Source organism: Nostoc sp. NMS9 (assembly GCF_017114995.1).
Lineage (GTDB): Bacteria > Cyanobacteriota > Cyanobacteriia > Cyanobacteriales > Nostocaceae > Nostoc.
The window spans coordinates 57,672-115,342 of the sequence record NZ_JABXKL010000039.1 but is presented as its reverse complement, the minus strand read 5'-3'; the positions used below and the strand labels follow the sequence as shown (position 1 = coordinate 115,342).

The window sequence follows — 57,671 nt, the reverse complement described above, 5'->3', positions numbered from 1 at the left end:
CGGAACCAATCTGCATCATATTTACAGTAGGTTCCAGCCCAAACAACATGAATCCCCATTTCTCGCGCCAGAATCTTGGTAATGGCAGCAGCATGGGTATTATCACCAAACACCACAGCTTTTTTGCCAGTCAAGTTTTGACAGTCAATCGAGCGGGAGAACCAAGCAGCCTGAGAGACATGGAGGGTTTGCTCATTGATGAAGTCTTCGTAGTCAACTTCTGCACCTTGAGCATTAATTACCTGCTGAATCTTGCGAATACAACGGGCAGTTTCCACTACACCCATTGGAGTAATGTCTATATAAGGTGTGCCAAATTGTTCTTTTAGGTAACGAGCTGTGGTCAAACCGAGTTCACGGTAAGGCACTAAGTTAAACCAGGCTTTGGACATCTTTTTCAAGTCGTTCACCGAAGCACCTTCGGGAATTAAGGTATTTACCTCAATTCCCAAGTCAGCCATCAGCCGTTTGAGTTCGGTGCAGTCGTGATTGTTGTGGAAACCGAGGGTAGTAGTACCGATAATGTTAACCGAGGGCTTTGCTGTTTTGCCCTCAGCCAATTCGCCGCGCTTCCGGGCTTTTTCAATGTAGTATTGGACAATTTGATCGAGAGTGCGATCGGCAGCTTGCAGTTCGTTGTAGCGGTAGTGGTTCACATCCGCCAGCATGACATCTCCTTTTGCTTCCAACTGCGCCCGTTCGACAAAGTTGTGCAAATCCTCTTGCAAAATGCTAGAGGTGCAGGTGGGAGTTAACACAATCAAATCTGGGTGTTCCTCGGCATCCTTGCGGACGATGTTATCTACCACCTTCTCTTGGGAGCCGCGTGCTAGAACGTTGCGATCGACGACACTGGTTGTCACCGGAGTAAAATCCCTCTCCCGCGATAGCATAGAGCGCATGACGTTAAAGTAGTCATCGCCAATGGGGGCGTGCATGATCGCATGAACATTTTTAAAAGAACTAGCGATTCGCAGAGTGCCGATGTGGGCTGGGCCAGCATACATCCAGTAAGCCAATTTCATGTTTGTGTCTCCCTTTTAAACTCAAATAACTAAGTAAGTGGGCGTAAAAAATATAAGATAGAGCTTACCATCAACCCCTTCGGTGCGTAGTTTACCGCCGTAGGCATCGCCCAGCGTGCCCTTAGCAGGGAAGGGGAGAGGTTTGGAGAGAGGTATTATCTTTAATTCAGCCCATTTACTTATAAGTGCTTGATTATTAAATCGTTTCTGATTTTCTCAAACCTGCTGGCTGAAAAAAAATAAGGTTTGTTGCGGGTTTTAGGGGAGGTGATATAGCTGAAACCTATTTACTGCTTGGGATGCAGCTATCAATTTAAACAATATTGCTGGTGATTTTGTAAAAAAATCTTAATATTCAAGTAAATTTGTTGATTAATCTCTCATTCCCTAGTCAATTGCGTTTTTACTTAATTCGCTAGGATGTACACAAGCTCATTTTCAGTACAACAATTATGGTGAAGACACCCTCCCAGCTTTGGACAATTCCTCCTTTGGAAAATGGCGACAAACTCACCCGCTATGAATTTGAGCGTCGCTATAATGCCACCCCTAACCTGAAAAAAGCTGAGTTAACCGAAGGGATTGTCTATATCATGCCTGCTGCTCTGCGTTTCCGAAGTCACGGTCAACCGCATGGTTGGATTTTGGCATGGCTTGGTACTTACGAAGCTGCGACTTCTGGTGTAGCGTTGGGAGTTGAACCTACCGTCCGTTTAGACTTAGATAACGAACCTCAACCCGATGCTGTTCTGTTGATTGAACCGGAAGCAGGTGGTCAAACGCGGCTGAGTGAAGATGATTATATTGAAGGTGCGCCAGAGTTAGTCGTGGAAATTGCTGCTAGTAGTGCGGCTATTGATCTTCATGGCAAAAAACAGGCTTATCGTCGCAATGGTGTCAAAGAATATATTGTTTGGCAAGTTTTAGACCAAAAATTGACTTGGTTTTCTCTTGAACAGGGTGAATATCTGGAATTAGTACCTGACAATGAAGGCATTTTGCGAAGTCGGGTATTTCCAGGGTTGTGGTTAGCGGCGACGGAGTTATTAGCAGGTAATATGCAGGGTGTGTTGAAGGTTTTACAAGCAGGCTTGCAGTCTGCTGAACATGGAGATTTTATTAAGAAATTGGGTAGTTATTAACCCGTTATAAATGGAGAAAGTCTCTTAAGCAATTAAGTTTGCACACCAAATTCTTCTGGATCTATTTCCCAATTAACCCAGCTAATCGCTTCACGCGCTGAGTTCATACTTGGTGGAACTCGCAAGGCATGAATAAAGCTTGTGCTAGGGCAAGTCATTTTTAATAAATAAATCGGCTCGATATCTACATTGTTATCAATTTTTAATAGTGTATATTCTTGCCAATTATCTAATTCAATAGCTTGTAGTTCTTGGCAAATTCTGGCGTAACCAATACCCTGAATTAACACTCGGCGTAGTTCGGCGTTTTCTTCTGTTAAAAGCCATTGAGATTGCCATTGCTGAGGGTGGATTTTACCGTATTTTTCAGGCAAGGTTACGCCGTGGTAGGAGTAGACGCTATATCCATCGGTAAATTCAATGGCGGGTTCGCCTTCAGCGTGGAGGCGATTTTGATTGTCAAAAGATAATTTTGTGGGGCGATCGCATATCATACAAACATTATCACAAGCAAAAATACGACCACAATGCTTGTATATATTTTGTAAAATTTTCCATATTTCTTGATTATAATCGCATTTTAATACATAAATACAATACTCAAAAAGACTATATGGACGTAGCAAACAGTCTAATCTGACGCTACCATCTTCAAAAAACTTTAAGGGATTTATTTGAAATTCTCTCTCTAGTAAGACTCCCAACTCAAATTCTATTTGATTAATTCTATGAATATTTAATCTTTGATCTAATACATATAAAATGTCGTAACCTAATTGTTCTGCTAACTGAGCGAATAGTAGGCACTCTATATCAAGATAAAGTTTTTCATTTTTGGATTTTAGTTGAAGATCAATATCGAGGCAAAGAGATGCATAAGGACTATCACAGAAAATTATTGTAGGCTCTGGCTCACTAATAATAGCATAAGCAGTTTTTACAGCTTCCGCCGCTTTCTCTCTATCAATCCGCTCAGTTGAAAGCGCGATCGCTCTCCACTTGTCCCGATAAACTGGAATCAAAGCCTCTTGCTCAGGCGTTAACTTTTCAATCAGCGACATAACGCCAACCTTCAGGCTGATATTCTCGCTGAATTTTCACCATCCAGTCACCTTGGGGAATAGAAATAGCTTTATGCTCCTCATGAGCTAGCAATGCCGACTCTGAAAAAACACGTAAATAAATTGTGCCATCTTTTTCAGATAATTCCGCCTTGCCCTCAGTAATACGATGTTTATGACCCGTAACTTCGCCTTCTGCCAAAGTTAAATCAGGTATTTTTTGTCCTTCAATCTGCTGCACAGGTAGTAAGATCACATCACCCTGACGAATTGGTCGCATAGTTTTGCTTTCCTGACATGGGTACAAACCCCACTTCGCTTTTGCTCTCAAGTTTGATTTAATTTTGGCACAAGCTCTATTAGAGTGGGGCATGGAGAAGAGGCAGAGGGGCAGGGGGAAGGGGGCAGAGGGGAAAAACTTACTGCAACTTACTTCTCCTCTGCTCCCCCGCTCCCCTGCTCCCCACTCTCCATGCCCCATGCCCCATGCCCAATTCCCCAATTAAAGAATATTTTGAAAACTGTAGTCGCCAATTATGCGTTAGATAAGTTAAAGATTGAAATAGCTGGAAATTCAGACCCAGCGTACCCTCATTTATCCTCTGGGACAGACTGGGCATTAAGTTCAGCGGATTTTCTCCCAAGCAGGCAGTTTATGTGAGGATTAAATCACCGCCCTAAGCGTGACCATTTATCTTGACAATTTGCAAAAGTTACTTCAATTTGACTGTTTAGCTTAGTAGCTCTTCTTTTTATTGAAATTTCCATGTCAACCCTCGTCATCGTCGAATCTCCAACCAAAGCTCGTACCATTCGCAACTACCTGCCATCAGGCTATCGGGTGGAGGCGTCTATGGGTCATGTGCGTGACCTACCCCAGTCGGCTAGTGAAATTCCCGCTGCCGTCAAGGGGGAAACATGGGCGCAGCTAGGGGTAAATGTGGACGCCGACTTTGAACCGGTATATGTTGTCCCGAAAGACAAAAAGAAAATTGTTACCCAGCTCAAAGATGCCCTCAAGGATGTAGATGAACTGATTCTGGCAACGGACGAAGACCGGGAAGGTGAAAGCATTAGTTGGCATTTATACCAATTGCTGAAGCCGAAAGTTCCGACTAAGCGGATGGTATTTCACGAAATTACCCAAGAGGCGATTAAAAAAGCTCTGAAAAACTGCCGCAATATCGATGAGCAGTTGGTTCGCGCCCAAGAAACCCGGCGGATTTTAGATCGGCTAGTCGGCTATACCCTGTCTCCCTTGCTATGGAAAAAAATCGCCTGGGGATTATCTGCTGGGCGAGTGCAATCTGTAGCTGTGCGGCTTTTAGTCACTAGGGAACGCCAACGCCGCGCCTTCCATGAGGGTACGTACTGGGATTTGAAAGCTAGTTTGTCCAAGGAAAAAACCCCCTTTGGTGCCCAATTGGTAACATTGGCAGGAACCAAAATCGCTAACGGCAGTGATTTTGACGCCACGACTGGACAAATTACCGCAGGTCGTAATGTCTTGCTGCTCAACGAAGAACAAGCGGTAGCGCTCAAAGAACGCCTAACTGGTAAAACCTGGAGTGTTAACGACATCGAGGAAGGCCCAGTGACGCGCAAACCGTCGCCACCGTTCACCACCTCGACGTTGCAACAAGAATCTAACCGGAAACTGCGCCTCTCAGCCCGTGACACGATGCGGGTTGCCCAGAATTTGTACGAGCAGGGGTATATTACCTATATGCGGACAGATTCGGTGCATTTGTCAGATCAAGCGATCGCAGCTGCTCGGAGTTGTGTAGAAAAGCTTTACGGTCAACAATACCTCAGTCCCCAACCCCGGCAATACACCACCAAATCCAAAGGCGCACAAGAGGCGCACGAAGCAATTCGTCCAGCAGGTAGCAGCTTCCGCACCCCCCAAGAAACTGGTTTGGGTGGTCGGGAACTTGCCGTTTATGATTTAATTTGGAAGCGGACTGTCGCTTGTCAAATGGCTGATTCCCGCCAAACTCAAATTACCGTGCAATTGCAAGTGGAGGATGCTGGATTTCGTTCTTCTGGCAAACGGATTGAATTTCCAGGATACTTACGTGCATACGTTGAAGGGTCAGACGACCCAGAAGCAGCACTGGAAGACCAGGAAGTAATTTTGCCGAACCTGAAAGTGGGAGATCATCCAAATTGTACAGAACTGGAAGCAGTTGGGCACGAAACCCAACCGCCAGCTAGATACACCGAAGCTTCTTTGGTGAAAACCTTAGAAAGCGAAGGTATTGGTCGTCCCAGTACCTACGCCAGCATCATTGGCACGATCATCGACAAGGGTTATGCTCATTTGGTGACTAACGCTCTCATTCCCACCTTCACCGCTTTCGCGGTCACCGACTTGCTGGAAAAACATTTCCCGGACATCGTTGATCCTAGTTTTACCTCGAAGATGGAGCAAACCCTTGATGACATTGCCACAGGTGAAGCGAAATGGCTGCCCTACTTGCAGAAATTCTATCTGGGAGATAAAGGACTGGAAACGCTGGTAAAAGAGCAGGAAAGTCAAATTGATGCTACCAAAGCTAGGACTGTAGAACTGGAAAATTTAGATGCCAAAGTCCGCATTGGTAAATATGGCCCTTATATTGAAGTCGAAAATGGTGAAGGAGTTATCACCGCTTCAATTCCCAAAGACCTAACGCCAGCTGACCTCGACCCCAAACAGGTAGAAGTATTGCTGCGGCAAAAAATCACAGGTCCTGACCAGGTAGGCCGCCATCCCGAAACTGGCGAACCAATTTATGTAAAAATTGGTGCTTACGGGCCTTATGTCCAATTGGGTGACAAAACCGACGAAAACCCCAAACCGAAACAAGCCTCCCTACTCAAAGGTGTCACCCCAGAAACCGTGACCCTGGAAATGGCTGTTGGTCTGTTGGCACTACCCCGGACATTAGGAGTTCATCCAGTTACTGGCGGCAAAATCCAAGCAAGTTTGGGACGCTTTGGTCCTTATGTGGTTCATGACCAGGGTAAGGAGGGGAAAGACTACCGCTCTCTGAAAGCTGCTGACAATGTGTTGACAATTAGCTTAGAACGTGCGTTGGAATTGTTATCCGAACCAAAAAAGGGACGCAGTTCCACTAACAGCAAGTCCAAAGCAGCCTTGCGCGAATTGGGTACGCATCCAGAGGACGGGGAAACAATTAACATCTACGATGGTCCTTATGGCCCTTACATCAAGCATGGCAAAACTAATGTAAGTATCCCAGAAGGTCAAACGGTAGAAGATGTAACCCTGGCGGCGGCGCTGAACTTGTTGGCAGCTAAGGCATCGACCGGAAAATCGACTCGCAAAACGAGTAAATCAACGAGTTCCAAATCTAAGTCAACTGCTAAATCATCAACAACCGCTGCAAAGAAAAAGGGCACAGAAGGCTAGTGACAAGTCAGCTAATTTTGGATTTTAGATTTACGCTAGCGTAGCGTTAGCGACGTTCGCGTAAGCGTCTCCCCTTGGGATAAGGAGCGTCTTTTAGATTTATTTCGCCCATAATGGACGAGGTATGAACCCTAAAATTATCTAAATCTAAAATCTAAAATTCTTACTCAATAGTCTATCTAAAGTCCGATTTTTAACTCTTGACCCTTGATATCCATCCTTGATAGGATACAGTTCAGTAGGTTCAAGTGTGATACTCTAAAAAGTAAGGGAAAACACAACGCTAAATTTTAGAAGTGGCTTATGTCCCAAATGCGGGATTGTGTATCAGCCCGATTGGAAGCCAGAGGTGCGAAAATATGTCATTTTCTGCGTACCTGTTAATCAAAAATTGAGGTAGTATCTCAGGAGCGATCAGTTCATGGACTATATAGAAAAGGTGCTGGAAAAGCTTAAGGAATTAGCTCGTAGGCTAATCGAAAGCCTATTAGGGCCAGAGGCTGAACCGGAACCGGAACTGATTCCGATTCCTGTGAATGATCGCTCGCGCCGTCGCCACTAATCCCAAAGTGGTAAATTCAACGTTGCAACCCTTAAGTATTCTGGCACTGCATGGGCCAAACTTAAATTTGCTAGGACAGCGAGAACCAGGAATTTATGGTTCGTTGACACTAGCTGAAATTAACCGCCTGTTAGAAGAAGAAGCATTCAAATTACAGGCGAAAGTTTTTCCTTTGCAGTCAAATCATGAAGGAATTTTGGTAGATACTATTCATGGCGCGTTAGGGCAGCATCAGGGAATTCTGATTAATGCAGGAGCGTATACCCACACAAGTGTGGCATTACGAGATGCGATCGCTGCTGTTAACTTGCCCACAGTGGAAGTACATCTGAGTAATATTTACCGTCGGGAAGAATTTCGCCATCATTCATATATCGCCCCAGTTGCGATCGGGCAAATAAGTGGTTTTGGCGTTCAAAGTTACTTATTGGGCTTACAAGCTTTGATAGATCATTTAAGAGTTAGGAGTTAGGAGTTAGAAATTGGTAGTTGGTAGTAAAGTTGGGAATTAGTAATATTTCATTAACTCCCCATTCCTCACTTTTAACTACATAATTTATGCGTTACTCTCCTATAAGTCGGTTTAAAGGAACTTTACTCGGAGCATTCCTGGGAGGAAGTTTACTCTCTGGTGGTAAAGTACAGTTTGAGAGTTACCTAGATTTAGGCAGAATGGCAGTTCTGGGTATCCAGAGTTTGATTGCGTTGGGTAGATTAGATTTAGATGATTGGATAGAGCGTCAGCAAGAAGAACCTCTTCATTTAGTAGCAACTGATGACATCTCGATAAAAATAATTATTGCCACATTCCCAGTAGCACTCTTTTTTCACGAAAATCCAATCAAGCTCCGACAAAACTTGCTGCGTGTACTGAAAATCTGGGAGGATGACCCAGTAATCAGAGATGGAACACTAGCAGTAGGATATGCGATCGCTCTTGCCTTAACTGAAAAACTCGACCCTCTAACTCTTATCCCACAAACAATTTCTTTTATCGGCGAAACACCGACATCAATACCAAAAAAATTATTAATAGTCCAGAATTTATTAGAGCAAGGGGCTGGATTATCAACAACGCAAGCTGAGTTTGCTAAGGAAGAAAAACTCAGTAACACTATTGCTATGGCATTTTACTGCTTTTTGAATACCTTGGAAGACTTTCGCCTGACAATTTTACAGGCTACTCACAATGACAATTCTCAAGTGCAAGATGCTACGCTTCTAAGCTCACGGGCTACAGGTGCAATTACTGGTGCTTTGTCGGGAGCATATAACGGGACAGGCGGAATTCCCGTAAATTGGCAAGTCTTGCTCTTGCAGAGGAATTCTCCAGCATGGGGACTAACTAGCTTTTCCCAAATGTTAGAATTGACCGATGCATTTGTGGGAGTGTGGTCAGGAGTGTATAATCTTACCTTAAACCCAAAAGAGTTAACAGAGGAGGGATGTGAGGTGGCTTTGCTTTCAGTTTACGCAGCTCCTCGCGTTATTCGGTCGCGTTAATCTTAAATTAACCAGATAAGGGGTTAAAGGTAGGCAAACTTCCGCCACAGTTGTATTAGTCTCATATACTAGAATTTTTCAGTAAACCCTTGGACTGATTCTGTAGCTAGCTATTGTGGCAAATCAGCAATAAAAAACCCCCGCCACCGAGTTGCAGCCGCCGCAGATTAAACTTTCCTGATGATTGTCTTTTTTTGAACTATCAAAGTTGGCAATTGCAGGCAGAGATAATGAAAATGCATCAGTTTTTGCAGTTCTTGAACCAGCAATTGACTCACTGGCGGCGACAGTACAAAACACTACGCCGTAAGGGAAAGTTAATGAGAAGTCCCAAAGGTAAAACCCATAGAAGGGAACTTCTGAGGACTATGCTCAAGAATGTATTCCTGTTTTTATCAAAAACCAATGAGAAAAGCGAACGCCGAAAACAAGAAAGAGCGCTAAGGTCAAAGGCAAAATCGGTCAAAAATAAGAGTAGTATTTATGGAGTAGCTTTAGATTGGACATACAAACAGCGTTACTCGGTGATTTTGGCGATCGCTTTAGTGTCCCTCACAGGCGTTATTGGCCATAAATTATACAATCAGACTCAACTCCAAGTAGGACATCCCGCACCCCAAACGATTACAGCGCCTTACACAGCTAGCATCGAAGATCAGAAAAAAACTGAAGCCGAGCGCAAAGCCGTCAGCACAAGCTCTTTACAGGTGTTGATGCTTGATCCGCGAATCAACGAAAAAATCAACCAAAATTTGCAACAACTTTTAGATGATGGCAACGAAATTCGCGCTGTTGCTGGAGCTTTTCCTTTTTTTGAACCTGTAGTTTTATCCATCTCTACCCAACGTTACCTCCGCTCTTGTTCAGACTTGGAATGGCAAGCACTGCTATCGGCTGTAGAAAATAGTAAAAATCAGCAGCAGAAGGGAATCGGACAAACTACCGCTTCATCCCGTCCATCATCCATAGCTGCACCCAATCAGAAACGCCAGCCGCGTACAACACCACCCAAATCTGATTCCCAGAGTCCAGAAAAGACAGAACCAGTTGATTTTTCTCAAAATACTGACTTTACTCAAGCTGTAACAGAACTAGAATCTTACCGCCTCACAAGTTCTGAGAAAAGCTTGTCCTTAATAATTGCCGAAATTTCCCAAACACGTCAAAGATATATCCAAGCCACTGCCAAACTTTTAAAGTTAGAGACTGTTAGCCCCGAAGCAGTATATGAAGAATCTCTACTTTTGGATTTATCAGATGGGGAATGGGAAAAAACACAAATGGGAATCCATCAAAGTCTAGAGCGGATTCTCACCCAAGGCATTCCACAGGGACTGCCAAAAAATATCTTACAAGATGCGGTGAGTTTACAATTACAGACCTTTGTACCAGAATCCGCTGAAACTTTGGCAAAAAACCTGTTGTTAGCTGTACTCAAGCCGAATTTACAAAAAGATGAAGAACAAACCAGAGAAAACGCTCAAAAGGCTGCGGCTGATGTGCCACCCGTGATGGTGAAGGTACGGCATGGTGAGGTGATTGTCAAAAAAGGAGCGCAGATTACTGCATGGAACTTTGAGGTGCTGGAGCATTATCACCTGATTCGCCGGGAGGTAAAGTGGCAGGAGTTGGTGAAGTTAGGAGGCGTGATAACGCTCGCTATTGGCATTTTTGTCTGGGTAGAACGCCATATTGATTACGAATTGCGACAACGCGATCGCCTATTAGTGTTATTGCTAACTCTGAGTGTGCCAGGAGTGATTACGATCGGATTGCCTTATACCACCTGGAGCGCCCTTGGTTTATTGTTGGGAAGCTTTTACGGCCCCACTTTGGGGTTGACAGTTGTCGGTCTGCTGTTGCCGATATTAGGCATTAGCTTGGATATGAGCAAGGCTGCGCTTTTAGCTGGTGTTGGGGGAGGAATATTAGGTAGTTACATTGCCCAACGATTGCGATCGCGTGAAGAGTTGGCATTATTAGGCGTTGCGATCGCCTTAACTCAGGGCGGCATTTACCTGATTGTTAAAAGCTTAATTGGTCAAGTATTTGGTTCAACCTGGTATATTGTCTTTCAAGAAGCGGGATTATTTGCTTTATCCGGCTTAGGCTGGAGTGTTATCGCTTTGGGCTTGAGTCCTTATCTAGAAAAAGTTTTTGATTTAGTTACCCCAATTCGCCTAGCAGAACTGGCGAACCCTAACCGCCCTTTATTAAAACGACTCGCTACTGAAACTCCCGGAACTTTTCAACATACGCTGCTTGTAGCTACTCTTGCTGAAGCTGCTGCCAAAGAATTAGGATGCAATGTTGAACTAGTCAGGGCTGGGACATTATATCACGATATTGGCAAAATGCACGACCCTCTTGGTTTTATTGAAAATCAAATGGGCGGGCCGAATAAACACGATACAGAGATTAAAGATCCTTGGAAGAGTGCAGAAATTATCAAAAAGCACGTGACTGAAGGGTTGGTGATGGCGCGTAAACACCTTTTACCTACGGCGATTCAAGCTTTTATTCCAGAGCATCAGGGAACAATGCTGATTGCTTATTTTCATCACCAAGCCCAGCAAATGGCTCAGTCAGATCCAAGTTTAACAGTAGACGACGCAGATTTTCGCTACGATGGCCCAATTCCCCAATCACGGGAAACCGGAATTGTCATGTTAGCAGATTCTTGTGAAGCGGCGCTGCGATCGCTGCAAGCATCAGCTAAATCTGTGGCAGAAAAACGATCGCTCAAAGATGTCTCCACTGAACAAGCTTTAGCAATGCTCAATAATATTCTGCGTGCCAAATGGCAAGATAATCAACTCGTTGATTCAGGACTCAAACGAGAAGAGATGTCACAAATTGCCCAGATATTTGTGGATGTTTGGCAGCAATTTCATCACAAACGGATTGCTTATCCTAAATTGAAGTCTAGTAGCACTGTGCGGAATTCGTAATTAATAATAAATATTGGCTCAGAATGCGATCGCTTATTGTTTTTAAGTTTTTCAGTAAAGTTGGTCAATAGATATCTTGCAAAAATCCCTAGCACCCCAACTCTTAATCTTTTCTCTTGCTAAGAACAGGGTAGACACAGTATAGCTTTGTCAGGTTGAGATTATTATTGTAATTTATACAAGAGGTCTAATGAATTCTGATAAAAATTTTAAACATAATTAGGGCTTGCTGAATAAACATAAAACCTTGATAAATCAATGCCTTGAGTGGGATAAAAGGTGAATAAGGTGCAAGGAAAAAGACTTGATATCACAAAAAATCAATCACTTTTTCGGAAGAAAGAGATTTAGGGGTAGTTTGTAACTCCCCTTCTGCCTCCTGTCTCCTGCCTCTTAGCCCTCACGAAAAGACTTTTTCCGCAAACCCTAATTAGCCTTAAAAAGCCCCTCCATAATTATATAGAGGGGCTTTTTCACTACTTTCGATTGAAAAGCATAAATAATAATTAATTAAAATTGTACTTAATGCTATTGATACAATATTTAACTTAATTGTCACTATTCTCCTGAATTAGATCTACAAAAACTATTTAAAATATCAATGTCAGGATATTTTCATAATTATCAAATTATACAAATATTATCCAGTCAATATTTCAATTAGCTGTCTTTCCAATTTATCAGTTGTTGCCTGTGCAACTCGAAGGCGCTCAATTGCTAGTGCAAGTACTTCATCAGATGAAATATTCAATTTCTTTGCAATAGACTCAATTACATTATAAGTTTCTTCATCTAACATCACATAAGGGCCATTTGATTCATTATTGATATTATATAATACATAAATAGTCATAATAACCCCCCTTTATATGTGCTATAGAGATACCCTTAAAAGGGACTAAAAACGTCCTATTTTCATTCTAACGAGTTATACAGATATTTGGCGGCTAATTAAAAATTATTTCTAAATATAGTTTTGTTTTTTACTACGATGGAAGAAAAAAGGCTTGAATTTTTATATAAGTTGATCGCTGAGGTCTGAGACTTAGTATAATTTTCCTTTAATTTCTCTTTAAAATTACGTAAAAATTATTTTCATTCTAGATAAGAAAAACCTTATACAGTAAGCTTTACAATTTGTTGTGAAAACTTCAAACTGTGTCAAGAAACAAGTGTATAAAATATTTCTTAAGTATATAAAGATTTAGTTAAGATTTATCAAAAAGAATATAAGCATTTTGTGAACGGCTTGAAAGTAATCTCTTTAGGGGTTATTATAGGGATAATAAAGAGGTACACTATTGTACCAAGTATATATACTACTGTGCAACTTTGGGTGACACTTTTATATCTTCTCTAATCTCATAGTCATAATTTAGCTTTTTACTGCTTATGGCACTCATGCTTTAGATGACGAGAGCTAATTTAACTACCGCATGGGCAGTGAAAAACTGCTCTGTTATGGTGTGTCTACCTATATCCTTGCATGGCTTTGTAAGAAGGAGATTGTAACTATGTCAGCACGTAAATTTCGAGTTAATTTGAGTGAGAAAGATTCCGAGTATCTGAAAGAAATAGCCCAAAAAATGAACACATCGGAGTCTGAAGTTATCCGAAAAGGGTTAAAGCTTATTGCACTTTATGCTGAAGATGAAGAAAACTCACTCATACTCAAAAATGAAAAGAGTGGCGATCAAACATTAGTAATTTTGTAATTATTAATGGAAAACACTCCTAAAACAAGTGATTCCTTAAATAATCTGATTCCCCAGTTTGGCGAAAAAACAACCAATATTAGTCCTGCTGATAAACGCCAAAATTTCAATACTTATTTGGCAGGTATTTTAGCATTAATGTTGTGGGGTACTTTGATAGGAGTAATATTTTGGCACGCTTTAGCAATAAATTACATATCAAAGAGTCTCTGGGGAACAAGTTCTTCAATTGAGGAGGTTCAAAAGAAATCTGAAACATCATCAGGTTTAATCAATGATACCGCTAAAACTTTATACTCGTTAATAGGGCCATTAGCTACAGCAGTTACTGGTTTCTATTATAATTCTGTAGCTTTATCTAAGAGCAGTTCTAGAGAAGAGGACAATGATTAAGTTATCTCTTCTAATGGATATGCCTTAACTAGTTACAACCAAAGAACAAATCAGGATTTTTACCTTTTAGCTTACTTTGTTCGCACAAAACACTAGCCATTTTTGTGCGAAAGTGTTACACAATATTACTTAAGAAAAACGTTTGTGGTAACTTATTTACTATTTTGATACCACAAGCGTTTCTTAATTTTTGCTTTTTACCTGTTAAGAATTTTCCCGTCCAGATTTCCGATAATTTCAAAGCTTCTTTAATCGTGGCTGACTCCACACCCCCATTTTTAGATGCGATCGCTTAATAGTCCCTGGAGTGACTTAATTTGACTAACTACCTGAATTTTTGCCAAATGCTGCTGTTCACGTTGCTCTTTTTTGACATAACTTCTAACTCCTAACTCTTGTACAGACGCGATTAATCGCGTCTCTACTCCTCACTCCTCACTTTTAACTTTGGTTGCTTGCACACCAGCCAAAATAAAATTAACTGCTGCTTGAGTATGCTGCTCAATCATTTCTGGACTTAGTAATTGCAAATCTGGTCTAGTATGCTTAATATTTTCGTAAGCGTTGAAGTATAAATTACAAACCCCAATAATATGCAGAGTGGTGAAAAATGGATCGATCTGACGGAAACAACCCTCTGTCATCCCCCGCTCTAAGATCTTGATCAGATAGCTAAAATTTTCTTGCCAATTCCCCTCTTTGAAATACTTTCCCTGATTTTGGTTTGCTTCTTGGAACCAAAGCATCCCTCTATGTGGGTGAGCACCTTCATAAGCGATCGCTTCTTTGATTAGCAGTTTCAAAGCTTCCTCTGGTCGTAACTGATCCAGATTTAGCTGCCCCAACCATTCGTGCATTTCCACCACCGGACGTTGTAGAACCGCTTGATACAGTCCTTCCTTGCTCTGAAAGTAGTAGTAAATCATCGCTGTGGTGACACCTGCACCTCTAGCGATCGCCTCTGTCCGCGCCCCTTGAAGTCCATTTCTGGCAAACTCTGCTTCCGCTGCATCGAGAATCTGCTTTTTCGTCGCTTCTGCATCGCGTACCTGACGCGGTTTTTTAGATGAGAATTTTGACTGCGTTGAACGACCCACATTGCTCCATCATCATAACGAAAATATATTAACTAAAAACTTGGTTAGTAGTTGACATAGAAGATGAAATTTATTAAATTAATAACTAACTAAAAAATTAGTTAGCTTTCTAACTTGTCTATGCAGTAGCCGAAGTTAGCCGCTAAAATGCCCGATAGTATTAGTTCGTCCATTGCAGACAAGACTTTAGTTATCCCAATTTACATTAAAAAGAGTGATGTAGAACAGGCGACACCAGCTTATCTACAACTTTTAAGTTTCAAGATTGCATTACCTTTTGCTAACGCATCTAGCGACTTTTCAAAAAATTATCAAGATTTTGGAGGAAAAATGGAACCAATTTTACCTGGTGCGCCTTGGTTAATCGCGCACAAATCTATCTTGGGAGTGAATAAACCCAATAAAATCACATTAAATGGATTGGATTATGTTATTTGGCAAAACCAAAAAGGTGAAGTGTTTGCCCTTGATAACATCTGTCCGCACATGCAAGCACCCTTATCAGACGGCTGGGTTTGTCAAGAAAGAGATACTATTACTTGCCTTTTTCATGCACTAGAATTTGATGGACAAGGCAGACTACAGCAAGGAGATAAAAAAGACACTCAGCCAATTAGCAAACCATTAGAGCTAATTATTAGCAATGATTGTATCTGGACTTATGCTGGATTTGAGCCAAGATTGCCCATCCCAGATTTGCATGAGAAAATTGTCGATGAATACGAGTTTATCGGAGTAACTGGGGACAAAAGTATTCAGGGTGATTTGTTGACTAATCTGATGGTTAACTATGACTATAACCACCAAAATGGTACTCATAAAGAACTATTTAAAATTACATCTTGTCATGTCACTCATTTTGAAGAAAAAGGATACTCTGCCACAGTTAAACAGGAACTGATGAGAGCCAACAACACGTTAGGAGAAATTCTCAAAAATCCTATTTTGGGAATCTTCCCTAAAACGTTGACTAACACACTCGAATACGCTTTTCCTTCAACTACAGCTTTTTTTGCTAAAACGCCTATTGGTGATATTGCTCAAATTCATATTCTCTACCCAGAAACAGAAAAAATTACTAAAACGTTTATTTTGATGTATGCCAAAGTCGTCAATCCTTTGATGAAGTTTCTGTTTAAAAACTCAGTTTTACAAGCAGCAGCTACAGTTATTGAACAGGATACAGATGCTGTCGAAAGTTTGTATCCTCGACAAAAACCAAAAATTAGGTTGCCAAATGAAGAGATTATGTTCTACGCAGAAAAACTCTACCACAATTGGTAATTTGGATTTGCAAAGCCTAACTGTGCTTTACAATTAAATTGTAGCTAATTACTGCTGGAGGTACTCAAAAGTGCTAGTACAATGTCTAAGCTAGTAATGAAAAGTTTGTAGTAAGGACTTTAGTGCTTAGAAAATTAAGGACTAAAGTCCTTACTACGAAGTTGCTTACCTATTAATTTAAACTTGACACACTACTACGCTACAGTTAGCAAGCTTGAGAGGCAACTATGACTGCCCTGATTCTGAACCTCAGCCCTACTATTGAACTAACAGATGAGCAGTTCTTCCAACTGTGTCAGAATAATCGAGATTTGCGACTTGAGCGCACGGCAGAGGGAGAATTAATTATCATGCCACCAACTGGATGGGAAAGCGGAAATCGTAATTCAAAACTAACAGCCCGGTTAGAGTTTTGGGCTGAGGTTGATGGCACAGGTTTGACTTTTGATTCTTCAACGGGTTTTAAACTCCCCAATGGTGCAAATCGCTCTCCAGATGCATCTTGGGTCAGCCGAGAGCGATTAGAAGCCCTGAATCCAGACCCCGACAAATTTCTACCCATCGCTCCAGATTTTGCGGTAGAATTACGCTCTGCTTCAGACAGCTTAAAGACTGTTCAACAAAAAATGCAGGAGTACATTGACAACGGTGTGCGTTTAGGATGGCTGATTGATCCGCAAAACCAACAGGTGGAAATTTACCGTCCAGGACAGGATGTCGAGGTTTTACAATCGCCTACTAGCTTATCAGGAGAGGATGTATTACCTGGATTTGTGCTGAATTTAGCACAGATTTTGAGTTAAGCGATCGCTTTTTACTCACATCTCTTCTCAAAAGGCGATCGCTCAATTCCCCTCATTTCATAGTTTGACGACATTGCAAGTATAATTTGATCAAATTTTACAGGTAAAAACAAAAAATTAATATTGACTTAATATTAAAAATACTGTCTGGAATAACCCGATAACAAAACCTAAAACACCACCTAAAGTCACAATCGCCTGCAATTCATTTTTGACAATTCCCTCAATTGCAGCTTCTAAATCAGCCGCTGAAGTTGATTTTACCCGGTCAACTATTACTTCATCTATCGATAAAATTGGAATTACCTGCGCCACAATTGCTTCTAAATCTTTTTCCAAATACTTCTCTAAAATTAGAGCTAACTCTTGACTCATCACCTCTAAAGAAGTACTGACAACTGGTGAAGTACTAAGACGATTCAGCAGCACTACAGCAATATTTTCCCAATCAACAGAATCAGTTAATCCTTGTAAAAAATCACTACCACTATTTTGCAGATAATGGCGGACACTTTCGCGGGTGGTTTTTCGGAGTTGGCGAACCGTAGCCATTGGCAAGTTTTGTAATGATAAATTTTGCAGTAATTTTCGAATGCGATCGCGCATCTGCAAATCTTGAGTCAATTCCTGCAAGCGGGTATTAGCAGCCTCCTTTTCATCCAAACAAAAAGTTCGTAGCCGTGTAAGAGTATTACGTAAACCAAACAAATTTGCTACTACCCAATAAGTCCCACTGGTCTTTTCGCGGAAGCCTTCATCGATAATTTGAATGGTGCGATCGGTCAAAAAATCAACTATTGTTTGGCGTAAAACATCCGGCGGTAAAACTACTTGCAACAACCAATCAGCAAGCCGCGTAGCTTGTTCTTCACTCAGTTGAAATTCCAGCAATATCTGGTCAAAAATTTGATTGATCTGCGCTTCTAAAAAATCTTCACGCCGCGCTAAAACCTTAAGCAATCGTGGTAAGGATTCTCCTAGTAAATCCCGCAAAATTCCTGCTACAATTTTGGCACTTTTCTCATTTTTATCTGCTTTTATTTGTTCAATTGCCAACCGCAACAACCAGAGAATTGCTGATTGCACGCGTTCTGTTTGCAACAAACGCCGTGCCAGATTTTGCAATTCTTGTGGTGTCAACAGTGACCCCATGATTGTATTAGAAATGTTCTTAGCCAGACGTTCTTGATTGCGGGGGATCAATCCAGGGGTGAAGGGTACTCTTCGTCCAGCGATATAAATTGCTCGGTAAGGACGGAACAACATTTTGATGGCTATATCATTTGTGAAATAGCCAATAATTCCACCCAGTACCGGGGGAGACACATAAAGCCAAAGATGAGACCAGTCCAAGGGAAGAATTAAAAAAGTTAGGAGGTTAGAGCTTAGAGTTAGGAGTTAAGAGTAGAGACGCGATTAATCGCGTCTGTACAAGAGTTAGGAGTTAGGAATGATAAATTTTAAATGAGAATTTATCACTACTCATAATTCATAACTTTTAACTAATAACTCCTAACTTACTAAGCACTAGCACTCCCATCATACCGTTCGCAATGGGGTAGTGTGTGGCAACTGCAAAACCAACTTCATGAGCTAACTCTATTTGCTCTTTACCGATGGGAAAGCGATCTAAGCTGGGACTGATGTAAGCATATTCTTCTTTTAAGCCTAAATAATTGGCAACTGGTACCACGAAACCGTCCAGATACCACTGTTGAAAGGCACGTAGCTGAGGATTACTCGGTCGATGAAAGTCTAAAATTGCGGCTTTAGCTCCCGGCTTCAAAACACGGTATAACTCTTGGAGACTGCGGGGAATATCTTTAACATTTCTTAAACCATAGCCCATTGTTGCGGCATCAAATTGGTTGTCGTCAAAGGGTAAATTGAGGACATCAGCTTCTACCCAGCTGATAGCAGGTTGGGGGTACTGCCAATGCGAGCGTTCTTTAGCCTTTTCTAGCAGGTTTTGGGAAAAATCCACTCCATACACCTGTCCTGTAGCTCCGATACGCCGTGCCAAACGTAAAGCTAAATCACCACTACCGCAACACAAATCTAATGCAGTATCTCCTGGTTTAGCTGCACTCCATTTTACTGCCATTTCCTTCCAGATTCGATGCTGTCCCAGACTCAACCAATCGTTCAACTGGTCATAAACTGGAGCAATACGGTTAAAAATGGACTGAATTTCGTTAGTCATTGGTCAATAAGTCATTGGTCATTAGTCATTCGTCATTTGCCAAGGATAAAGGACAAATGACTAATGACAACTACACAATACCCTAATGAGAGTGACTACTAGTCAGAGCGATCGCCACCAGTTGTGCTGATAAATTAATTAGCACCAATTCATCTTCTCGCAAAGTGCAAGGTTGTTTCCACTGTAGCGACAATACACCCAAAAGTTGATTGCGGTAGCTAATTGGGATCACTAAGTGTGCTTGTACATTCGTATTTTTGTAGTGAATCGCATCAACTAATTTAGTATCTTTAAGTACATTTAAGGAAACTTGCATTTGTCCCGTGGCGATCGCTTCCCTGGTTAGTGGGTCTTGAGATAGCCAATTTTCTATTGTACCTGTATCGCTGTAAGTTCCTTGAGTTGCAACCAGAGTATTTCCATCTGTAAGTTGTAAAATACAGCCTTCTGCCCCAAAAGTTTCACTCACAGCCCTAGCAATGGGAGCGAGAGTTTCTTCTAAACTAGAAGCGGCTTGAGTTACCTGTACCAAAACACTCAGCAGCGCCATTTGAGCATGAGCACGGCGTAATTCTTCTGTACGTTGCTTAAGCAAGTCGTAGGTTTCTGCTGCTCTTTGCACTACTGCCTTCAGTTCCCCTGGGTCCCAAGGCTTGGTGATATATTTGTAGACTTGTCCGGCATTAATTGCTTCTACCAAGTCTTCAATATCAGTAAATCCAGTGAGAATAATTCTCACTGTATCGGGAAACTGAGGTACAGTTTTGCTGAGAAACTCAGTCCCTTTCATTTCTGGCATCCGTTGATCGGAGATAATCACTGCTACCTCCCCTTCTGCTGCCAAAACTTGTAGAGCGTTCACCCCACTATCAGCTTTCAGAACATTAAAGTCGCGTCGAAATGTGCGATAAAGTAAATCGAGATTATCTGGCTCATCGTCAACTACCAGGATTTTCAGCTTTTTTGGTCGTTCCAGAGTCATAACTTGAGATTGAACTTTATCAATTTCGAGATTGGGTTTATCCATAAGATTTTCCTTTAAATATTCACTCTCTTGTTATATTCCATACCAAGTTTAGTTGAGAATAGCCGAAGACCGCCAAGGGTTTATACGGAGTTGTTTTGCATATTTGAGAACCCTAATAGTGAATGCTACAGAGGAAATTTGTCTGACCAAATATCTGAATTAAAAAATGCTGTATAAAAACCAACTAAATTAGCGAAACTATGGCAGTTTTGATCGTGGATGAGGTGTAGGTCTGGGTATAGATTAGAATAAGACTTGCTCATGAGGTATTAATTAACCTCTCAAGTTGAAGCTCGCACTCCGATTATGACTGATTTACCACCCAACACTCAGAATCCCGAAGATAATGCTACCAACGATGTAGCACAAGAGTTACTGCGAAGGCTGAGGCAAAAACAAGGCAACTGGGTGGAATGGGGAGCCGCGATCGCCTCGTTGCTAAAAGCCGGTTACAACCCCCAAGAAATTTTTGAGGCGACTGGATTTGAGCCGATTCAACAAAATCAGGTGGTTGTTGGTTCTCAAGTTTACAATTCTTTGGAAAAGTTTGGAGTATCGGCAGAAACGCGATCGCACTATACTACACGTGGCAGCGATGTTTTATACGAGCTACGTTTACTTACTCAAGAAGAACGCGCCACCGCCGCCGAACTAATCTTCATCCACAACGTTGATGTTGATGAGGCACGGGATATAGCAAAAGCAATTAAAGAGTTCTCCTATTTCCGCACTTTACCAGAAGGCTTTTCTGCTCATCCTGGGGATGCTGTTGCTCACCAAGTTTGGAAACTGGCACGCCAAAATGCAGATTTACAACAGCGATCGCGCCTAATCGCCAAAGGTTTGCGTTTTGCTCACACGCCAGGTGCAAGGCAAAAAATCGAACAGTTACTGACTGATTTTACTACCGTTCCCCAGCGTCCAGCGCCGATTTTACCGTTTTACCGCCTGGAATTTGAAGAACAGTTACCCCGAATCTTGCCTGTCGTAGGCGAGTTGCCATTATCACGACAAGACTTGCAAGCTGTGCCGATATTGACAGAAATTGAACCATTTCGTCTGGTTAAGTTTTCTGGAGAGCAAGCTTGGGTACCCTTACCAGGTTGGCAAGTGTTATTGGCGGCAGAAGATCCAGTAGTGATTTTAGCAAATAGCGATCGCTTCCCCATCCAAACCCAAAGCCAAACAGGGCCAGTCGTAGTAGTAATAGATCGTGCCCAACGAGAATGGGATGCCTCCAGCTATTTTGTTGTTGAAAATGGTGGTGAATTAGATTTTCAATGGTTTGAAACTGAGCCAGAAATCCCTCTACTAGGAGAAATTATTATCATTGTGCGTCCTAAGAAAATTCTGGATGAAGAATTAACTAAGGATTCATGGCAGATTGACGAATAAATTCAATTTTAGACGAGCTAACTGCGTAACACTCCCACACCTTCTGGTTTGGGAGTGTTGAAGATTAAACTAACTCAAGCAAAAACCTCAGCTCGGTTGAGTTAATGAAAATCGTAGGTTGGTTTGAAGAACTAAGCCCAACACTTTTGGTGATTTGTTGGGTTTGCCTTGATACCATTACTAGATAAGCAAGCTACGCAGTTTAAGGTTTTTGAAGCTAAGACCAACCGGATTGCAACAAATTTATTATGAGAGCAAAATTATTAAGAAATTAAGTATTTTTTCTGTTATTTTAGCTTTTACTGTATTTTCATATTTTATCACCACAATTAACTATTGAGAAAAAATTCCTATTTTTTTCGATTTAGTTTCATAACGCAACAAAGGCAATAGATTTTCTGTTGACAGCAATGACTTAAACATTGTGTAACGTAACTATCACTAATTTGTAGCGGAACAAGGAATTTCCCAAAAATGTCTCTCACAAAACGTTGTTTGGCAGAATTTATCGGCACATTTTGGCTTGTTTTAGGTGGCTGTGGTAGTGCTGTTCTAGCCGCAGCCTACACAGCAGATGCTGCAAAAATCAGCGAAAATACTTCTTTTCCATTGGGTATTGGATTAGTAGGTGTATCTTTGGCATTCGGGCTTACTGTCCTCACAGGGGCTTATGCTCTTGGTCATATTTCTGGTGGTCATTTCAATCCAGCTGTTTCCTTTGGACTGTGGGCAGGTAAACGCTTTCCGGGATCTGACTTACTACCTTATATCGTCTCTCAAGTAATCGGTGCAGTTGTTGCTGCGGGCATTATCTACCTGATTGCTAGCGGCAAAACTGGATTTACCCTGACTGGCTCCAACCCATTAGCTACCAACGGTTACGGTACTCATTCTCCAGGTGGGTACACGCTGTTTGCTTGCTTGATTACTGAAGTTGTGATGACTTTCATGTTTCTACTGATTATTCTGGGTGTGACTGATAGCCATGCTCCTAAAGGATTTGCACCACTGGCAATTGGTTTTGGACTGACTTTAATTCACCTAATTAGCATTCCTGTAACCAATACCTCGGTTAATCCTGCCCGTAGTACTGGAGTTGCTCTATTTGCAGGTGTAGAACTCTTTTCACAAGTCTGGCTGTTCTGGATAGCTCCGATTTTGGGGGCTATTTTAGCAGGATGGTTGTATGTAGCTGTCTTTAGTAAATCAACTGTGGACGAACGGCAAAACATCGAAGAGCTAGTCTAAAAGTCATTTTCAACTGTACGAGTTGACCCGTATTTCTGGTTTTACAGCAGCTGATCAAAACCACAGCCTGCAGTAGGCATCGCTTGAGATTTCATTTTTAGACTTCTTAACAATCCCCTAACTGAACAAATAACGCTTGGCTAATTTGTTCAGTCAGGGGATTAAAAGAATGTTTAATTGCTCGCCCAGAAATTGCTTCTTAATGCCAGGATATTCTATGTGCTTTCCCACTTACAAAAACACTAATTAGTTTTGTGTGTCGCATGAACCGGAAGAATGATCTTAGTCAGGCGCGATCGCTAGCCAATTACTCTTGCTCACAACCAACTTTAAGAACCAACATAAAATCAGTATTTATCGAGTTTCAAGCTAACTCTGTAAGCATGAATAGCTCTATAGTCATTGTCAAACTGTTGTGACAACAACTTCATTAATGTATTTCTTACTGCTACAACAACAGGATTCTCTAATTGAGCAACTTTTCCTATTAGTAAAGATTGTTCAACAATCTTTTTGGTGCGAACCAGTCGCAACGATTCGTATTGGCACAAAGCTTCTGCGGGGTCTGAATGTTCTAGCAAACACTGGGTAACGACCAGCGCATCTTCAATTGCCATGCACGCCCCTTGTCCCATCGTTGGTAGAGTTGGGTGTGCGGCATCACCAAGTAACGTGATGTTTGAAAAGCTCCATTTGGGAATCGGTACACAGTCATAGAGATCAGTCTTCAGAATACTGGTTTCATCAGTTGCAGCAATGAGTTCAGGAATGGGGGTAGGCCAATCTTGAAAAATTTCCTGAAGTTCTTGCTTGCGACCTACAGGTGCGTCGGATTGCCCTTCTGCGGCTTTAGATGCTACATACCAATACATTCGCCCTTTACCAATCGTCACAAATCCGAAGGCTTTGCCGGAACCCAGAAATTCACAGATGTATCCACGTTTATAAGTGTTAGGTATGTAATTCGTCAGCCCTCGGTACGATGTCATCCCACGATAAATCGGTTTTACTTGACCAAATAGTTGCGATCGCACCTTTGACCTCAGTCCATCGGCTCCAATCAACGCATCACCCACCTCTTCTAAACCGCCAGTAAAATAGGCATGAACTTTGTTTTCAACTAACTCGAAACGCTCAAATGTCTGACCTAAAACAAAATGCTCACTCGACAGTTTCCGCCAGAGCAGCGCCTGCAAATCAGCACGATGGATGGCTACAGCTGGCACTTCAAAATGATTGATGCAGAGGTTCATTAATTCTTTGCCCATCTGGGAGAAGAACTGATAATTTGTAATTGGATCGCTCTGGCGTAACACATCGTCCAACACGCCTAACTCTTTTAGGACATGGGTCGCGTTCGCCCAAAGCGCGACTCCTGCCCCAACTTCGCGTAATGTTGCCGTGCGCTCGTAAACAACGGGTTCAAATCCAGCCTGGTAAAGAGCAAGCGCGGTTGCAGTACCACCGATGCCACCGCCAACCAAAATAATTTTCTTTGTTGTTAGTATCTTCATATAGCTATTAGCTAATTGGTTTGCAATTAAATATTTATCACCACAGATAAACAGCAATAATTTTTCATATCTGCGGTTTTAGATTAAATCCTAAATTTAAAATATAAAATTTTATAATGTCAGACACTAATTTTACTGCTGCTTTACCTCCAGAATCACTCCACCCAGAATTGTCTGGGCTTCTTCCTGTGTCATCCCTACGGGCAGAAGCCATAGCACGCATCCGCAACAGTTTACGTCCTGGACAGCAACAAATGGCTGATTGGCAATCTGGCCCTTTGGCTATTTCAGCCGTTCCTGGTGCAGGCAAATCTACTGGGATGGCGGCAGCAGCAGCGATCGCGATCGCCCGTCAATATGAGCGTTCATCTTCCCGCCGTCAGTTGGTAGTCGTTACTTTTACTCGCTCCGCTGCTGCCAATATTAAAGCGAAGATTCGCAAATTTTTACGAGATGATTTATCTCTACCTCAAACGGGCTTTTTTGTCTATACTCTACACGGTCTAGCGTTGAACATTGCCAACCGCCATTCTGATTTGTCGGGTTTGCAATTAGAAAATGTCATATTAATTACGCCAACCCAAAGTCACCGTTTTATCAGAACTGCTGTAGAACAATGGATTGTAAATAATCCAAATGTATATTTACGGTTGCTAGAAGGTCATCAATTTGACGGAGAAGAGACAGAAAGGTTGCGTCGTCAATCGGTGCTGCGAACAGAAGTATTGCCGGAATTAGCTAATACAGTAATTCATGAAGCAAAAAGTTCTGGGATATCGCCAGAATTGTTGCGGGAGTGGAGTAAACAAACCACAGACGAATATGCAATTTTGAGCGTAGCAGCGGGATTATACGAGCAATATCAAAACTTAATGCGATCGCGTGATTTTATAGATTACGACGATATGATTTTAGCCGCACTGCGCGTTTTAGAAAATGACAGTGCCCGTTATATCGAGCAAAACCAAATATTTGCCGTCTTTGAAGACGAAGCCCAAGATTCTAGCCCTCTTCAGACGCAGCTATTAGAAATTTTGGCAAGTAATCGGGAATATCAGCGAGAGAATTCTTCACTCCTAACTCTCAACTCCCCACTCTCAACTCCCAACTCCCCACTCCCAACTCCCAACTCAGCACGGGCTGAACGCCCCGCTACCGCTAACAGCACTCAGCACTCAGCACTCAATTTAGTCCGAGTTGGCGACCCCAACCAAGCAATTAACTCTACCTTTACTCCAGCCGATCCGATTTATTTCCGGCAATTTTGCGAAGAGTGCGATCGCATCGAACGATTAGCAACGATGGATCGAGCTGGTCGCAGTACTAGAATTATCATTGAAGCCGCTAACTTTGCCCTCAAATGGATCAATAATCAGTGGTTAGCAACAACCAAAACTAACAACAAACAACAGATTCCTGACAACCGACAAGTACCATTTCGCTTGCAGACAATTCGCCCTGTAGAAGTTGGCGATCCGCAAGCTAACGCTAACCCCGCACCCGTAGGACGAGGATTAGAACTTTATACACCGCGTGACATTCATCACACCGTTGAATTGTTATCTCAAAGAGTAATTGAGTTATTTGGCGAAGACCCAACAAAAAATAGTGCAGCGATTTTAGTCCGAGAAAATCGTCAAGGACGATGGTTAGCAGAGGCTCTGACACCTATGTGCAAAGAGCATAAAATTACACTTTACGATGTGGGAGAACGCGATCGCCGTTCCCATGTTCCCCAAGAAATTTTGGCATTATTGCAATTTTGCGATCGCCCCCACTCTCCCGATTACCTCAAAGCCGCCCTAGAAGCATTAGTACAGCGCCAATTAATTCCTACCCAAGACCTCAATGCCCTTGCTAGTCTGCCAGAAGAGTTTTTGTATCCTGGCCCCCTAGCAGAACCACAGCCAGAAACAGAACAAAAAGCTGCTCGCTTGTGTCGCAATTTACTTCGCGCTCGCTTAGAACTGCCACTATACCAGCTAATTTCTTTTCTCGCCTTGACTTTAAATTACGACCAAGCAGAATTGGCAACTGCTGATAAACTCGCAGAACGGGTAAACCAGCAGATAGCTGGCAATAGTTCGATGGGGGGAATGCTGTCAGCTTTAAGTGAAATCGTTAGTTCCGAACGGTTTGAACCAGTGGAAACCGAGGATTCGGAAGAACGTTATACCCGTCGCGGTCAACTGACGATTATCACTATGCACAAAGCTAAAGGGCTAGATTGGGACTATGTGTTTCTTCCCTTTCTTCACGAAAACTTGATTCCTGGCAGATTTTGGGTTCCTCCGCAAAGCCAATTTTTAGGCGACTTTACCTTATCAGAAGTAGCCCGCGCCCAAATCCGTGCGACTCTTCACGAAGAATCTATCATACCGGATGTTAGTCAGGCATGGGAGGTGGCAAAAAATTTGAAAACATCTGAAGAGTATCGTTTACTCTATGTTGCTATGACACGAGCAAAGCTTCTATTGTGGATGTCTGCGGCGCAGAAAGCCCCCTTTACTTGGAGTAAACCGGATAATTTACAAGAACAAGCGCCTTGCCCAGTGTTTCCAGCATTAAAACGCCAATTTCCTGAATGTGTGGTGAATTTAGCAGCAATGAGCAAACAAGTATAAGGGATGGGACATTGGGCATTGGGGACAAGAAGCGGGAGCATCCCAATTTTGCAAGAACATGTTTGTCATTGCGAACGAAGCGACAGCGTAGTGAAGCAATCCCATATCTTGCGATTGCTTCTCTACGAGACGCTTCGCGAACGCTCCACTACGTTGCGCTCGCAATGACAATTTATAACTTGGGTTTGATATAACTTACACATTTGGGATGCTCCCCAAGAAGCAGAGGAGAAAAACTTGCTGCAACTCTCTCCTCTGCTCCCCTGCTCCCCTGCTCCTTATAAGGAAACTGAATTGAGACTGCAACGTCAAACAAATTATGATTGTAATTGCGATATTATCCGTTCAATTTTTAACAATCAATACATAATATATGAAATCAATCATCCAAGCATCTGCCGTAATTAAAAGCACCTTCCAGTCACCCAGAGGAATTTTCTTGACGCTGGTGTTGACAAGCTTGCTATCCTATGGATTTGGACTCATTGAAAACAATTCTGCTGGGGCTATTCCTTACCCAGACGGCACTCAATTATCCAAATCGCAAGCAAACGAGTTGCCGAAAGCGATCGCTAATAAAATTTTACGAGATGCCTCCAAGCATTCTGGCCTACGTAAACGGGAATTAGAGATTACCCAAGTCACATCGAAAACCTTTGGTAATCCCTGTGAGTTCAAATTTGGAGAAGTTTGTACTAGAGAATACAACCCCATTGAAGGCTGGGAAGTAGTTGTCAAAGTCCGTCAAGATTCGTGGACTTACCATGTAGATAAATCTGGAAAGCAAATCCTTTTAGATCCGAAAGTGATTACTTTACAAACATTGCCGAAAGCGATCGCAGATGCAATTTTGAGCGATGCTTCAAGCCGTTCTGGGGTAGGAATTGCTGATTTAAAAATTACTCGAACTACAGCAAAAACCTTTGGAAATCTCTGCCAATTCAACTTTGGCGAAGTCTGCACCCAGCAGTACGACCCCGTGGAAGGTTGGGAAGTGATTGTCAAGGTTAAAGAACAATCTTGGATTTACCATGTGAATAAATCCACTTCGCAAATAATTTTAGATCCCAAAGCCAACGCCACTGAAAAAAGTTAAATAATCAATGGCTTTGGTTTTTTCCTATATCCTCATTCCGTGCTTTGACCATCAAAGCACGGATATAGTCATTTTTACCATTCGTATAAGCTTCGCGATCGCTCCGAAAACTTGCCGCCAAGTCGCGTTTTAGAAATTCGTAGCGATGGCGGTTGGCTAAATCCTTTATTTAATTGCAGTTATAGCAATTTTAATAGTATATAATAATGGATCGTGTCGAATCAAAGCTAGACCATGCCTAAACTAAAGACTCGTAAAGCCGCGGCAAAACGATTCCGTGCCACCGGTAGCGGCAAAATTGTCCGCCGTAAAGCCTTCAAAAGCCACCTTTTAGAACATAAAAGTTCTAACAAAAAGCGTGGGATGCGCCAGACTACGCTTGTACACGAACGCGATGAACTTAACGTGCGTTTGATGCTCCCATATTTGTAAGTATTTTAGGAAATAAGTTATGACTCGGGTAAAACGCGGTAATGTAGCTCGCAAACGCCGCAATAAAATTCTCAAACTAGCTAAAGGTTTTCGCGGTTCCCATTCAACTCTGTTTAGAACTGCCAACCAACAAGTGATGAAGGCACTACGGAGTGCCTACCGCGATCGCAAAAAGAAAAAGCGCGATTTTCGTCGCCTCTGGATCACCCGCATCAACGCTGCTTCCAGGCAACACGGCTTGAGTTACAGCCAGTTGATCGGTAACTTGAAAAAAGCTGATATCCAACTAAATCGCAAAATGTTGGCGCAATTGGCAGTCCTCGATCCAGCTAGTTTCGGCAAAGTTGCTGAATTGGCAATTCAAGCTAAAGGATAAAGGTGGTAGAGGATGTATAACAGATGTAACAGACGGCAAGCAATTACTCGGTTACATCTGGTATTATCCGCCACTATCTTTTGGATTTTTTGCTTTTCTCTAATCGGGACGGGATTAACTGCATCTGCTGCCGAAATGTCAGAAATTCAGCAGCGGGGCTATTTAAATGTTGCCGTGAAAGATAACTTGCGTCCCTTGGGATTTAAAGATGACAATGGGAATTTGCAAGGCTTAGAAATTGACTTGGCCAAGCATTTGGCAGTTGACTTGGTTGGTAAAGCCGAAGCTGTAAAATTTCAACCTGTAGCGAATCGCGATCGCCTGTCTGTAGTCTTAGACAAGAAAGTTGATTTTGCGATCGCTAGAGTCACAGCAACCGAGTCACGCGCCCGCATAGTTAGTTTAAGTGTTCCCTACTATTTGGATGGCACTGTATTAGTTACAAAAGATGCTTCTGTGCAGCAGTTGAGTGATTTGTCAAAACAAAAAATTGCCGTGCTCAACAATTCCAGTACCGTTGCTAAAGTGCGGTACTATCTGCCAAACGCCGAGTTAGTAGGAGTGGATTCCTATCAAGAAGCGCGAGAGAGAATAGAAAATAATGCCGCCGTAGCCTTTGCCGCAGATGCTAGTGTTCTAAGCGGTTGGGTGCAACAATATCCTCAATATCGGTTACTGCCAACTAAGTTATCAACTGAACCCTTGTCTGTAGTAATGCCCAAGGGATTGCAGTACGATGAGTTAAGACGAAATGTGAATCAAGCGATCGCTCGTTATTTAGAAAAAGGTTGGCTCCAGCAACGCTCTCAATATTGGGGTTTACCGTAAGTTAATTAGGAGTTAGGAGTTAGGAGTGAAGAATTGTCTCCCTCATCCCCAATAGGCTGATAATAGATTACAAAAGCGACTTTATAATATTTGTATTTGCAGTAATGGATAACAGTCTAGCCGTTGTTTATCTCTCAATTTTGGTGGTTCTACTCACAATTGCAGCCGTGGGTGTTTTTCGCCAGATTTTCAAAACTCGTAAGGTTGAAGGCTCTTTTGCAAGATTGCGAAAGAAGTTAGAGAAAGAAAAGGGTACGACTCAAGAATATTATGAGTTAGCCAGTATTTATTCAGAAAAAAAAATGTATTCTCCAGCGATCGCGCTATTTCAAAAAGCTCTGAAAGCTGCCGAAGAAGAGGAAGAAGCAAATATCGCCCCCATCTACAACGGGCTGGGCTATGTTTATTTCACCCAAGAGCAATATGACTTAGCAATTCGTCAGTACAAAGAAGCTCTTAAGTCTAAACCAGACTACGTTACAGGATTAAATAATCTCGGTCACGCCTACGAGAAGAAAAAATTAACTACTCAGGCGTTACAAGCTTACGAAGAAGCACTCAAATTAGCTCCAAATAACTCTATTGCTAAACGTCGTGCTGAATCTTTACGCCGTTTTGTTTCGGCGTAAGATAAGCATAATACCCGGAACCCCACCCCGCCAAAGCTGTGCTTGAGCTAACCTCCCGCAAGCCTACCCTGTATACACAAGTCTGAAATAGCTCAGAAATCACGGTTTTACCCCACCCTAACCCTCCCCTTATAAAGGGGAGGGAACTAGATTTCTTGTTCCCCCCCTTTATAAGGCTACAGTGTACACACATCTTGGTAATGAAGTCCAAACCCTGGATTTACCCCCCTTAATCCCCTCGATGCATTGGGGGAAATATCCAGTTCTCCCCCTTACCAAGGGGGAGTTAGAGGGGGTCAGAAGGACTTGTGTGTACACCGTAGCCTTTGTAAGGGGGGATTAAGGGGGGTAATTCGACTTGTGTGTAATACTGTAGCCCCGCAAGCGGGGAGAGGGGTTATTTTATTATAATTAATTTCGCTTTAGCCTCTTAATTTATCGGTTTTCAATCTTAGGTTTGGAAATAGATAACTATAAGTCTTTTGTAAAAATGTAAAAGATGATTAAGCGGCTAAAGCGTTTTTTATGGCTAGCTATTGCCATCATTGTTGTCATTTCTTTCTCACTCGGATTCATGGAAATATTGACGGCTCAACAGCCTTCGATTTCCCATCCTCTCACTTTGCTAACTGAGGTAGAAATTAGCACAGCTGTTTCGATTATCAAAAGAGAGAAAACTTTGAGCGAAATGGCAGCTTTTCCACTTATTGCTTTACAAGAACCAGATAAAGAAGAAGTTATAAATTTTACACCTGGTAAAGTCTTTAGGCGAAAAGTTTTTTTGGTAATCTATGAACGTTCAGAAAACAAAACCTTTGAAGGAATTGTTGATCTGAGAAGCAAAACCTTAAGTTCTTGGAAAGAAATACCGTCTGTTCAACCTGCGATCGTTAATTCAGAATATGAACTAGCAACTCAGGTAGTTAAAGCCGATCCCCGATGGCAAAAAGCGATGCAAAAGCGGGGAATTACCGATTTCGATCGAGTAAAAATCAGTTGGTGGGCACCAGGAATTCTGAGCGAACAGGAAGAAGCAATAGGTAATCGTCTTTGTCGCGGCTTATCTTACTACAAAGGCAAAGGCTGGAACTATTACGGTAGTCCGATTGAAGGAGTCTTAGCAACAGTCAATTTGAACACAGGTAAAATTGCTAGTTTTGTTGATAGAGGAAACATACCTTTCTCTAAAGAAAACTGGGATTATGATATCAAATCCTTGGGGAAATTACTGTCACCACTTAAAGCATTGAAAGTTCTCCAACCTAATGGTAGTAGTTTCCAGATAAAAGACAATGAGATTAGCTGGCAAGGTTGGAATTTTCGCTATTCAATGCATCCTCGGAATGGATTAATGCTGTACCAAGTGACGCACAATGACAGGGAAAATATTCGACCAGTTTTATACCGCGCTAGCCTCTCAGAAATGGTAGTACCTTATGGCAATTCTGAGCCTACTTGGTCGTTCAGAAATGCCTTTGATGTTGGAGAATATAACTTAGGTCTACTAGCAAATACGATGGAATTAGGTAAAGAAATTCCCGAAAATGGCTTGTTGCTAAATGCTGTATTTGCTAATGAGCAGGGAGAACCTTATCAAATACCAGGAGTTATCGGTATCTACGAGCGCGATAACGGAATGCTGTGGAAACACTATGAATATAATACTCAACGTAATGATGTCCGTCGCAGTCGAGAATTAGTGATGAAGATGATGGTGGCCATTGACAACTATGATTACAGCATCAATTGGATCTTTCACCAGGATGGGACTTTGGAAGTCCAAAATGAATTAACGGGTATCGTAATGGCGCAGGGAACGGCTGCCCAAAAGCAATCTGATGATGATTCATCTGGTCGGCTAATTGCTAAGAATATCTTTGGAGTAAATCATCAGCACTTTTTCAACTATCGCCTAGATTTTGATGTTGATGGTCAGGCGAATTCTGTGATGGAAATGAATGTGAAAGCTTTGCCGATGGATGAGAAAAATCCTTTAGGAAATGCGATCGCAGTTACACAAACCCCACTAACCAAAGAAACGGCTGCTGTGCGCGATTTGAATATGAAAAGCAGTCGGGAATGGATGATTGTCAGTGCAGACAAAAAGAATGTTTTAGGGGCTGCACCTGGATATATGCTGATGCCTGAAGGAAATTCTATATTTTTCCCTGTAGAAGGCTCAAAAATCCGTCAACGGGCAGAATTTGCGACTCATCATCTCTGGGTAACAAAATATAAACCTACTGAACTTTATGCTGGCGGCGATTATCCTAACCAGACTAAACCCGGACAGGGTTTACCAAAATATATTGCAGACGATGAGTCTTTGCTGGGTGAAGATATTGTACTGTGGTACACAATGGGCGTAACTCATATTCCGCGATCGGAAGATTGGCCTGTGATGCCTGTTCACCGAGTTGGCTTTAAGTTAGTCCCTAGAGGATTCTTTAGCCGTAATCCAGCGATAAATTTGCCAGAGTAAAATATTCGTTTTCTCAAGTTTCCTTGGTTCAGTTTTTTCGTAATCTGTAAACCTGTAACTTGAATGCTGATAAGCTTATCGTAGGTCAAAAACTGGCAATTTTCAAAATAGGATACCTCATGAATTTTCCAGAAATTAATATTCCCGGTAATGGAACACTGCACGCTCGTTTAATTACTTCCTTGGGTGAAATTGTAGTTCGTTTGGAGGAAGAACGAACTCCTAACACCGTCAAAAACTTTGTCGGTCTAGCAACTGGAACAATCGACTGGAAAGACCCTAAAACTGGTCAATCTGGTAAGGGAACTCCAGCTTACGATGGGGTTCGCTTTCACCGCGTTATCCCTGATTTTATGATTCAGTGTGGCGATCCTCTGAGTCGTTATTTGGATACGGCCAGCCGATGGGGTACTGGTGGCCCAGGATATCAATTTGAGGATGAGTTTCATCCTGAATTGAGGCACACTGGTGCAGGTATCCTGTCGATGGCTAATGCTGGACGCGGTACTAATGGTTCGCAATGGTTCATTACAGAAGCACCAACACCTCACCTTGACAACAAACACAGTGTTTTTGGTGAAGTTGTCCAAGGTATCGATATAGTTAGGAAGATTGCTAATGTGCCTACGACTAGAGATCGTCCGAATCAAGAAGTGGTGTTACAAAAAGTAGAAATTTTTCGACAGTAATTAACACCTCGGTTTGTAGTAAGCACTTTAGTGCTGAGAAAATAAAGACTAAATTTCTTACTACAAACTTGCTTACCCATTGAGATTTTGCAGCCCCATCGCAATCTTACTGTGTTTTTCAATTTGCCCCATAACTTGTTTTGCGCGTTGAATAACTACGGCTGGTAAACCCGCCAATCTTCCCGCTTCAATTCCATAAGATTTATCAGCACCTCCTGGTTGAACTTGGTGCAAAAAGATAATTTGGTCGGGTAATTCTTTCACCGTCACCTGATAGTTAGCCACATTCGGTATAATGCTAGCCAGTTCATTTAACTCGTGGTAATGGGTGGCAAAAATTGTGCGTGACCGAATATCCACTGCTATATATTCTGCCACCGCCCAAGCTATGGAAAGACCATCAAATGTTGCTGTCCCGCGACCAATTTCATCTAATAGTACCAACGACCTAGATGTAGCATGGTTGAGAATATTTGCAGTTTCATTCATCTCCACCATGAAGGTAGATTGACCAGTTGCTAAATCATCTACTGCACCAACACGGGTAAAAATGCGATCGCATATTCCCAATCTGGCAAACCTAGCTGGTACAAAACTACCAATCTGCGCCATTAACTGAATCAATCCCACTTGACGTAAATAACAACTTTTGCCACTGGCGTTTGGCCCGGTAAGAATAATCAGATCGGGATTGTCATTTGTCATTTGTCCTTTGTCATTTGTCCTTTGTCCTTTGTCATTAGTCATTTGTTCTTGGTCATCTGCTAATGACTCTTGACCCAATTGCGTCGAATTCGGCACAAAAAAACCCGCAGGTAAAGACTGTTCCACTACCGGATGACGACCATCAACAATGTTTATCTCTCTTCCTGGCAACATTTCGGGACGACAGTAACCTTGATGTACCGCTAACTCAGCCAAACCACACAACACATCCGCCGCCGCTACTGCACGAGATAAATTGCGAATTACTTCCGCCTCTTGTGCTACCTCTTCCCGCAACGCCGTAAAAATCTCATATTCCAACTGATTTAAATCATCTCGCGCTGTGAGAATTCTAGCTTCTCGTTCCTTTAAATCGGGGGTGATGTAACGTTCTTCATTGGTCAGGGTTTGCTTGCGGATGTAATTAGCGGGTACTTGGTCGGCTTTGGTACGAGAAATACTGATGTAATAACCAAAGGTTTTGTTAAATCCTACCTTCAGTGTGGAAATTTCTGTCTTGGCCCTCTCATCAACTTCCAAGTTGGCAATCCACTGCTGGTCCGCTTCTACAGTCGCCTTCCTTTCATCCAATAGGGGATTTACACTGGGACGAATTAATCCGCCTTCCTTAATTTGGATGGGTGGTGACTCTACAAGATGTGCGTGTAACTTTTGTGCCAATTCTTCCAACACACTTGGGACTTTCTGCAAAGCTTTCAGGAAAGGAGAACGCGTCTCAACGACTAAGTTGGATAATTCTGGTAAGCGTGAGAGGGAATCTGCCAAAGCTACTAAATCTCTAGCATTAGCTGTACCAGAACCCGCCCTTCCTGTGAGTCGTTCCAAATCATAAATTTGCCTTAATAACTGCCGTAAATCTTGACGCAGGGGCGTATTTTCCATCAATTCTTGGATGGTATCTTGCCGTGCCCGAATGCCTTTAATATCGAGTAGGGGTTGCAACAACCACCGCCGTAAAGCACGCCCACCCATTGCTGTACTAGTTTTATCTAACGCCCAAAGTAGGGAACCGTGAAAAGTGCCATCCCGAACGGTTTGGGTAATTTCTAGGTTACGGCGGGTTTGATTGTCAACAATTAGGTAGTCGGTGACAGTGTAGCTGCGGAGTCTTTGGAGAGTAACCGGGTTTTCTTTTTGAGTATCTTCCAGGTATTCCAGAAGACCACCAGCGGCACGGACAGCGAGGGGAAGATGATCGCAACCGAGTCCTTCGAGCGATCGCACCTTAAATTTCTGCAATAATCTAGGTCTAGCTTCTCCTTGAGAAAAGGGAAGTTGCGATCGCAAACTATAACAAAATGATGGTGGCAAGCACTCGGGTAGATGTGGTGAAGTCTCTCCCGGACGCAGCAAACTACCCAAATCAGGCGCATTTGTCGGAACTAACACCTCTGAAGGTTGCAAGCGCATTAATTCTTGGGTCAAATGTTCTAAATCGCTACCTTGAGTGGTGAGAAATTCCCCTGTGGATATGTCTGCATAGGCTAAACCCCAATGATTTGCGGCAATTACTACTGCTGCAAGGTAATTATTGCGACTGGATTTGAGCATTCCTTCTTCTAGCAAAGTACCGGGTGTAAGAATGCGCGTTACCTCCCGTCGCACCAATCTCCCAGCAGCTTCAGAAGCATCTTCAACTTGATCGCAAATTACTACTGCATAGCCTTTTTCTACTAGCATCGTCGCGTAGCGTTCCCAAGCGTGATGCGGAACACCAGACATCGCCACCCGTCCCTGTTCCCCAGCTTGCTTACTAGTGAGAACTAATTCCAATTCTTGCGCTAATTTTACAGCATCTTGGAAATAGCATTCAAAGAAATCTCCTACCCGATACAGCAATACCGCGTGAGGATATTTATCCTTTGTCTCGACATAATGCAAGTACATTTGACTTAGCTTACTGCGATCCACCTGTTGATGGTCAGAAATAAAAGTACTTGCATCGGGCTTGGGAGATGGAGTTTCGGAGTGAGAGGCGGTCATAGATGCTATCGAGTTATGCACGGAAATTCCACAATATCTGATGATAACGTGATGTGAAAGTTGAATGGCAATCGCTCAAGGATATTTTACCTTTATCTGAAAAATGGTAGTGCGTTGTCTAGGCATCTCCAAAAAATAGAGATTTAGCAGTGTTACATCTCTACAAGAGTTCTGGATAACTCTACGAATTGATCAATTCAGCTTTTTGGTGATTTTTGTCTAATTTCTAATTAGTGCTCTATCGGATTAATTTTGATAAAATGCAAGATTCCCAACTTCTTGATGAAGCCGGGAATCTGAACAACTTAACTCAAACAAAATTATTTCATATTCTAAATTTAGCAACCCCAAATTAAAGTGGTAGATGACTGAGGTTGCAATTCAAAAAAGATTACTCCTCTTCTTCCTCTTCTTCCTCTTCTTCCTCTTCTTCCTCTTCAAACACTGCGTCTATAAGTTCTTGTGCGCGTTCGTCTGAAATATTTAAGGCTTCTTGAAGTTCAGAGATATAATCTTGTTCACTTTCGGGTACTTCTTCGTCAATCCCTACTACTAAGATAGCTGTGATGTATGCAGCTTCACGATAACCTTTATTGGGTAAGGATTCGATGGACTGGGCGATTAAATCTTCTGGTTCTTCTTCTTCAATCAAGCTGACGACTTTTTCGGTCAATTCTTCAAAGTCGTCTTCAGAGTAATCTTCAAATAAGTCAACCCGACCGAGAAATTCACTCAAAGCATATTCTTCTGTTGAAGAAATACCTTCACCATCAGCCGCAGCGGAAAATAACCCAAGGATTGCGATCGCAACTTCTGGTTCTAGAGCAACTGAACTAACACTACGGCCTTTGGGCAACTTGCGTTTAGACATAATTATCCTCTAAAAGTTACGTGATATTTCAGGAAGTCATACCTTGTGGTGTATAATTCTTCCTCGATTTATGATTCCCAAAAAAATGCAGAAATATACATTGGGATGAATCTTTTTTCATAAAAAATACGCAGAGAGTATATTCATCTGCGTATAAAAACGGTTAAGTTGCCTTGAGCGATCGAGGTTTTTAGTACTTGTGTATGCTAAGTAGCTTAAATGGATATGGTGTACACACAAGTCTAAAATAGTTGATTAACCAGGGTTTTACCCCACCCTAACCCTCCCCTTGGAAAGGGGAGGGAATCGGATTTTCTTGTTTCCCCCCTTTATAAGGGGGGATTAAGGGGGGTAATCATTCGATCAATATCACAAAAGTATTCATCTAGAATTTCATCTACTGTGTTACGGATCAAATTTTGTAACTGTTCTGTGGTCATGTCTTTTATTTGCATCGTTTCTCCGAAGAATTTACTTTATTTACGTTTGGTAATTAGCCAAGCTAAAGCGATAAATACCACGGTAGCAATGATGCTTAAAGTTAACGATGCGTAAAGGGGATGTTTTTGTACTAACGGTAGATTAATTTTATCAATATGTGTTATGAATACGCCAGAGGCGATCGCACCACCGCCAAAGCCGATACCTAATATTTGAACAGTGTTTTCTAGGGAGCGATCGCGCTCACTTTGTTCTGTTTCTACTATACCGCGAATTGTATCAACGAATTGTCCAAACAATTCTTGACCTGGAGTCAGATAGTTAATATCTGTTTGTATTTGTTCTTGCCATTTTTTACAGTCTTTATTAATAAAATCTTGCCAGGATTGGGGGCTATTCCCGCTATCAATAGTTTGAATCTTCTCTAAACAAATTGTGTAATTAGTAATATTAGTAGTAATTGCTGTGTGGTGTGTTTGTAAATCTTGCAAGCATCTAGTGTAATCAAAGCTTTTCTTGGGGATTTCTCCTATTAAGCTTTTTAAGCCAGATAATTGTGTTTGATTTTCAGATATCAGGCTGTTAAATTTTTGGATTTTATTTTCTAAATTACTATAAATTATTCTCGCGTCTCGGTAGCGTTGACGCGCTAATTGATAAATGTAAAGTATTTTATGGTAGCTACATAGTAAATTTAGCAACCAGTCATAAGCTTCTGCTGCAAGTGTTCCGGTTGCAGCTTGACTATTATTAATGATTATTAAAATATGGCATTGTTTGGCAGGATTATCTGGTTCATCCGGGTCAAGTGCTTGGTATTCAAATAAAAGACTACCAAACAGTTTTCCTTTTTGTGTTCGTACAGGATTTAAATTTGTGCCAGCTACTAAGGCTATGGCTAATTTTTTAGCTAGTGTATCACAATCTTCAGTTGGCTCTACTTCTCCATAAATCCATAATGTTTGTCCTAAAGATGCTTGAATATTAAATGGTAGTAGGGAACTTGGTTTAAAATGTTGCAATATCTCTGGTTCTTCCCCGCTAGGGCAATCTAGCAGGGTTTGAATTAGCTGATTATAAGCTTGTAAACGCTGTTCGTTCATGAGCAGGTGTGAGTTAGACGCATCTTGATGAAGCTTCAACAGTATTATCCTCAATTTCTGAAAAATTAGACACAAAGTTGACAGTCGCTACAATTTTCTGAATCGAGATTTTGTCATTTTTAATGTAATTGCGATGGCTACAAATGCAACTTGTATCCTCAAAGGATGTTTTAAAAGTCCTCTTGTTGGTAGTAAAAGGTTTTAGATCCCCCTAAATCCCCCTTAAAAAGGGGGACTTTAATTCCGGTTCCCCCCTTTTTAAGGGGGGTTAGGGGGGATCAACAAGTGCCTAAAATCACAGCTAATTACTTTTCAAACAACCTCTTAGGCGATCGCATTTGTTGATTCGGGGTTCGCATTTGTTGATTCGGGGTTCGCATTTGTTGATTTGGCGTTCGCATTTGTTGATTTGGCGATCGCATTTGTTGATTTGGCGATCGCATTTGTTGATTCGGGGTTCGCATTTGTTGATTTAGGGTTCGCATTTGTTGATTCGGGGTTCGCATTTGTTGATTTAGCGATCGCATTTGTTGATTTGGGGTTCGCATTTGTTGATTTGGCGTTCGCATTTGTTGATTGCACTTATTCTCAAACAACAAATCGATATGAAAAATGAGTAAAAATACAGATAAACTCGTAATTATTTCGTTGAAGTTTTAATGAAATAAATCCACAAAACTACCCATTTCAGGCAAAAGGATACTCCACTATGTTGAAAAAGGAATTCTTAAAAAAAAGGATATCTCATGTCTTTAAGAACTCGTAGTTCTGCTGCTGTTGACAAAGCCCAACTTCGTCTCGCCTTGCTTAAATCCGTTGATGAAAATCTGGATTTAGGACATGGATTAACCATTGAAGCCTACAACCACCTTATCAACACTACTCGTGCGACGTTAGAAGCTCATAACACGCTTGTATCCAATCTTGAAGAATCGCGTAAAACAATAATCCAGATGGATAAAGCCCTCTCCGAAATGTCTGAACGAATGCTAAGTGGAGTTGCAACTATCTACGGCAGAAATAGTATACAGTATTCCAAAGCTGGCGGCTCTAATGGAAAAAGAAATAAAAAATCTAGTTCAAAAGTTGCTCCAGTTGTAGCGGTTCTTGCCAGTCAACCTGCTCAAGCTGCAATTGCGAATGCGTCAACTAATGGTAACGGGACAACTCCTTTGGTGCAATAATCCACTTCCTGCATAAATCTAGTGTGGTGTCAAGCCTAAATTTGTGCATTAAATGTAAGTTGGGTTGACGTAAGGAAACCCAACCTACCTTATATTATCAAAACATATCAACTTAAATTGATTACTTATCAGCCTGTAACGGAGGATATTGTCGAATGGATAAACTAAAAAAATATCAAGAAATAATTCAGCAACTTCTTCAAGAATATGCGGCAATTTATAGTCAAGACTCAGAAATTGAAACTCAATTAATTTTTGACACAGAACGCCACCACTATCAACTTGTAAATGTCGGCTGGAAAAACCAACGTCGTGTCTATGGTTGTTTTATCCATTTAGACATCAAAGATAATAAAGTTTGGCTGCAACACAATGGAACAGAAAATGAAGTAGGAGAAGATTTAGCAAATTTAGGTATCCCCAAGCAGGATATTGTCATCGGCTTTCATTCACCATTTAAGCGCCAATTTACAGATTATGCTGTAGGTTAAATATCAACAATCAACTAATTAGATAAAAACATCTCACAATCACTTCCATAATTGGTTCATATATTTAGTTTTAACCCGTCCAAATTATATTTTTGGACGAGTTTATTTGTCGTAAATATTTTTATATTAGTACTTAACTTGTATAAAATTATACTATGCTATAAAAAGTATAAGAAAAGCGATCGCCCTCCGGGAAGAGTCCGCGATCGCCTTTCTTTAAACCCCTACTCTAGGAGTCAACTACAATAATGACACAAGTACAAAAGTTCGTAGAAAATCAAAAGTTCGCTGAAGCACAGTTGCAACAGTATTTGAGCAGCGAAGACTTCGATGCACTCATTTTCAAACAATCTGCTCAAATGCGATTATCTAATAGAGAACCAATTAAACACTTATTGATTGGTTCTCCAAAAGCCGTCACCAGTACGATTCACTATTTGCAAGTAATTGGGTATGCAAGTGTTGGAGACTGGAGTCAACTACTACCAACCGCTAACCCTGGCGAGGTAATGAGTATTTTAAGCCGTCAGATTTTAGTTTCATAGAAAGCGGCGAAAAACTCCATTCACTTATGGGTGGAGTTTTTCATAATTCCATACCCAAATATGCAATTAGACCACAACATATCAAATATACGCCCTTGAGTTACGATAACACCTGCAAATACCTCGCCGAAAAATACCCTGGTGACTTTGCCAGATGGTTACTTGCATCTGACACCTCAGATATCCAAGTACTCAAAACCGAACTCAACCTCGAACCGATTCGTGCTGATTCAGTAACATTCCTGCAAATCGCCAACCAAATCTTACATTTAGAGTTTCAAACGACACCAAAATCCAAAACCCCGCTTGATTTTCGGATGCTGGATTACTACACCAGATTAAAACGAGAATACTGGTGTGATATTGAGCAGGTGTTGATTTTTTTACAACCCACCTCCTCAGAAATTGTTTTTAATACTCAGTATGTAGATAAAAAAACCAGACATGAGTATCGAGTAATTCGTTTATGGGAAGAAGATCCCACACCACTGCTAGCTAACCCTGCACTTTTACCACTGGCGACATTAGCCAGAACCGACTCACCAGCAGACTTGTTAACTCAAGTCGCTACTGCTGTCGATATGATTGAAGAAACAGACGAGCGACAAAATATATCAGCTTGCGTACAGGTTTTAGCTGGTTTGCGGTTTGACAAAAGTTTGATTACACAGCTTTTCAGAGAGGAAATTATGCAAGAATCTGTGATTTACCAAGACATTCTGCAAAAGGGATTGCAACAGGGATTGCAACAGGGTTTGCAACTAGGACAAGAACAAGGAAAGAAACAGGAGGCGCTACAACTGATTATACGTCAGTTAACACGTCGGTTTGCTGCAATTGAACCAGAGATAGAACAGCAGATTGGCACATTATCTATTACTCAACTAGAAAATTTAGCCGAGGCGCTATTGGATTTCTCCAGTCAAAGCGATTTAGTCAATTACCTAGAAACTATCTCTTTAGCACAACCCAATCAGGAAGATTAAGAAACTAAGCTACCGATAGCATCTCATAAATAAGCGTTCATGCTCTTTAGCACAACCCAGCAAACTAACGTCAATCTTGAATTTCGTCTCTAGTCCCCAATAAAGAGTCCCTTTAACTAAGAATTACAGCCTCTCCATCACCCCGCCTAACAGTGCAATTTAGACGGGGTGATTTGTCGTAAATATTTTTGTATTATTTAGTTCTATTGTATAAAAACATACTTTGATATAAGCCATGAGAAAGGCGATAAGCTAGGATTAAAATTTCTGGCTGACAGTGGAATTTTGAGAGTGTCAACCAAATTCTTTCTGTTCGTTGTTGCCAAAACCGGATGCTCCCCACTCACACCCCCTATTTTTCTTGAAAATATCTGAAAATATCTGAAAATATATGAAATTTAGAACCTTCAAATATCCTTTCGCACTCATTCTAGTCAGCTTCGGTTTTTTGCAGATAGCTGATGCTCAAACTCCTGTAGCTGAAATCTCCAAGCTATCTCAAGAAGTTTCTGTACTTCGGAAACAGGGCCCAAGAGGGTTAGAAGTATTTCTTAAATCCCATGCTAATACGTTAAATACCGCTTCTTCAGGAGCAGTTCTACCTTCCCCTGCACTTCGGCTAGCTTTAGACGAACTTTGTCAACAACGGGACTGTTACGCCTCTCGTTTGTATTGGTACACTGATATAGAACAAGCCAAAGCTGCTGCTAGAACCAGTGGTAAACCCATTCTATCTCTGCGGTTATTGGGTAGGCTGGATCAAGATTTGAGTTGTGCTAATAGTAGGTTCTTCAGGGTAGCGCTGTATCCGAATGTTGAAATTTCTAAACTGCTTCAAGACCGCTTTATTTTGCATTGGCAATCAGTGCGGCCTGTACCCAAAGTAACTATTGATTTTGGCGACGGACGCAAGTTGGAGCGAACGATTACAGGCAATAGCATTCATTATATATTGGATGCATCAGGTCGTCCAATCGATGCTATTCCGGGGTTATATAGTCCCAAAGCATTTTTGCGTCAGCTACAGCAGGCTGAATTAGCAGTAAAAAATTATAGTAAACTTACACCAAGCGATCGCGAGTCTTATTTAAGAAAATACCACAGCGATCGCTTAAATTCTATCCAAGCCCAATGGGTTGCAGATTTATCCCGCCTGGGTATCCAGTCTCCCCCCAAGTTGGTAGAAATTCCCAGCAATCCCAATCAACCACCGACAGCAGAAATAGCAAGCTCTCTAGCAGTTTCTAAAATGAGAGTTGAAACGCCAATGCTAACTGCTCTCCAGTCTGGTGCTGAACGGAATCAAAACGCCTTAGCTGAAATTACTGACGAGAAAGTTTGGAACAAAATCGCTCAACTCTATGCCACCGATGTCAAGCTAGATCAAAACAGCATCTCTCTAATCAGAGCTAAAAAGTCTCAATCTGCCAACACTCAAGAAGATAATTTGCCGATAATAGTAAAAAAATTTGAAGCCACAATGGCTTTAGATACAGTCAGAAATGAATATATGCTGCACAGCCAAATTCATCAATGGTTTATGCAGGGTAAGCAAACAAGGAGTGTGGAAGCGCTCAATGAACAAGTATATGCCCAACTATTTTTAACTCCTAGTTCTGACCCTTGGTTCGGGCTTTTCCCCAGCGACAGCTACAGCGCCATTGATAATGATGGCATTCGTTAAGCTAATAAACTGATTTCAGAAGGCAGGAGGCAGGAGGCAGAAGGCAGAAGGGAACCCACGTTTTTAAACGTGGGATTGAAGCAAGGACGACGCCAGATGCTCCACTTGGGCAAAGCCCATCGCTTTTAGCGTCTCCCTTTGGGAGAAGACCGCACTGGCTCCCTTGTGTCTCGTGCTACGCATCTCGACACAAATCTTTTTATACTAGTGGGCTTTAGACCCACAACTAAAGTTTTTATTAATACTTCTTTCCTTCTGCCTTCTGCCCTCTACCCTCTGCCTTTCTTTGTAAGTAAAAAGGAGTGACGAGATTTTCTAGCATTGACACCTCACCCATCACTCCTTATAACTTGCGCGTTGATTAGCTGTTACGCATTGTTAAATTACACCAGCTTACTACTTCATTTATCCTCTAACTAAAGAGGCGGATAATTATTAAGTTAATACGTGCTTTTCTATACAAATGTTTTTAACTTATTAATATCTATCTTTGCAATTCTAGATATATGAGTTTGACTATTGCTTGTTCTCACTAGTTTTACTTGTTATACCAATTTAAAAAAAGAATGTGACAGATACAAACCTAGAAACCCAGATGAAATTTAGCTTTCTTAATTTTGAATTTTGAATTGGTATTACCTGTGCCAGATAGTTCCATAATGAATCTGAAAATCTAAAGGCTCAGGTTTCCAACTTCTTAAAGAAGTTGAGAATCTGTATATGAATTTTATTAATAGGCAACGTATTCAGAATCACAAACAAACTTAACTTAGATTCTATGTCTTTAGTAGTAGTTGCTTGATTCTTGTGATGGAAGTTGCAGAAAGTCTTATCAGTTATTGTTAGTAACAATGGAAACAATTATCATTAGCACTAAATCATTCATTGGGGGAATGACAAAGCGGGTTCAACAATAATAGTCAGAAATTAAAATTGAGATGTAGGGTTTTTCAACTGTGGTATCTGCTCTTTGCTAGTCATCATTTTGACTGGCTTATCAGTTTAGTCAAAAATTAGCATAATCTTAGATGGCAGATTTGGCACTCCTATTTAGCTAAGCTTACAGAATTTTCCCACCAAAGGTAGAAGTAAGACTTAGCAAAACACCGTAAAATTTATTGTAAAAAAATATTTGAGTAGGCGAAAGTTTTCAATGGACACTTTGTAATCTTCTAGATTCAATTTACTTTGAGCATCTAGGTTGAATGCGACATGTATCATTTAAAAACTGGCCCATCTGTAGCGACTATAAAATATAAATTGTCGAAAACCTAAAATAAATGTAATTTTATAAGTTCAATTGAATAAAAATTGCAGTTTACAATCAGTTAAATTTATCACTCAGCAAAATCAGGAATGCTGCAATTTTTTCAAGGATTTACCTAGTAGATTTTTTTGCTCAACCTCTGCAAGCAAGTAGCGGGAATTTAAGGTGAACATAGAAAAATTTATCCAACGCGCAGAAGTATTGCACAAGCGTTTAGCAGATTTATACCAAACTGCTAGTGTACTACCTTGGATTTCCCCAGATTTGTTGCCGGAAGCTTTTAAGGAACTCTATAACACCTCAAAGATAGTACAGTTAGCGGCAGAGGAACTTTATCAGCAAAACGAGGAACTAGTAAAAACACGGAATTGGCTAGAAGCAGAACGCCAACACTACCAAGATTTATTCGAGTTAGCGCCAGACGGCTATTTAGTGACTAATACAGAAGGAATCATCCAAGAAGCTAACCTCACCGCAGCTAAGTTGTTGAATGTTTCAAAGCATTTTTTAGTAGGCAAACCAATAGTTAACTTTGTTCTTCTAGAAGAACGTCAGCAAGTTCGCAACGAACTGATGCAGCTATCGCAATCAGACAGAGTTAGAGAGTTATTGGTACGTTTGCAGAAACGTTATGGCGAGTTCTTTGATGCAGCTTTGACAGTGGCAGTTATCCGCAATCACCAAGGTAAGGCAATCTCTCTACGCTGGATGCTACGTAATATTACTGAGCGTCAGCACTTAGAATCAGCAATAGTCAAGGACGACAGTGACATCTTCAACGATCGCCCCATACATAAATATACTAAAGGAGAAACTATTCCCCTCAACCCATTATTAATTTGGTATGTTTCTCAGGGTTTGGTCAAACTCAGTACCTACTATGAAACGGGTGAAGAAGTGCTGATAGGATTGGCAACAGCAGAAATGGTTTTTGGTTCTAGTTTGACATCTTTAAACATTTACCAAGCAACAGCCCTCGCTGATGTTGAGTTGGTGTCAATTTACGCAGTAGAGGTAGCAGCTTCTCCAACACTTAGCCATACACTTCTACCAAAAATTAATCAGCGGTTACAGCAAACAGAATCTTTTTTAGCCATTTGTGGAAGACGGCGAGTACAAGAACGTTTGCACCATCTATTACAACTTCTGAAACGAGAAGTGGGTGAAACTGTACCAGAGGGAACTCGCCTAAGTGTTCGCTTGACTCACGAAGATATTGCTAGCGCCTGCTGTACCACTAGGGTAACAATTACACGATTGATGGGCAAATTACAAGAAGAAGGTATAATCAGTTTCGACTTAAAAAAACACATTATCTTGAGAGATATTGATTAATTAGTTCGCTGTAGATTGATTACATTTTTGTTAAGTAAAGATAAGTTGCCAGCCAATCAGGAAAATTGCTATATCTGCAAAAACATGGCTGATGTATCCAGGCCAAATCGAGCAATAATTTAAGTAGCACCATGACCAAACCGCCCCTGCTAGAAACACCCCCAATGAGCATAATGTTGTCGCACGCCAGTCGAAATAAGCTGCCAAACCAACAACATGATGAATCGTAAAAAACAGTGCAGACAAGACTACAGCTAAAGGACTTGATACCAAAACTTCACATTTACGATAGACAAACCAACGCCAGACAAATTCCTCAAGCAAAGAGTTGACAAATATCCAATACACTGCACCTACTAAGTAAATCACAAAACTGTTCAATCCAATTTGTATTGCTCGATCGCGAACATATTCAACATCTATCCATTTTGCGCCCAGCAGCCAATAAACAATCAAGATGATGCCTAGCATTAATAACCCTAATCCGACTCCAGCTAACAAATCACGTCTTTTAGGATATTCAAATTTTAAATTCTCTTTATCGACAAATAACAACCAAATAATAGGTACTAGCAATAACCAGATTTTAGATAATAAAGCTACTAAATGTCCTTTCGTTCCAGGGAGTATATACAGTTGAGTTGTAATACCAATACTTGGAACTGGCACAAGCAACAACAGAGCTAGTAGTGCATTTCGATTTTGTTTAGGTTTTAACATGGGAAAGTTTTGTTGTATTTCGATGGTTTTAACTTTTAAACAACATCTATTTTGAAATCTATAGTTTTTATATCAAGTTAAGATGATTACTTGTAATATAAATCTATATTAGCGAAGTTTACTATCAATACTTTCGGTTAAGGCAAGAGACGCGATGAATCGCCGTCTCTACAATAATTAGTCTTTTGTAGAGATGGCCATTTATGTCTTTATGATAATTTTTCACATCTTTGTGAACTGTATTGGTTTACTATTATTTTTTATATGCAAACTATAAAACATGAGTATCATAATCAAACTTGAATAAAGTGACACTTTGTACGTTGTCACATAAATTTAATCCTAAAACTTCTATGAATTTGTGTGTAATATTCCTTTGATCGCACCATTTTGATAATTATTTACTGTGCCGATATACTTACACATAATTAAAATGCACAGCGTTTTGCAATGTTGTGAAGGTCTAGGATTTGAGGCAGACATGAATACCCATTGCGCTAAGTACAAATTTACGTAAAATTGTAGCGTTTTTAAACTTACAGAGACGTAACGCTATGCAAACAGGAAATTCAAAATGTACCCAAAATAATGTATATGTGATTGAAGGCGTATTGCTAAAATCGCGATGTCTAGGTTGGGCTACGCCTACGCAGCATTAAAAGCGGCTATGCACATATTTGGCAAAAAAACACCATCATTGGGCTACATCTTAGCACTGGATTTAGGTACGACAGGCAACCGCGCCTTTGTATTTAACGCAGACGGTAAGATTGTTGGGCAGGCATATAAAGAATTGACTCAGTATTATCCTCAGCCAGGATGGTTAGAACATGACCCTGAACAAATCTGGCAGGATACCTGTTGGGTGATGCAAACCGCAATTGAAAATGCCCAGATTGTGCCATCAGCGATCGCAGCCTTGGGACTAACTGTACAGCGCGAAACCTGTTTGATTTGGGACAAAACTACTGGTAAGCCACTCCATAGAGCGATCGTCTGGCAAGATCGCCGCACTGCTCCCCTTTGCCATCAATTACAAGAACAAGGCTACGCTGATGAAATTTATGATCGCACCGGATTAATCATTGATGCTTACTTTTCTGCTACCAAACTCAGATGGCTATTAGACAATTTTACTGATATTGACCTGAACAATGTCTTAGCAGGTACTATTGATACCTGGGTGCTGTGGAACCTCACAGGTGGGAAAGTCCATGCCACTGACCACAGCAACGCCAGCCGTACAATGTTGATGAATCTCAAAACCTGTGAATGGGATGAGATTTTACTGGATCTGTTTCAAATTCCGGCTGATATTTTGCCCCAGATTCAGCCGAGTTTAGGAGTATTTGGAGTTACTGATGTGACTTTATTAGGCGCTGAAATTCCCATTACTGCCATCTTGGGAGATCAGCAAGCGGCTCTATTTGGTCATGGCTGCGATCGCCCAGGCTTGATGAAATGTACTTACGGTACTGGTAGCTTTTTAGTTGCTCACACAGGCTCTGAAATTGTGCGCTCGCATCATCAACTCATTTCTACAGTGGCATGGACACAAGCAAATACCAGCGAGACTTTAGATGTTGGCTACGCCTTAGAGGGCAGTATGTTTACTAGTGGTGCTTGTATTCAATGGTTACGCGATCGCCTCAAGCTGATTAAAACTGCTGCTGAAACTGAAGCGATGGCCAATCAGGTAAAAGATAATGGCGGAGTCTATTTTGTGCCAGCATTTAGTGGACTGGGCGCACCCTACTGGGATATGAGCGCTAGGGGAGCCTTTTTCGGCATTACCGCCAGTGTACAACCAGAGCATCTAGTTCGGGCTGTGCTGGAAGCGATCGCTTATCAAGTTCTGGAGGTGGTGCAAGCAATAAATGCATCTAGCAGTACTCCAGTTGGGCGATTAACCGTAGATGGTGGTGCTTGCGAGAATAATTTTTTGATGCAGTTTCAAGCTGATGTGTTAGGTATTCCGGTTGAACGTCCGATAATGCGCGATACGACCGTTCAGGGTGCAGCATTTGCGGCAGGTTTAGCTGTAGGATTTTGGGAGAGCTATGAAACACTGGTGGAACAACGGCAAATTGAGCGTGTGTTTGAGCCGAAGAGTGATTTCCCCTTGTCCAACTTCGGTACTTGGCAAAAAGCAGTGAAACGTACTTTAGCTTGGGAGGAGTAGCCCTTAACGAAAAACGAGTTAAAGCGAAAATTCATATCCATAGTACTACTAAGTCTTTACAAGGTTTCTGGATATATCTATTTAGCAGAAGTCAAGTAAGTATTAATCAGTCAAAATATCACTCACATATAAGAAGCGCATGACTACTAAACCGAAGATTTTCATTGATGGGGAATCGGGAACCACAGGCTTACAAATTTACTCACGCCTGAACCAACGTGATGACATTGAGTTAGTAAGCATTGAAGCATCTAAGCGTAAAGATGCAACTGAGCGAACCAAACTAATCAATGCTGTTGATATTATCATTCTCTGCCTACCTGATGATGCAGCCCGCGAAGCTGTTAGCTTAGTCAGTAATACTAGGGTTAAGATCCTTGATGCTAGTACTGCCCATCGCACAGCCAAGGACTGGGTATATGGTTTCCCTGAACTAAACCCAGGACAGCGAGAGAAAATCGCCAGCGCCCAGTTTGTCAGCAATCCGGGCTGTTATCCCACAGGATTTTTAGCTTGTATCCGTCCGTTGATAGCCAAAGGACTCCTAAATAGTAATTTTCCGATCACCGTTAATGCAGTGTCAGGTTACTCTGGTGGCGGAAAGAATCTCATTAAACAGTACCATACCTTCCACGAACAGCAAGCCGGGGCAGAGTCGCTCTACCCTTATGGTATCTACGGTTTGCAGTTTGGGCATAAGCACGTCAAGGAAATGCATCAGTATTCGGGGTTAACATCACCGCCGCTGTTCGTACCAGCAGTGGGAGATTTTGAGCAGGGGATGCTAGTACAAGTACCTTTGCCACTGGGAACTTTGGATAATCCACCATCAGGTAAGATTATTCATGAAGCGATCGCTGATTACTACCAAAGTGAAAAGTTCGTCCAGGTTGCTCCATTCCAAGATTCTACTTTACTGAGAGACGGAACATTTCTGGATGCGAGGTCTACGACGGGCTACGCCTACGCACTGAATAATACCAATATTGTTCAGGTTTTTGTATTCGCCAATGACACTACCAAAGAAGTCTTGCTAGTTGCTCGTCTTGACAACCTGGGTAAAGGCGCATCAGGAGCCGCAGTCCAAAACCTAAACATCATGCTCGGTTTTCCAGAAGAGTTGGGATTGTCATGAAAGAGAGTTAGGGAGTGGGGAGCAGGGGAGCAGGGGAGCAGGGAAGAAGTTGCAGTAAGTTTTTCCTCTCTGCCCAATGCCCATTATCTCGATTTTTCTTTCAGTTCCTCAAGCAATTGAATCACATTATGCTCAAATGCTTTGTTTCGCTCTTGAACTGATTCAATTAACGGTTTATCAAAAAGATTAACGACATATTTAGCTAGCTGAATACCTAAAGGTTTTAAATGTCCACCTGCTACAGTTTTCCGAAAATCTTTAGGTGGCTTTTGCAGAAAATTAGTAAACCATTCACAGGTTGATTTAGCAATATTATCTGATTTGAAACAGACTAAACCCATGATATTAAATAGCCCACTATCCTTGATTAAATGCTGAGTTTCTTCAACAGTTGGTTTCACACCCCAACCAAGATTATCGATGATATCTGCTAAAAATTGAGGACGAATTGCACTCCCTGTGTCAGCAACAGCAGGTGCTAATAAGATAGAAATCTGCCCTTTGATGAAGACACTGTTAATGTTGATGTTCTTATGCACATAAGTATAAATTAATTTTTTAACTTCATCACTTTTTCGTGTTAGTTCATCAAAGAGAATATTAATATCTGCAATGACACTTTCTATCTGTGACTCATCCGAAGTTTTAGATAGTAGATTCCGAATAAACTGCTCTCTATCTTGAGGCTCTGGAGGTAGAGCAGTAAATCCTTCTAACAGCGAAATATATTTACAGCCAAGGCTATGTCCAATCCAAGAAAAGTTCCTATCATCTAGATAGGCTTCATAATCATATCCTGCAACACTTGCCATTTTCACAAGCTCTGGCAGAATTTCATACTGTTCTCTCATGAGAAAACCAGCTTCTACATAATGGTTAAAAGTAAAATTAAACGGCAAAAGAATAATCGTATATCCCTGCTCAAATAGAGATTGAAGCAGATAACGATAAAAAAGCATCGGGCCAAATGTACCAAAGAAAGCGCCGGCAATAAATTGAATTACTCCTTTAGGCTTTGGATGTAGAGCAACCCAACTGTGAGAAACTGGTTTAAATCCCAGTTTTAGATTCATATTTCCCATGACTTGTTTGTAGGTATATGCTGAATCTCCAAACTGAAGTTGCTACTTTTCGGATTATTCAAAAGATATTTTTGCCAAACTGCGATGCTTCAGTGAACAAGCTGCGATCACCTGCTTACCGAACAGCCGCAACTCTCCTAATGTCCTTAATTCCACTAGTTAGCAGTGGTTAAAACTATTTCACCTTAGTACGGAAGCGGACAAAACCATAAGAATTAGCTGGTGTGCCAGATCCAGTAGCTGCGGGTAGATTGGGAAAACTGGGGACTGTAATATTGACCACTACTGCCCCATTGGTGTTAGTACCGCAGTAGGATGGTGTGCCTGAGTCATTAACTGTATAAAAATGCCCGCGATCGCTATCTGCTACATTAGTGAGATAAAGCGTAGGTGTAGTAGAACCAATAGCTAGGGCAATTCCTCGATCTGCTGCTGGTAAGCCACCATCATTAGGAGTCATACCATTAAAAGCAGTAGGAATAAAATTAACATTAGTCGGAACTAAGTCACAGAATTTCACATTAGTTGCATTACCAAGACCATTGGAAAGAAAATATATCGTGTATTCCAATTCATCTCCTGGTTTGACAATGCCAGCATTAATTAATCCTCGCAAGTAGCCAACAGGCCATTTAGGATCGCTATCATTAGTAGCATAAGGTTCTGGTACATAGTTACTGGCATTAGTAGCAACGTCACTGCGACCATCCACAATATCAGTTAAATCTTGGTTATTGAGGCGGGTAATGCGTTTAATTAACAGCAATTTAGGGTTAGAACTAACAGTATTTAATACTGTAAATAAAGTGGGGTCATCATCTGCTGTGCTGGTAGGATTATTACCAATATTTACACCATTATCAGTAATTTGCAAGAACGAATTACCAAGAGTAGGTGGATTATTAGTAGCACCAGCAGAGTCTGCATCTGTCAACACTGTACCAACAGTTCCTGTAGGATTATCAGGTGTGTTAAAAGTAGCATTGGCTTGGTTACTAATTGGATTACCGCCATTGGCATTATTAATCGTGGCAGTAATTTTAATGGTAATCGTATCACCTACACGGAGAATTCCAGAATTTGTCACCGCAACAACACCAGCACCGTTGTAACTGGGATTGAGTGTAATGTTATTACCTGAAGTTGCAGCAGTAATTGCTGCACTCACAAAGGTTAACTGTGAGGGTAACGAGTCGTTAATGACAAAGTTAATTGCATTGCTATTACCTGGATTAAGGTTGGAGTAAGTGATGGTATATTCGATGCGATCGCCTACAGTCACTGTTCCACTATTATCATTGTCTGCGAGGAAGCGAACAGATTTGGTTCCTATGACATTTGCTTGAGTGCTAGTAGTAATTACCAAAGGAGTATTGATTGCTTGACTTGGGAAATATGTCCAAGTATCTATTCCCTTAAAGTCACCATAATTACCACTAAATTCATGCTCTCCTAACGCACTATTTATCCCTCTAGCAGCATTACGCGGGCTAGTAGCTCCCGTACCATTTAAGTTAATCGCCGTACCATTGGCAGTAGTATAATTGTTGTCGTTGTAATAAATGGTAGTCGATCCAATCTGCTGGCCATTTTGATCTACAAGGGTAGGAAAAGCAGCCGGAGGGTTTTCCATTGTGATTTTAAACCCTAGCGGATTATTTTCGGCATCCAACATGGGAAAGTGATATTCACCCGACCGTGTTGTGATTATGGCATTGTATGGTAAGTTTCCAGGTCGAGGTAGGAGATTTACCCCATTTGCATCCTTTCCATTCCAAAGCACCACATTTGAGCCGAGAGATAGCACATTTTGTAGTACTCTATCGCTACTAGGGTCATAAATGCCATCAGTGTCGGTATCAATAATTATTTGATAGCTACCACTTGAACTGGCATTAAAGCTAAAATTGCCTCCCACACCCACAGAAGTTTGGTTCCCACTACCTCCATTACCCCCAGTAAATTTGAACGAAGTCGGTACTATCGGAACATTTGCTGCAATAGGAATACTCAAAGCATTGAGAGTTGCGGTGTCTGGCCGATTGAAGAAAACTAGGTGGGTAATGTCTGTTGTAGTATCAGCAACATTCGGACTTTGAACTTTTACACTGCCATTAAAGTTGAGTATGCTGTTTGGATCTGCTGGAGAATCGATAGAGTGATAAAGTGTAGAACCGTTACTGTCAATATATCCCCGGCTATTAGCAAAAAATATGAAGCCAAAAGGATCGACTCCATTCATGTCAGTTTCGTAACGATACCCATCTTTGGTTTGAATATAAAGCTTAGAGTTGAGTCCTAAACCAGCAGGAGCGCTATTTTGCCCAGCATTTCCTCCCATATTCATAGCAATATAGTTGGTAAATACTCGCCCTTTTTTGGCAACACCGTTACTATCCTGAACTGTAATATCCCAAGCCGCTACCCCTGAAAGTTGAGTACCATTTGTAGGAAATGCCGCCGTTGTAGTTCTTGGGGGTGGATTGCCAGTACCACTTTTATTAGGAGAATGAAATTCAACTTCGTAAATACCTGTTTCTGTAGCGACGAATTTACAAGGAGAATAGCCATTGGTATTAGGCAAAGGGCCGGCCGTTTCTTTGGCAACAGTGTTAATCAGACCATAGCCATTCGTTAGAACATCACAAGAGCCATTTTGACTACCAAAGGGACTGCGGTAAACAATATCTTGTGGGTCTGAAAAACTAGTAATCACACTAGAGCCAAGATTAACTGTTTCTCCTTGTTGAACATAAACTTTGAGTATGGTTTTCCGAGCAATACCTGCCAGTAGTAAATCTGACCATTCCAGGTAAGGTCTGTATCCACCATCAGAAACTAACTCTTTGCTGCCTTCAGCCAAGCTAGGTTGGATACTAGTTCCGAAAATACATAAAAAAAAGCCCAGGCTACTTAGCCATAGTTTTTGACGGCTAATTGTTAATGGCTTTTCCATAGTTTTTTGTATTGAGTTATCGACAGTTAGAGAAAATTTCTCATTGTCATCAATATTTACTGTGGCGATCGCTCTTAATTTATTAAGTAAATATTTCATCATTTATTTCCAATAAAAATACATAATATGTAAGTAATGATATTGAGTTTATAAATATACAAATACCAGAATTAAAATTAAAACGTTTTTGCACTAGATTCAAAGCGGATAAAAATCGTTACGACAATAGTATTCCCATAAGGAAAGGTTAAATTCGTAAGAGAGGTTCATCGCAACGTCTTTACATCAAATAACCCTTTTATATTTCACGCTTTTGCATCCCCCTGATTGCAGCCTTGAGTTTACCGACCAAAGTTTTCATCGCCGATTCCTGTGGCTGGCGCGCTACAGGTTTTTGTTGTCCAAAGCCGTCAAACAATTCGTTGAGCTTAACCGTAAAGCCTAAATACGCGCCTCCCGCAGAACGTGTTCCTGAGAAATCTCGGTCATCAACTTTCCCAAAGACGTAACCAGCCGAAACGCGCAGATTAGGCGTGAGGTAGTAGCCTGTTTCAAGAACAAAGCCTGTCTCACTGTAGCTAGACTGACTAATTACACGAGCCTCACCCACTAAATCCCAGCTATATCCCAAACGATAGGTAGCGCGTACTTGGGCCAGATTTACTGTGCTAGTACCGGCTAAATCGTTAGCTATGTAAGAGGTACTGTTACGCAACGCATACTTTCCGTAGAATTCCCATTGCCAATTAGGAGCGTAAATCGCTTCTAAAGCAAAGGTATGGTCTTGAGAACCCGTACCGCTTCCTAACAGGATAGTGTCAGGGATGGTTGATGGATTTTGGCGATATTCATAACGCAATAAAGCATTAAATTTATCGCTATTGGGATCGCGGTAGGCTAAACCCAGTTTGAGGTTAGCAGTATCTCCCAATCCTGAAAGCTTTTGATTGGAAGAACCGGCTTGTTGATAACGTACTAAAGCAGTGAGAGCCGGAGAAATTTTACCCGCAGCACCTGCGGTAATTACTGTATTACTACCGCCAGAAGAGGAACGATGTTCATAACGGACGCTGGCTTGAAATTGCGGATTATCACTATATTCCAGCCCGACACTGTAGCTATCGCCACCATCAAACCCGATCGCAGATGCCGCTTGACCAAAGGCGTAGGGTTGGGCATATTGTTGACCCGCCAAAGTGCGTCCGAAGAAGTTGCCAAATACGTGTTCGTAAGCAACGTTCAGCCGCAATCCCGAAGCAATAGTCCAACGGTTATTTATACCAATTGCCCCTTGAGTAGTCATTTCGTTAGCACCACCCAAAATTGAGTAACGACCAGTCAAGGTAGTATCCGATCCGAGTTTGTGTTCGCCGTTGACGCTCAAGCTGGTGATGGAATTACCCGAATATTGACCGCTACTGTAATACTGTTGGGCTAGACTAACGCTGACACCAGGAATTACCGCCCAATTCAACCCCAAAATGGTACGGTCTGGGTAAACAGTATCTTTTTGGGAAGATAAGCTGAGTTCATTTTGGGCTTGGAAGGTCAGGTTTTTAGCTAGAGGAACTGAAAAACGCGATCGCAGTTGATCGGAATTACTACTTAGGGTACTGTCGGGGATGCGGTCTTCCAGACGCCGATGAATCCAATCCAGATCGATAGTCGCGCTACCCAAGCGTTGTTGAATCCCAGCAGAAATCGTCGTCAGCGAATTATTAACCTTGCTACCAGGTATCGCCTCATAACGCGGTGCAAATAGTTCCTCAAAGGTGTCTAGGGGTTGGGGAGCAATCCTAAAATTGTCTTCGTGGTCGTATTGCGCTCTGACGTTGGTAGTTGAGGTGAGTTTAGCTGTAACCTGCGCTCCATAACGGGTTTGTCCTGGGACAAAGCTGATAGTGGCATTATTGGCAAAACCTGTATCAGCAAAGCGATAATAGGCACGACCTTGAATCCCATTAGTAATCTTTCCTTCAGCTTCTAAACGGTAGGCATCACCTCTAACTTTTCCCACAACATCAGAATCATTCGTGGAATGGGCATATTCTGCGATTAACTTACCGTTGTCACCCAAAGCAATCAGCGCATCTGCACCATAGAGTTGAAAGTCGCGCACCCCGTGATTTTCTTGAACGTAAGTTGCTCCTATCCAACTTTCCTGATTAAGTTTGCGGGAAAGATTATATTGCAAACGACCAGCATAGATGCTCCCGTCAGAGTCTTCGCTGTCATATTGATAGCTAACAACAATCCGACGTACCAATACTTGTCCGGTTCGATCGATATCGGTGCGAAGAATCGGTTCGCGGAATAATAAAGTACCGCGATCGTAGTCGATTTCGTAGTCTGGGCCTCGGTTAAGTTGTTTGCGTTCTAATACAGTTCCAGGACGATTGAGTTCTTCTAACTCGATAAAGACATTTTCACTACCTGCTTGTAATAGTCTGCGAGAGAGGAAGTAATAACCACTAGTACCATCGGGAGCAATGGTGTCTCGTTGAAACCCTTCTAAGTGGTCGCCATAGAAACCTGTAATTTGTAGGTTTCCTAAGTTGTAGTTAGCTTTAAAACCGTGGAGTTGACGGGTGATAGAAGTAAATTGCTGCGATCGCCGTGCAAATTCTTCTGTGTTATAGTCACCCCACATCGCATAATCAGGATCGGAGCCAGGGGTACGAGCTGAACGCTCAAAACGCAAAAATACACTGTCAATGGAAGGAGCAACTACATCAACTTTCGAGCTATCGCCGTAGACAGGATAGTTTTGCTCGCTGAATTGGTAAGTTCTAAACAGGCGATTATCGCAGTTGCAATCTTCATTGAGGCTACGAGAACTATTGTATGCGCCTGTAAACAACCATTCCCCGATCGCACCAGTGGCAAATATCGCTGAATGGAAATCTAATTGCGTTCCATTGTTTTTGTCAGGAGGGAGGAAATCACGGAAACTGCCGTAATAATTTGTACCTCTAGCACCCAAACGTAAATCTATGACTCCAGTAACTAAACTTGGACGCAGTGCCGTTTCAAATTGTAGTTGGGTGAAGGCTTCTAAATCATTAGCGATCGCGCGAATTGTGACAGTTTCGGCCTTCAGTTGCGATCGCAACGTCGCTGTAAATTGCCCTGCTTTCGCCTCTACTTGAAATCCGGGTTCATCAGGTTTGAAGTCTTTCCCGACCAATTCGCCAGCAGTGGGTATGAGGGTGACAACAGCATCACGATTCGAGCGATTACCACTTGCATCGATGAGTTGACCCCGGATTGTAGCCGTAGAACGTCCATCCGCCGGGATACGGGACTCAACTGTTTCTACAGTTAATTGCTGCGGCGCTCCCCGCACTGCGACTTGCACTGTTACAGGGGATTCCGTTCCTCCAACAACTTGTGCAGAGATGGTGTTTGCACCTTCTTTTAATGAGACACCATACCATGTCTGCGTTACCAAGTTGGTGGTAGCATCAGTTTCCGTCCGTCCCA

Annotated in this window: 47 protein-coding genes (2 of these 47 cut by a window edge); 29 read left to right on the top strand and 18 right to left on the bottom strand. The window is 41.6% G+C overall.

Features of this window, described 5'->3' with window-relative positions; genetic code table 11:
• On the bottom strand, positions 1 to 1,025 hold the 5' portion of the coding sequence (gene bchB / locus HWQ40_RS13215) for a ferredoxin:protochlorophyllide reductase (ATP-dependent) subunit B (RefSeq protein WP_292778387.1). It extends 502 nt beyond the left edge of the window; the window shows 1,025 of its 1,527 coding nt (coding positions 1-1,025); the start codon lies at positions 1,023 to 1,025; its stop codon lies off the left edge, out of view.
• 452 nt (positions 1,026 to 1,477) lie between these two features.
• On the opposite strand from bchB, the gene HWQ40_RS13210 reads away from it, so the two are divergent.
• Positions 1,478 to 2,167 carry a Uma2 family endonuclease gene (locus tag HWQ40_RS13210; protein WP_292778385.1) on the top strand — a complete coding sequence of 230 codons (690 nt, stop codon included), beginning with the start codon at positions 1,478 to 1,480 and terminating at the stop codon, positions 2,165 to 2,167.
• A 32-nt stretch (positions 2,168 to 2,199) separates the two neighbouring features.
• Here the strand turns inward: HWQ40_RS13210 and HWQ40_RS13205 are convergent, their stop codons facing one another.
• Positions 2,200 to 3,228: a DUF6745 domain-containing protein gene (locus tag HWQ40_RS13205; protein ID WP_292778383.1), complete on the bottom strand. Its 1,029-nt coding sequence runs from the start codon at positions 3,226 to 3,228 to the stop codon at positions 2,200 to 2,202.
• Positions 3,215 to 3,508 carry a hypothetical protein gene (locus HWQ40_RS13200; RefSeq protein ID WP_292778381.1) on the bottom strand — a complete coding sequence of 98 codons (294 nt, stop codon included), beginning with the start codon at positions 3,506 to 3,508 and terminating at the stop codon, positions 3,215 to 3,217. Before HWQ40_RS13200 ends, HWQ40_RS13205 begins: the two co-directional genes overlap by 14 nt.
• A gap of 486 nt (positions 3,509 to 3,994) precedes the next feature.
• Here HWQ40_RS13200 and topA point away from each other — a divergent pair, with 486 nt between their 5' ends.
• The 5 genes from topA (at position 3,995) to HWQ40_RS13175 (ending at position 11,662) form a co-directional block, all read left to right on the top strand.
• Entirely contained in the window at positions 3,995 to 6,646 is a 2,652-nt protein-coding gene (gene topA, locus HWQ40_RS13195) for a type I DNA topoisomerase (RefSeq protein ID WP_292778379.1), read from the top strand.
• Between the two features lie 421 nt (positions 6,647 to 7,067).
• Positions 7,068 to 7,208 carry a hypothetical protein gene (locus HWQ40_RS13190; protein ID WP_012410890.1) on the top strand — a complete coding sequence of 47 codons (141 nt, stop codon included), beginning with the start codon at positions 7,068 to 7,070 and terminating at the stop codon, positions 7,206 to 7,208.
• Positions 7,183 to 7,680 carry a type II 3-dehydroquinate dehydratase gene (gene aroQ, locus HWQ40_RS13185; protein ID WP_292778377.1) on the top strand — a complete coding sequence of 166 codons (498 nt, stop codon included), beginning with the start codon at positions 7,183 to 7,185 and terminating at the stop codon, positions 7,678 to 7,680. The genes HWQ40_RS13190 and aroQ overlap by 26 nt, the downstream gene beginning before the upstream one ends.
• A gap of 86 nt (positions 7,681 to 7,766) precedes the next feature.
• Positions 7,767 to 8,711 carry an ADP-ribosylglycohydrolase family protein gene (locus HWQ40_RS13180; protein ID WP_292778375.1) on the top strand — a complete coding sequence of 315 codons (945 nt, stop codon included), beginning with the start codon at positions 7,767 to 7,769 and terminating at the stop codon, positions 8,709 to 8,711.
• Between the two features lie 230 nt (positions 8,712 to 8,941).
• The gene (locus HWQ40_RS13175; protein ID WP_292778373.1) at positions 8,942 to 11,662 is read left to right on the top strand and encodes an HD family phosphohydrolase; all 2,721 of its coding nucleotides are present in this window, start codon (positions 8,942 to 8,944) and stop codon (positions 11,660 to 11,662) included.
• A gap of 640 nt (positions 11,663 to 12,302) precedes the next feature.
• Here the strand turns inward: HWQ40_RS13175 and HWQ40_RS13170 are convergent.
• Positions 12,303 to 12,515: a hypothetical protein gene (locus HWQ40_RS13170; protein WP_292778371.1), complete on the bottom strand. Its 213-nt coding sequence runs from the start codon at positions 12,513 to 12,515 to the stop codon at positions 12,303 to 12,305.
• A gap of 661 nt (positions 12,516 to 13,176) precedes the next feature.
• Between HWQ40_RS13170 and HWQ40_RS13165 the strand changes: the two genes are divergently transcribed.
• Positions 13,177 to 13,377: a hypothetical protein gene (locus tag HWQ40_RS13165; RefSeq protein WP_251956150.1), complete on the top strand. Its 201-nt coding sequence runs from the start codon at positions 13,177 to 13,179 to the stop codon at positions 13,375 to 13,377.
• A gap of 6 nt (positions 13,378 to 13,383) precedes the next feature.
• Positions 13,384 to 13,770, top strand: a complete 387-nt coding sequence (locus HWQ40_RS13160) for a hypothetical protein (protein WP_292778370.1) — start codon at positions 13,384 to 13,386, stop codon at positions 13,768 to 13,770.
• Between the two features lie 428 nt (positions 13,771 to 14,198).
• Here HWQ40_RS13160 and HWQ40_RS13155 read toward each other — a convergent pair whose 3' ends face one another.
• Positions 14,199 to 14,867 carry a TetR/AcrR family transcriptional regulator gene (locus HWQ40_RS13155; RefSeq protein ID WP_292778368.1) on the bottom strand — a complete coding sequence of 223 codons (669 nt, stop codon included), beginning with the start codon at positions 14,865 to 14,867 and terminating at the stop codon, positions 14,199 to 14,201.
• A 330-nt stretch (positions 14,868 to 15,197) separates the two neighbouring features.
• Between HWQ40_RS13155 and HWQ40_RS13150 the strand changes: the two genes are divergently transcribed.
• Both HWQ40_RS13150 and HWQ40_RS13145 read left to right on the top strand, forming a co-directional pair.
• A complete protein-coding gene (locus HWQ40_RS13150; protein ID WP_292778652.1) occupies positions 15,198 to 16,151 on the top strand; it encodes a Rieske 2Fe-2S domain-containing protein in 954 nt (317 codons plus the stop codon).
• 227 nt (positions 16,152 to 16,378) lie between these two features.
• Entirely contained in the window at positions 16,379 to 16,954 is a 576-nt protein-coding gene (locus tag HWQ40_RS13145) for a Uma2 family endonuclease (protein ID WP_292778366.1), read from the top strand.
• A gap of 117 nt (positions 16,955 to 17,071) precedes the next feature.
• On the opposite strand, the gene HWQ40_RS13140 is transcribed toward HWQ40_RS13145, so the two are convergent.
• The 3 genes from HWQ40_RS13140 to HWQ40_RS13130 form a co-directional block, all read right to left on the bottom strand.
• The gene (locus tag HWQ40_RS13140) at positions 17,072 to 18,307 is read right to left on the bottom strand and encodes a DUF445 domain-containing protein (protein WP_292778364.1); all 1,236 of its coding nucleotides are present in this window, start codon (positions 18,305 to 18,307) and stop codon (positions 17,072 to 17,074) included.
• Between the two features lie 145 nt (positions 18,308 to 18,452).
• Complete coding sequence (ubiE, locus tag HWQ40_RS13135; protein ID WP_292778362.1) at positions 18,453 to 19,157, bottom strand: bifunctional demethylmenaquinone methyltransferase/2-methoxy-6-polyprenyl-1,4-benzoquinol methylase UbiE; 705 nt, start codon at positions 19,155 to 19,157, stop codon at positions 18,453 to 18,455.
• A gap of 82 nt (positions 19,158 to 19,239) precedes the next feature.
• On the bottom strand, positions 19,240 to 20,184 hold the full coding sequence (locus HWQ40_RS13130) for a response regulator (RefSeq protein ID WP_292778360.1): 945 nt from the start codon (positions 20,182 to 20,184) through the stop codon (positions 19,240 to 19,242).
• A 306-nt stretch (positions 20,185 to 20,490) separates the two neighbouring features.
• On the opposite strand from HWQ40_RS13130, the gene HWQ40_RS13125 reads away from it, so the two are divergent.
• A complete protein-coding gene (locus HWQ40_RS13125; RefSeq protein WP_292778358.1) occupies positions 20,491 to 21,579 on the top strand; it encodes a RuBisCO accumulation factor 1 in 1,089 nt (362 codons plus the stop codon).
• A gap of 474 nt (positions 21,580 to 22,053) precedes the next feature.
• Positions 22,054 to 22,827, top strand: coding sequence for an aquaporin Z (gene aqpZ / locus HWQ40_RS13120; protein ID WP_292778356.1), 774 nt, complete (start codon positions 22,054 to 22,056; stop codon positions 22,825 to 22,827).
• A gap of 347 nt (positions 22,828 to 23,174) precedes the next feature.
• Here aqpZ and HWQ40_RS13115 read toward each other — a convergent pair whose 3' ends face one another.
• A complete protein-coding gene (locus HWQ40_RS13115) occupies positions 23,175 to 24,341 on the bottom strand; it encodes an FAD-dependent monooxygenase (protein WP_292778354.1) in 1,167 nt (388 codons plus the stop codon).
• A gap of 116 nt (positions 24,342 to 24,457) precedes the next feature.
• Between HWQ40_RS13115 and HWQ40_RS13110 the strand changes: the two genes are divergently transcribed.
• Both HWQ40_RS13110 and HWQ40_RS13105 read left to right on the top strand, forming a co-directional pair.
• Entirely contained in the window at positions 24,458 to 26,965 is a 2,508-nt protein-coding gene (locus HWQ40_RS13110; RefSeq protein ID WP_292778353.1) for an ATP-dependent helicase, read from the top strand.
• A gap of 373 nt (positions 26,966 to 27,338) precedes the next feature.
• The gene (locus HWQ40_RS13105; protein WP_292778351.1) at positions 27,339 to 28,061 is read left to right on the top strand and encodes a hypothetical protein; all 723 of its coding nucleotides are present in this window, start codon (positions 27,339 to 27,341) and stop codon (positions 28,059 to 28,061) included.
• A 4-nt stretch (positions 28,062 to 28,065) separates the two neighbouring features.
• Here the strand turns inward: HWQ40_RS13105 and HWQ40_RS13100 are convergent, their stop codons facing one another.
• Complete coding sequence (locus tag HWQ40_RS13100) at positions 28,066 to 28,230, bottom strand: GrpB family protein (RefSeq protein WP_292778650.1); 165 nt, start codon at positions 28,228 to 28,230, stop codon at positions 28,066 to 28,068.
• Positions 28,231 to 28,295: 65 nt separating this feature from the next.
• Between HWQ40_RS13100 and rpmI the strand changes: the two genes are divergently transcribed.
• The 6 genes from rpmI to HWQ40_RS13070 all read left to right on the top strand — a co-directional run bounded on the left by rpmI (position 28,296) and on the right by HWQ40_RS13070 (position 33,497).
• Positions 28,296 to 28,493, top strand: a complete 198-nt coding sequence (rpmI, locus tag HWQ40_RS13095) for a 50S ribosomal protein L35 (RefSeq protein WP_292778350.1) — start codon at positions 28,296 to 28,298, stop codon at positions 28,491 to 28,493.
• A gap of 19 nt (positions 28,494 to 28,512) precedes the next feature.
• The gene (gene rplT / locus HWQ40_RS13090) at positions 28,513 to 28,869 is read left to right on the top strand and encodes a 50S ribosomal protein L20 (RefSeq protein WP_179065135.1); all 357 of its coding nucleotides are present in this window, start codon (positions 28,513 to 28,515) and stop codon (positions 28,867 to 28,869) included.
• Between the two features lie 12 nt (positions 28,870 to 28,881).
• Positions 28,882 to 29,697 (top strand): transporter substrate-binding domain-containing protein, encoded by an 816-nt coding sequence (locus HWQ40_RS13085; protein WP_292778349.1) that lies wholly within the window; start codon positions 28,882 to 28,884, stop codon positions 29,695 to 29,697.
• Between the two features lie 104 nt (positions 29,698 to 29,801).
• Entirely contained in the window at positions 29,802 to 30,326 is a 525-nt protein-coding gene (locus tag HWQ40_RS13080) for a tetratricopeptide repeat protein (RefSeq protein WP_292778348.1), read from the top strand.
• 499 nt (positions 30,327 to 30,825) lie between these two features.
• Entirely contained in the window at positions 30,826 to 32,808 is a 1,983-nt protein-coding gene (locus HWQ40_RS13075; protein WP_292778347.1) for a primary-amine oxidase, read from the top strand.
• Positions 32,809 to 32,927: 119 nt separating this feature from the next.
• Positions 32,928 to 33,497: a peptidylprolyl isomerase gene (locus HWQ40_RS13070; protein ID WP_292778346.1), complete on the top strand. Its 570-nt coding sequence runs from the start codon at positions 32,928 to 32,930 to the stop codon at positions 33,495 to 33,497.
• Positions 33,498 to 33,569: 72 nt separating this feature from the next.
• Here the strand turns inward: HWQ40_RS13070 and mutS are convergent, their stop codons facing one another.
• From mutS to HWQ40_RS13050, 4 genes are all read right to left on the bottom strand, one after another.
• On the bottom strand, positions 33,570 to 36,206 hold the full coding sequence (mutS, locus tag HWQ40_RS13065) for a DNA mismatch repair protein MutS (RefSeq protein WP_292778344.1): 2,637 nt from the start codon (positions 36,204 to 36,206) through the stop codon (positions 33,570 to 33,572).
• Positions 36,207 to 36,597: 391 nt separating this feature from the next.
• Positions 36,598 to 37,077: a tellurite resistance TerB family protein gene (locus HWQ40_RS13060; protein WP_292778342.1), complete on the bottom strand. Its 480-nt coding sequence runs from the start codon at positions 37,075 to 37,077 to the stop codon at positions 36,598 to 36,600.
• Positions 37,078 to 37,553: 476 nt separating this feature from the next.
• Entirely contained in the window at positions 37,554 to 38,621 is a 1,068-nt protein-coding gene (locus HWQ40_RS13055; protein ID WP_292778340.1) for a hypothetical protein, read from the bottom strand.
• A gap of 305 nt (positions 38,622 to 38,926) precedes the next feature.
• Complete coding sequence (locus HWQ40_RS13050; protein WP_292778339.1) at positions 38,927 to 39,190, bottom strand: hypothetical protein; 264 nt, start codon at positions 39,188 to 39,190, stop codon at positions 38,927 to 38,929.
• Between the two features lie 177 nt (positions 39,191 to 39,367).
• Here HWQ40_RS13050 and HWQ40_RS13045 point away from each other — a divergent pair, with 177 nt between their 5' ends.
• The 6 genes from HWQ40_RS13045 (at position 39,368) to HWQ40_RS13020 (ending at position 46,113) form a co-directional block, all read left to right on the top strand.
• Positions 39,368 to 39,805 carry a hypothetical protein gene (locus tag HWQ40_RS13045; RefSeq protein ID WP_292778338.1) on the top strand — a complete coding sequence of 146 codons (438 nt, stop codon included), beginning with the start codon at positions 39,368 to 39,370 and terminating at the stop codon, positions 39,803 to 39,805.
• 155 nt (positions 39,806 to 39,960) lie between these two features.
• A complete protein-coding gene (locus HWQ40_RS13040) occupies positions 39,961 to 40,296 on the top strand; it encodes a XisI protein (protein WP_292778337.1) in 336 nt (111 codons plus the stop codon).
• Positions 40,297 to 40,544: 248 nt separating this feature from the next.
• Positions 40,545 to 40,841: a hypothetical protein gene (locus HWQ40_RS13035; protein ID WP_292778336.1), complete on the top strand. Its 297-nt coding sequence runs from the start codon at positions 40,545 to 40,547 to the stop codon at positions 40,839 to 40,841.
• 95 nt (positions 40,842 to 40,936) lie between these two features.
• On the top strand, positions 40,937 to 41,827 hold the full coding sequence (locus HWQ40_RS13030) for a DUF4351 domain-containing protein (protein ID WP_292778648.1): 891 nt from the start codon (positions 40,937 to 40,939) through the stop codon (positions 41,825 to 41,827).
• 391 nt (positions 41,828 to 42,218) lie between these two features.
• The gene (locus tag HWQ40_RS13025) at positions 42,219 to 43,511 is read left to right on the top strand and encodes a hypothetical protein (RefSeq protein ID WP_292778334.1); all 1,293 of its coding nucleotides are present in this window, start codon (positions 42,219 to 42,221) and stop codon (positions 43,509 to 43,511) included.
• Between the two features lie 1,432 nt (positions 43,512 to 44,943).
• Positions 44,944 to 46,113 (top strand): PAS domain S-box protein, encoded by a 1,170-nt coding sequence (locus tag HWQ40_RS13020; RefSeq protein WP_292778332.1) that lies wholly within the window; start codon positions 44,944 to 44,946, stop codon positions 46,111 to 46,113.
• A 30-nt stretch (positions 46,114 to 46,143) separates the two neighbouring features.
• Here the strand turns inward: HWQ40_RS13020 and HWQ40_RS13015 are convergent, their stop codons facing one another.
• The gene (locus HWQ40_RS13015) at positions 46,144 to 46,833 is read right to left on the bottom strand and encodes a CPBP family intramembrane glutamic endopeptidase (RefSeq protein WP_292778330.1); all 690 of its coding nucleotides are present in this window, start codon (positions 46,831 to 46,833) and stop codon (positions 46,144 to 46,146) included.
• A 667-nt stretch (positions 46,834 to 47,500) separates the two neighbouring features.
• On the opposite strand from HWQ40_RS13015, the gene glpK reads away from it, so the two are divergent.
• The gene (gene glpK / locus HWQ40_RS13010) at positions 47,501 to 49,015 is read left to right on the top strand and encodes a glycerol kinase GlpK (RefSeq protein ID WP_292778646.1); all 1,515 of its coding nucleotides are present in this window, start codon (positions 47,501 to 47,503) and stop codon (positions 49,013 to 49,015) included.
• Positions 49,016 to 49,154: 139 nt separating this feature from the next.
• Positions 49,155 to 50,150 (top strand): N-acetyl-gamma-glutamyl-phosphate reductase, encoded by a 996-nt coding sequence (argC, locus tag HWQ40_RS13005; protein ID WP_292778328.1) that lies wholly within the window; start codon positions 49,155 to 49,157, stop codon positions 50,148 to 50,150.
• An 83-nt stretch (positions 50,151 to 50,233) separates the two neighbouring features.
• Here argC and HWQ40_RS13000 read toward each other — a convergent pair whose 3' ends face one another.
• A complete protein-coding gene (locus tag HWQ40_RS13000) occupies positions 50,234 to 51,223 on the bottom strand; it encodes a DUF1350 family protein (RefSeq protein ID WP_292778327.1) in 990 nt (329 codons plus the stop codon).
• A gap of 26 nt (positions 51,224 to 51,249) precedes the next feature.
• Here HWQ40_RS13000 and HWQ40_RS12995 point away from each other — a divergent pair, with 26 nt between their 5' ends.
• A complete protein-coding gene (locus HWQ40_RS12995) occupies positions 51,250 to 51,405 on the top strand; it encodes a hypothetical protein (RefSeq protein WP_292778325.1) in 156 nt (51 codons plus the stop codon).
• A gap of 2 nt (positions 51,406 to 51,407) precedes the next feature.
• On the opposite strand, the gene HWQ40_RS12990 is transcribed toward HWQ40_RS12995, so the two are convergent.
• On the bottom strand, positions 51,408 to 54,290 hold the full coding sequence (locus HWQ40_RS12990) for an isopeptide-forming domain-containing fimbrial protein (protein ID WP_292778323.1): 2,883 nt from the start codon (positions 54,288 to 54,290) through the stop codon (positions 51,408 to 51,410).
• Between the two features lie 196 nt (positions 54,291 to 54,486).
• Positions 54,487 to 57,671, bottom strand: partial view of a TonB-dependent receptor gene (locus HWQ40_RS12985; RefSeq protein WP_292778321.1) — the 3' portion only. 673 nt of this gene lie beyond the right edge of the window; the window shows 3,185 of its 3,858 coding nt (coding positions 674-3,858); its start codon lies off the right edge, out of view — the gene reads right to left on this strand; it ends in the stop codon at positions 54,487 to 54,489.

Bases quoted from the DNA above. Each gene is read 5' to 3' on its own strand.
- HWQ40_RS13210 (WP_292778385.1), top strand. From the start codon at position 1,478: ATGGTGAAGACACCCTCCCAGCTTTGGACAATTCCTCCTTTGGAAAAT.
- HWQ40_RS13205 (WP_292778383.1), bottom strand. From the start codon at position 3,228: ATGTCGCTGATTGAAAAGTTAACGCCTGAGCAAGAGGCTTTGATTCCA.
- HWQ40_RS13200 (WP_292778381.1), bottom strand. From the start codon at position 3,508: ATGCGACCAATTCGTCAGGGTGATGTGATCTTACTACCTGTGCAGCAG.
- topA (WP_292778379.1), top strand. From the start codon at position 3,995: ATGTCAACCCTCGTCATCGTCGAATCTCCAACCAAAGCTCGTACCATT.
- HWQ40_RS13190 (WP_012410890.1), top strand. From the start codon at position 7,068: ATGGACTATATAGAAAAGGTGCTGGAAAAGCTTAAGGAATTAGCTCGT.
- aroQ (WP_292778377.1), top strand. From the start codon at position 7,183: ATGATCGCTCGCGCCGTCGCCACTAATCCCAAAGTGGTAAATTCAACG.
- HWQ40_RS13180 (WP_292778375.1), top strand. From the start codon at position 7,767: ATGCGTTACTCTCCTATAAGTCGGTTTAAAGGAACTTTACTCGGAGCA.
- HWQ40_RS13175 (WP_292778373.1), top strand. From the start codon at position 8,942: ATGAAAATGCATCAGTTTTTGCAGTTCTTGAACCAGCAATTGACTCAC.
- HWQ40_RS13170 (WP_292778371.1), bottom strand. From the start codon at position 12,515: ATGACTATTTATGTATTATATAATATCAATAATGAATCAAATGGCCCT.
- HWQ40_RS13165 (WP_251956150.1), top strand. From the start codon at position 13,177: ATGTCAGCACGTAAATTTCGAGTTAATTTGAGTGAGAAAGATTCCGAG.
- HWQ40_RS13160 (WP_292778370.1), top strand. From the start codon at position 13,384: ATGGAAAACACTCCTAAAACAAGTGATTCCTTAAATAATCTGATTCCC.
- HWQ40_RS13150 (WP_292778652.1), top strand. From the start codon at position 15,198: ATGGAACCAATTTTACCTGGTGCGCCTTGGTTAATCGCGCACAAATCT.
- HWQ40_RS13145 (WP_292778366.1), top strand. From the start codon at position 16,379: ATGACTGCCCTGATTCTGAACCTCAGCCCTACTATTGAACTAACAGAT.
- ubiE (WP_292778362.1), bottom strand. From the start codon at position 19,157: ATGACTAACGAAATTCAGTCCATTTTTAACCGTATTGCTCCAGTTTAT.
- HWQ40_RS13130 (WP_292778360.1), bottom strand. From the start codon at position 20,184: ATGGATAAACCCAATCTCGAAATTGATAAAGTTCAATCTCAAGTTATG.
- HWQ40_RS13125 (WP_292778358.1), top strand. From the start codon at position 20,491: ATGACTGATTTACCACCCAACACTCAGAATCCCGAAGATAATGCTACC.
- aqpZ (WP_292778356.1), top strand. From the start codon at position 22,054: ATGTCTCTCACAAAACGTTGTTTGGCAGAATTTATCGGCACATTTTGG.
- HWQ40_RS13115 (WP_292778354.1), bottom strand. From the start codon at position 24,341: ATGAAGATACTAACAACAAAGAAAATTATTTTGGTTGGCGGTGGCATC.
- HWQ40_RS13110 (WP_292778353.1), top strand. From the start codon at position 24,458: ATGTCAGACACTAATTTTACTGCTGCTTTACCTCCAGAATCACTCCAC.
- HWQ40_RS13105 (WP_292778351.1), top strand. From the start codon at position 27,339: ATGAAATCAATCATCCAAGCATCTGCCGTAATTAAAAGCACCTTCCAG.
- rpmI (WP_292778350.1), top strand. From the start codon at position 28,296: ATGCCTAAACTAAAGACTCGTAAAGCCGCGGCAAAACGATTCCGTGCC.
- rplT (WP_179065135.1), top strand. From the start codon at position 28,513: ATGACTCGGGTAAAACGCGGTAATGTAGCTCGCAAACGCCGCAATAAA.
- HWQ40_RS13085 (WP_292778349.1), top strand. From the start codon at position 28,882: ATGTATAACAGATGTAACAGACGGCAAGCAATTACTCGGTTACATCTG.
- HWQ40_RS13080 (WP_292778348.1), top strand. From the start codon at position 29,802: ATGGATAACAGTCTAGCCGTTGTTTATCTCTCAATTTTGGTGGTTCTA.
- HWQ40_RS13075 (WP_292778347.1), top strand. From the start codon at position 30,826: ATGATTAAGCGGCTAAAGCGTTTTTTATGGCTAGCTATTGCCATCATT.
- HWQ40_RS13070 (WP_292778346.1), top strand. From the start codon at position 32,928: ATGAATTTTCCAGAAATTAATATTCCCGGTAATGGAACACTGCACGCT.
- mutS (WP_292778344.1), bottom strand. From the start codon at position 36,206: ATGACCGCCTCTCACTCCGAAACTCCATCTCCCAAGCCCGATGCAAGT.
- HWQ40_RS13060 (WP_292778342.1), bottom strand. From the start codon at position 37,077: ATGTCTAAACGCAAGTTGCCCAAAGGCCGTAGTGTTAGTTCAGTTGCT.
- HWQ40_RS13055 (WP_292778340.1), bottom strand. From the start codon at position 38,621: ATGAACGAACAGCGTTTACAAGCTTATAATCAGCTAATTCAAACCCTG.
- HWQ40_RS13050 (WP_292778339.1), bottom strand. From the start codon at position 39,190: ATGCGAACGCCAAATCAACAAATGCGAACCCCAAATCAACAAATGCGA.
- HWQ40_RS13045 (WP_292778338.1), top strand. From the start codon at position 39,368: ATGTCTTTAAGAACTCGTAGTTCTGCTGCTGTTGACAAAGCCCAACTT.
- HWQ40_RS13040 (WP_292778337.1), top strand. From the start codon at position 39,961: ATGGATAAACTAAAAAAATATCAAGAAATAATTCAGCAACTTCTTCAA.
- HWQ40_RS13035 (WP_292778336.1), top strand. From the start codon at position 40,545: ATGACACAAGTACAAAAGTTCGTAGAAAATCAAAAGTTCGCTGAAGCA.
- HWQ40_RS13025 (WP_292778334.1), top strand. From the start codon at position 42,219: ATGAAATTTAGAACCTTCAAATATCCTTTCGCACTCATTCTAGTCAGC.
- HWQ40_RS13015 (WP_292778330.1), bottom strand. From the start codon at position 46,833: ATGTTAAAACCTAAACAAAATCGAAATGCACTACTAGCTCTGTTGTTG.
- glpK (WP_292778646.1), top strand. From the start codon at position 47,501: ATGCACATATTTGGCAAAAAAACACCATCATTGGGCTACATCTTAGCA.
- argC (WP_292778328.1), top strand. From the start codon at position 49,155: ATGACTACTAAACCGAAGATTTTCATTGATGGGGAATCGGGAACCACA.
- HWQ40_RS13000 (WP_292778327.1), bottom strand. From the start codon at position 51,223: ATGAATCTAAAACTGGGATTTAAACCAGTTTCTCACAGTTGGGTTGCT.
- HWQ40_RS12995 (WP_292778325.1), top strand. From the start codon at position 51,250: ATGCTGAATCTCCAAACTGAAGTTGCTACTTTTCGGATTATTCAAAAG.
- HWQ40_RS12990 (WP_292778323.1), bottom strand. From the start codon at position 54,290: ATGATGAAATATTTACTTAATAAATTAAGAGCGATCGCCACAGTAAAT.